At 67.1% G+C, this 43652-nt stretch carries 42 protein-coding genes, 1 pseudogene and 1 riboswitch; of the genes and pseudogenes, 19 read left to right on the top strand and 24 right to left on the bottom strand.

What is annotated here, in order from left to right:
* Positions 1-133: 133 nt before the first annotated feature.
* Positions 134-1021, bottom strand: coding sequence for a hypothetical protein (locus ACTJJM_RS13180; RefSeq protein ID WP_329833604.1), 888 nt, complete (start codon positions 1019-1021; stop codon positions 134-136).
* Positions 1022-1114: 93 nt separating this feature from the next.
* Between ACTJJM_RS13180 and ACTJJM_RS13175 the strand changes: the two genes are divergently transcribed.
* Positions 1115-2410 (top strand): acetyl-CoA C-acetyltransferase, encoded by a 1296-nt coding sequence (locus ACTJJM_RS13175; RefSeq protein WP_029550824.1) that lies wholly within the window; start codon positions 1115-1117, stop codon positions 2408-2410.
* A 131-nt stretch (positions 2411-2541) separates the two neighbouring features.
* Here the strand turns inward: ACTJJM_RS13175 and ACTJJM_RS13170 are convergent, their stop codons facing one another.
* The 3 genes from ACTJJM_RS13170 to ACTJJM_RS13160 all read right to left on the bottom strand — a co-directional run bounded on the left by ACTJJM_RS13170 (position 2542) and on the right by ACTJJM_RS13160 (position 5735).
* The gene (locus ACTJJM_RS13170; protein ID WP_019338206.1) at positions 2542-3837 is read right to left on the bottom strand and encodes a heme biosynthesis HemY N-terminal domain-containing protein; all 1296 of its coding nucleotides are present in this window, start codon (positions 3835-3837) and stop codon (positions 2542-2544) included.
* A 6-nt stretch (positions 3838-3843) separates the two neighbouring features.
* Positions 3844-4821 carry a uroporphyrinogen-III C-methyltransferase gene (locus ACTJJM_RS13165; protein ID WP_049410061.1) on the bottom strand — a complete coding sequence of 326 codons (978 nt, stop codon included), beginning with the start codon at positions 4819-4821 and terminating at the stop codon, positions 3844-3846.
* Between the two features lie 104 nt (positions 4822-4925).
* Positions 4926-5735 (bottom strand): uroporphyrinogen-III synthase, encoded by an 810-nt coding sequence (locus ACTJJM_RS13160; protein WP_440865733.1) that lies wholly within the window; start codon positions 5733-5735, stop codon positions 4926-4928.
* A gap of 35 nt (positions 5736-5770) precedes the next feature.
* Between ACTJJM_RS13160 and ACTJJM_RS13155 the strand changes: the two genes are divergently transcribed.
* The 5 genes from ACTJJM_RS13155 to ACTJJM_RS13135 all read left to right on the top strand — a co-directional run bounded on the left by ACTJJM_RS13155 (position 5771) and on the right by ACTJJM_RS13135 (position 8855).
* Positions 5771-6238 (top strand): YiiD C-terminal domain-containing protein, encoded by a 468-nt coding sequence (locus tag ACTJJM_RS13155; RefSeq protein WP_008266702.1) that lies wholly within the window; start codon positions 5771-5773, stop codon positions 6236-6238.
* A 32-nt stretch (positions 6239-6270) separates the two neighbouring features.
* Positions 6271-6696 (top strand): hypothetical protein, encoded by a 426-nt coding sequence (locus tag ACTJJM_RS13150; protein ID WP_010487173.1) that lies wholly within the window; start codon positions 6271-6273, stop codon positions 6694-6696.
* Between the two features lie 57 nt (positions 6697-6753).
* Complete coding sequence (locus ACTJJM_RS13145; RefSeq protein ID WP_010487170.1) at positions 6754-7191, top strand: rhodanese-like domain-containing protein; 438 nt, start codon at positions 6754-6756, stop codon at positions 7189-7191.
* Between the two features lie 99 nt (positions 7192-7290).
* Positions 7291-7809 carry a protein-export chaperone SecB gene (secB, locus tag ACTJJM_RS13140; RefSeq protein ID WP_004153553.1) on the top strand — a complete coding sequence of 173 codons (519 nt, stop codon included), beginning with the start codon at positions 7291-7293 and terminating at the stop codon, positions 7807-7809.
* Between the two features lie 20 nt (positions 7810-7829).
* Positions 7830-8855 (top strand): NAD(P)H-dependent glycerol-3-phosphate dehydrogenase, encoded by a 1026-nt coding sequence (locus ACTJJM_RS13135; protein ID WP_440865730.1) that lies wholly within the window; start codon positions 7830-7832, stop codon positions 8853-8855.
* 142 nt (positions 8856-8997) lie between these two features.
* Here ACTJJM_RS13135 and ACTJJM_RS13130 read toward each other — a convergent pair whose 3' ends face one another.
* Positions 8998-9438: a YybH family protein gene (locus ACTJJM_RS13130; RefSeq protein ID WP_440865750.1), complete on the bottom strand. Its 441-nt coding sequence runs from the start codon at positions 9436-9438 to the stop codon at positions 8998-9000.
* Positions 9439-9573: 135 nt separating this feature from the next.
* Between ACTJJM_RS13130 and ACTJJM_RS13125 the strand changes: the two genes are divergently transcribed.
* Positions 9574-10248, top strand: coding sequence for an Ivy family c-type lysozyme inhibitor (locus ACTJJM_RS13125; protein ID WP_019338210.1), 675 nt, complete (start codon positions 9574-9576; stop codon positions 10246-10248).
* 60 nt (positions 10249-10308) lie between these two features.
* On the opposite strand, the gene ACTJJM_RS13120 is transcribed toward ACTJJM_RS13125, so the two are convergent.
* The 5 genes and pseudogenes from ACTJJM_RS13120 to ACTJJM_RS13100 all read right to left on the bottom strand — a co-directional run bounded on the left by ACTJJM_RS13120 (position 10309) and on the right by ACTJJM_RS13100 (position 13509).
* The gene (locus tag ACTJJM_RS13120) at positions 10309-10683 is read right to left on the bottom strand and encodes a hypothetical protein (protein ID WP_010487161.1); all 375 of its coding nucleotides are present in this window, start codon (positions 10681-10683) and stop codon (positions 10309-10311) included.
* 490 nt (positions 10684-11173) lie between these two features.
* Entirely contained in the window at positions 11174-12205 is a 1032-nt protein-coding gene (gene arsB / locus ACTJJM_RS13115; protein WP_010487158.1) for an ACR3 family arsenite efflux transporter, read from the bottom strand.
* Between the two features lie 13 nt (positions 12206-12218).
* On the bottom strand, positions 12219-12722 hold the full coding sequence (locus tag ACTJJM_RS13110) for an arsenate reductase ArsC (RefSeq protein ID WP_049480513.1): 504 nt from the start codon (positions 12720-12722) through the stop codon (positions 12219-12221).
* Between the two features lie 36 nt (positions 12723-12758).
* Positions 12759-13178, bottom strand: a pseudogene (gene arsN2 / locus ACTJJM_RS13105) (arsenic resistance N-acetyltransferase ArsN2); the annotation flags it as partial.
* A 1-nt stretch (position 13179) separates the two neighbouring features.
* Complete coding sequence (locus tag ACTJJM_RS13100) at positions 13180-13509, bottom strand: ArsR/SmtB family transcription factor (RefSeq protein ID WP_049454280.1); 330 nt, start codon at positions 13507-13509, stop codon at positions 13180-13182.
* A 17-nt stretch (positions 13510-13526) separates the two neighbouring features.
* On the opposite strand from ACTJJM_RS13100, the gene arsH reads away from it, so the two are divergent.
* Positions 13527-14255 carry an arsenical resistance protein ArsH gene (gene arsH, locus ACTJJM_RS13095; protein WP_049454282.1) on the top strand — a complete coding sequence of 243 codons (729 nt, stop codon included), beginning with the start codon at positions 13527-13529 and terminating at the stop codon, positions 14253-14255.
* A 23-nt stretch (positions 14256-14278) separates the two neighbouring features.
* Here arsH and ACTJJM_RS13090 read toward each other — a convergent pair whose 3' ends face one another.
* The 3 genes from ACTJJM_RS13090 to ACTJJM_RS13080 all read right to left on the bottom strand — a co-directional run bounded on the left by ACTJJM_RS13090 (position 14279) and on the right by ACTJJM_RS13080 (position 16558).
* Positions 14279-14965: a hypothetical protein gene (locus ACTJJM_RS13090; RefSeq protein WP_043034949.1), complete on the bottom strand. Its 687-nt coding sequence runs from the start codon at positions 14963-14965 to the stop codon at positions 14279-14281.
* Between the two features lie 157 nt (positions 14966-15122).
* A complete protein-coding gene (locus ACTJJM_RS13085; protein ID WP_010487149.1) occupies positions 15123-15395 on the bottom strand; it encodes a hypothetical protein in 273 nt (90 codons plus the stop codon).
* Positions 15396-15607: 212 nt separating this feature from the next.
* Positions 15608-16558, bottom strand: coding sequence for a DUF2268 domain-containing putative Zn-dependent protease (locus ACTJJM_RS13080; RefSeq protein WP_197576822.1), 951 nt, complete (start codon positions 16556-16558; stop codon positions 15608-15610).
* A gap of 206 nt (positions 16559-16764) precedes the next feature.
* On the opposite strand from ACTJJM_RS13080, the gene ACTJJM_RS13075 reads away from it, so the two are divergent.
* The 5 genes from ACTJJM_RS13075 (at position 16765) to ACTJJM_RS13055 (ending at position 20265) form a co-directional block, all read left to right on the top strand.
* Positions 16765-17340, top strand: a complete 576-nt coding sequence (locus tag ACTJJM_RS13075; RefSeq protein ID WP_004134798.1) for an OmpO family porin — start codon at positions 16765-16767, stop codon at positions 17338-17340.
* Between the two features lie 123 nt (positions 17341-17463).
* Complete coding sequence (locus ACTJJM_RS13070; protein WP_109814527.1) at positions 17464-18231, top strand: helix-turn-helix transcriptional regulator; 768 nt, start codon at positions 17464-17466, stop codon at positions 18229-18231.
* 68 nt (positions 18232-18299) lie between these two features.
* On the top strand, positions 18300-18668 hold the full coding sequence (locus ACTJJM_RS13065; protein WP_043034959.1) for a VOC family protein: 369 nt from the start codon (positions 18300-18302) through the stop codon (positions 18666-18668).
* A gap of 121 nt (positions 18669-18789) precedes the next feature.
* A complete protein-coding gene (locus tag ACTJJM_RS13060) occupies positions 18790-19764 on the top strand; it encodes a Dyp-type peroxidase (protein ID WP_049480473.1) in 975 nt (324 codons plus the stop codon).
* Between the two features lie 84 nt (positions 19765-19848).
* Entirely contained in the window at positions 19849-20265 is a 417-nt protein-coding gene (locus tag ACTJJM_RS13055; protein ID WP_043400701.1) for a hypothetical protein, read from the top strand.
* Positions 20266-20371: 106 nt separating this feature from the next.
* Here ACTJJM_RS13055 and pnuC read toward each other — a convergent pair whose 3' ends face one another.
* From pnuC to ACTJJM_RS13020, 7 genes are all read right to left on the bottom strand, one after another.
* On the bottom strand, positions 20372-20941 hold the full coding sequence (gene pnuC, locus ACTJJM_RS13050; protein WP_043400696.1) for a nicotinamide riboside transporter PnuC: 570 nt from the start codon (positions 20939-20941) through the stop codon (positions 20372-20374).
* A gap of 8 nt (positions 20942-20949) precedes the next feature.
* Positions 20950-23139 carry a TonB-dependent receptor gene (locus ACTJJM_RS13045; protein WP_440865725.1) on the bottom strand — a complete coding sequence of 730 codons (2190 nt, stop codon included), beginning with the start codon at positions 23137-23139 and terminating at the stop codon, positions 20950-20952.
* Positions 23140-23209: 70 nt separating this feature from the next.
* Positions 23210-23305: riboswitch (TPP riboswitch) on the bottom strand.
* A gap of 43 nt (positions 23306-23348) precedes the next feature.
* Positions 23349-24473, bottom strand: coding sequence for a phosphotransferase enzyme family protein (locus ACTJJM_RS13040; protein ID WP_043400689.1), 1125 nt, complete (start codon positions 24471-24473; stop codon positions 23349-23351).
* Between the two features lie 125 nt (positions 24474-24598).
* Positions 24599-25006 (bottom strand): glycine zipper 2TM domain-containing protein, encoded by a 408-nt coding sequence (locus tag ACTJJM_RS13035; RefSeq protein ID WP_005411889.1) that lies wholly within the window; start codon positions 25004-25006, stop codon positions 24599-24601.
* A gap of 246 nt (positions 25007-25252) precedes the next feature.
* Entirely contained in the window at positions 25253-27244 is a 1992-nt protein-coding gene (locus ACTJJM_RS13030) for a peptidoglycan-binding protein (RefSeq protein ID WP_043400719.1), read from the bottom strand.
* A gap of 111 nt (positions 27245-27355) precedes the next feature.
* Positions 27356-28126 (bottom strand): hypothetical protein, encoded by a 771-nt coding sequence (locus ACTJJM_RS13025; protein WP_440865722.1) that lies wholly within the window; start codon positions 28124-28126, stop codon positions 27356-27358.
* A 377-nt stretch (positions 28127-28503) separates the two neighbouring features.
* Entirely contained in the window at positions 28504-29142 is a 639-nt protein-coding gene (locus tag ACTJJM_RS13020) for a response regulator transcription factor (protein ID WP_010487129.1), read from the bottom strand.
* A gap of 74 nt (positions 29143-29216) precedes the next feature.
* Here ACTJJM_RS13020 and ACTJJM_RS13015 point away from each other — a divergent pair, with 74 nt between their 5' ends.
* Positions 29217-32813, top strand: coding sequence for an ATP-binding protein (locus ACTJJM_RS13015; RefSeq protein WP_010487128.1), 3597 nt, complete (start codon positions 29217-29219; stop codon positions 32811-32813).
* Here the strand turns inward: ACTJJM_RS13015 and ACTJJM_RS13010 are convergent.
* Positions 32807-33208, bottom strand: coding sequence for a c-type cytochrome (locus ACTJJM_RS13010; protein ID WP_019338385.1), 402 nt, complete (start codon positions 33206-33208; stop codon positions 32807-32809). The genes ACTJJM_RS13015 and ACTJJM_RS13010 overlap by 7 nt on opposite strands.
* A gap of 65 nt (positions 33209-33273) precedes the next feature.
* Positions 33274-34950, bottom strand: a complete 1677-nt coding sequence (locus ACTJJM_RS13005) for an electron transfer flavoprotein-ubiquinone oxidoreductase (RefSeq protein ID WP_019338386.1) — start codon at positions 34948-34950, stop codon at positions 33274-33276.
* Between the two features lie 223 nt (positions 34951-35173).
* Here ACTJJM_RS13005 and ACTJJM_RS13000 point away from each other — a divergent pair, with 223 nt between their 5' ends.
* Positions 35174-36337 carry an acyl-CoA dehydrogenase family protein gene (locus tag ACTJJM_RS13000; RefSeq protein ID WP_010487123.1) on the top strand — a complete coding sequence of 388 codons (1164 nt, stop codon included), beginning with the start codon at positions 35174-35176 and terminating at the stop codon, positions 36335-36337.
* 300 nt (positions 36338-36637) lie between these two features.
* Here the strand turns inward: ACTJJM_RS13000 and ACTJJM_RS12995 are convergent, their stop codons facing one another.
* Together ACTJJM_RS12995 and ACTJJM_RS12990 are read right to left on the bottom strand one after the other, a co-directional pair.
* Positions 36638-37117: a tRNA (cytidine(34)-2'-O)-methyltransferase gene (locus ACTJJM_RS12995; protein ID WP_005407625.1), complete on the bottom strand. Its 480-nt coding sequence runs from the start codon at positions 37115-37117 to the stop codon at positions 36638-36640.
* 69 nt (positions 37118-37186) lie between these two features.
* Positions 37187-37663, bottom strand: coding sequence for a hypothetical protein (locus ACTJJM_RS12990; RefSeq protein ID WP_440865718.1), 477 nt, complete (start codon positions 37661-37663; stop codon positions 37187-37189).
* Positions 37664-38078: 415 nt separating this feature from the next.
* Between ACTJJM_RS12990 and ACTJJM_RS12985 the strand changes: the two genes are divergently transcribed.
* From ACTJJM_RS12985 to ACTJJM_RS12970, 4 genes are all read left to right on the top strand, one after another.
* Positions 38079-40928, top strand: a complete 2850-nt coding sequence (locus tag ACTJJM_RS12985; protein WP_440865716.1) for a M16 family metallopeptidase — start codon at positions 38079-38081, stop codon at positions 40926-40928.
* A gap of 202 nt (positions 40929-41130) precedes the next feature.
* Positions 41131-41448, top strand: coding sequence for a DUF4156 domain-containing protein (locus tag ACTJJM_RS12980; protein WP_423165537.1), 318 nt, complete (start codon positions 41131-41133; stop codon positions 41446-41448).
* Between the two features lie 102 nt (positions 41449-41550).
* Positions 41551-42567 carry a 3-oxoacyl-ACP synthase III gene (locus ACTJJM_RS12975; RefSeq protein WP_010487115.1) on the top strand — a complete coding sequence of 339 codons (1017 nt, stop codon included), beginning with the start codon at positions 41551-41553 and terminating at the stop codon, positions 42565-42567.
* Positions 42568-42707: 140 nt separating this feature from the next.
* The gene (locus ACTJJM_RS12970) at positions 42708-43598 is read left to right on the top strand and encodes an alpha/beta fold hydrolase (RefSeq protein ID WP_049454289.1); all 891 of its coding nucleotides are present in this window, start codon (positions 42708-42710) and stop codon (positions 43596-43598) included.
* Positions 43599-43652: the final 54 nt, after the last annotated feature.

Raw genomic sequence — 43652 nt, 5'->3', positions numbered from 1 at the left:
TTTTTTTTTTTCCTTCGTGTTCCGCGCCGCGTTCTTTCTCCCCCCTCTACAGCAATACGCACGGCGGTCGCGCCCCGGCGAAACGCAATTGCACGGTAGCGCCGGGCCATGCCCGGCGGCGCGCATCCGCAGATCAGCGCGCCAGCAGCTCGCGCGCGTCCTGCCCGGCCTCGCAGTGCACGAACAACACCGGCACGCCATGTGCTTCCAGCACGGCGGCCATCTGCCGCTGGCGCATCAGGAACTGCTCGTAGATGCCCTTCAGGCGGTCGCAGTCGTTCTTGCCATGATCGTAGTGCGCGCACCAGCCGGCCGGGTCGAACAGCGCCATGCGTGCCTCGCCATGGGTATAGCGCAGCAGCGGCTCGGGCGCGGCATTGAGCCACTCGTCCTCGCCCGGGGCCATGATCGCCGTCTCGATCAGCGGCCACAGCGCTGCCAGGCCCTGGTTGTCGTACTGCATCGACATCATCGCGGCCAGATCATTCACGGTGAAATAGCGTGCGTGCTCGATGCGGGCACCAAAGGTGTTCTGCGCCATCAACGCGGTGTCGGCATGGGCCATGCCGTTGGCCAGCAGCGTATCTTCCAGCGCCTCGGCCACCGCATGGGTGGTGGCCACGTCACTGCCGGCCAGCAGGAACGGCACCACACGCAGGCCACCACCCACCAGGCTGGCATCGGCCTGGAACGGCAGCGGCACGTCACCCTGGGCGTCGGTACCGAACGCCAGCAGGCGCGGGCCCTGGTTGCGGCCCGGCGCACGCATCTGCAGTTCTTCCAGCCGGCGATGGATCGGCCAGCCCGGGCGCAGCACTTCGGCCGGGTCGAAATGGGCGGCGGCGAACACCAGGTCCAGCTCGGCCACCTGCGGCACCAGCTTGGACAGGTCGCGGCCGACGCGATCGGCCAGTTCACCGGCCTGTTCGGCGCTGAGTACCGCCTGGCGGGGGATTTCGCCGCCGGCCAGTTCCAGGGCCAGCACGCCAAGGGCATTCATCGCGGGGTCGGGTTTGCTCATGGTTCCACGGTTGGCCCATCACAGGGCGGCAGCTACACTTGGCTCCATTATGCCTGCTCCGCCGTGCAGGCCATGTTGCAGACACCCTCATCCATGCCAGGTATCTCCATGCCCAACGCTCGTCCCGTCGCCATCCTCGGTGGCGTCCGCATTCCGTTCTGCCGCCAGAACACCGCGTATTCGGATGTCGGCAACCTCGGCATGTCGGTCCGTACGCTGGGCGCGCTGGTCGAACGTTTCGGCCTGCACGGCCAGCAGCTGGGTGAAGTGGCGATGGGGGCGGTGATCAAGCACTCCAGCGACTGGAACCTGGGCCGCGAAGCCACGCTGTCCTCCGGCCTGTCGCCGCTGACCCCGGGCATCACCCTGCAGCGCGCCTGCGGTACTTCGCTGGACAGCATCATCACCGTCGCCAACAAGATCGCGCTGGGCCAGATCGAATCCGGCATCGGCGGTGGTTCGGACACCACCTCCGACGTGCCGATCGTCTACGGCAAGAAGCTGCGCGCGCGCCTGCTGGCCGCCAACCGTGCCAAGAGCACCGGCGACAAGATCCGTGCGCTCACCGCCGGCTTCAAGTTCTCCGAACTGAAGCCCGAGTTCCCGGGCGTGGCCGAGCCGCGCACCGGCAAGAGCATGGGTGACCATTGCGAGGACATGGCCAAGGAATGGAACATCTCGCGCGACTCGCAGGACGAGTGGGCGGTGTCGTCGCACAAGAAGCTGGCTGCCGCCTATGAGCGTGGCTTCTTCAACGACCTGATCGCACCGTTCCGTGGCGTCGAGCGCGACAACATCCTGCGCCCGGATACCTCGCTGGAAAAGCTCGCCACGCTGAAGCCGGCCTTCGACAAGGTCTCCGGCCGCGGCACCCTGACCGCAGCCAATTCCACCCCGCTCACCGATGGCGCTGCCGCGGTGCTGCTGGCCAGCGAGGAATGGGCCCGCGCACACGGCCACGAACCGCAGGCGTACCTGCGTGATGCCCACGTCTCGGCCGTTGATTTCGTGCATGGTGAAGGCCTGCTGATGGCACCGACCGTGGCTGTGCCGGAGATGCTCAAGCGCAATGGCCTGACCCTGCAGGACTTCGACATCTACGAGATCCACGAAGCCTTCGCCGCGCAGGTGCTGTGCACCCTGCGTGCGTGGGAGAGCGAGGATTACTGCCGCAACCGCCTGGGCCTGGATGCACCGATGGGCCGCATCGACCCGGACAAGATCAACCTGCTGGGTTCGTCGCTGGCCACCGGCCACCCGTTCGCTGCCACCGGTGCCCGCGTGATTGCTACGGCCGCCAAGCAGCTGGCCGAACGCGGCGGCGGCCGCGCGCTGGTGTCGATCTGCACCGCCGGCGGCATGGGCGTGGTGGCGATCGTCGAACGCTGATTGTTGCGACCGCACGCCAACCAAGGTTGGCGACTACCGGGTTCCACACATGAAAACGCCGCCCGATGGGCGGCGTTTTCGTTGGTGGCTCCGGTGGGTGCCGACCGTTGGTCGGCACACCTCAGCCATGCTTACGGCAACCGCGGATTACCAAATTCGTCGCGCTCTTCGTTGGCGTCATACACCGGCGGCTGCACCGTGATGGGCTGCTCTTCCACCGTGGCCCGTGCAGGTGCTTCAATGCCGCGCACCAGCTCCACGCTGTCCTCGCCGCGCTGCAGTCGCAGCGCATTGGCCAGGCATTGCGCGGCCAGCGCGTGCTCGCCACGCTGCGCGAACAGCTCACCCAGTGCTTCCCACGCAGGAGCACCAGCGCCGGCGGCGATGGCCTCATGCAGGAACGCATCGGCGGCATCCCACTGCTGCTGGGCCAGGGCCACGCGGCCCTGTGCCAGGCGCAGCGCGGCCGACTCGTCATGCACGTTGCGCCAGCGCGCCAGGTTGCTCTGGCGGGTGGCTAGGCGCTCGGCCGGCAGGCGCCCATACAGCGCCACCAGTTCGTCGTCCCAGCGATGGTCCAGGGCCTGTTCCAGCGCCAGCAGCGCCGGCTCGTCCCAGTTCAGGGCCACCGCGCGGCTGGCATACGCGCCGACCACGTCCGGGGTCGGGCGCAGCGCCTTCGGCGTGGCTTCCCACTGCGCGGCCAGCGCGTTGACGTCGGCCGCTTCCAGCAGCGCCTGTGCGGCCAGGCGTGCTTCCAGTTCGCTGTTGGCGTCGGCCGGCAGCACCTTGCTCTGGCGCAGTGCACCCAGCTGGCCATACGCCTCGTGGGCGCGGCCGGCCTGTGCCAGTGCTTCGGTGCGCAGCCACAGGCCGCGCGGCGGCAGCGGCTGGATCGCCGCCACGTCCAATGCGTTGATTGCATCCACCGGCAGATCGCGCGCCAGCAGCTGTTCGGCGCGCAGCAGCGCCTGCAGGGTGGCATCGCTTTCGCCCAGGCGCTGCAGCAGCGCTTCACCGGCGGGGCCGTCGGCACGCGCCTGCGCACTGCGCACGGCGTTGGCCAGCGCCACCGCGCTCACTTCCGGATCCTTGGCGGCGCCGTCCAGCAGCTTCTCGGCACGCTGCCACTGGCCGTGCTCATAGGCCTGCAGGCCGTCGATCAGGCGCACCCGGCCCTGCTTGCGGCGGTAGCGGCCCCAGGCGCGGAACGGTGCAGCGATCAGGCTCCACAGCAGCCACAGTACCAGCACCGCGATCACCGACAGCAGCGCCACCTTGGGCAGGTTGCTGTGGTAGTCGTAGCCGCCGTAGCGCAGAGTCACTTCGCCGAAGCGGTTGAGGTCATCGGCGCCGAGCCATTGCGCGGCAACCACGCCGATGGCCACGGCCAGCAACAGCACGACCAGGGATTGCAGGGGTTTCATGTGGGATTACCTCCGGTCGGTCTGGGTACGCAGCTGCTGCAGGGTGCTGCCAAGAACAGCATTGCTGGCCTGCAGCGGAAGCTCGCGCAAGGCCTTCAGTTCAGCACGTTGCGCGCGCAGGGCCGGTGAATCCGGCCAGCGCCGTTGCGCCCAATGCTCCACGCGTGCCAGCGCAGTATCGCGGCCGGTGCGGTCGCCACGTTCGATCGCGGCGCGCGCCAAGGTCAGTTCCAGTTGCAGTGCATCGTCTGCATTGCGGCGTTCGGCGGCGGTCAGCGGACCGTTCTGGCGGCTGGGGCTGATGTCCACGAACGGGGCCAGCGTGGCCTGCCACCAGGTTTTGCCGGCGTCGGGCGCGCTGTCGCCTGTTACCTGCGAGGGCAGGCCCTGCAGGGCTTTGGCCAGGCTATCCAGGCGCTGCAGCGATTGCGCGCGCGGGCCGGCACCAAGGGAATCCAGTGCATCGCGCTCCTGCACCAGGGCCTGGCGCAGATTCAGGCCGTCGCTGTCGGGCAGATCGGCCAACGCGGTGGCGGCCTGTGCATACAGGCGGCGTGCGCCTTCCACGTCGTCGGCGTAGTTCAGTCGCTGTGCCGCCTGGGTCAACAGCAGCTCGGCCTCATCGCGCTGTACCGCCTGGCGGCCCTGGTTGGCGCTGTCGGCCAGCTTGGCCAGGTTCTCTTCCAGCAATGCACTGCGCTGCGAAAGGCCCAGCATCTCGTCGCGCAGCACGCGGTTGGTGGTCGCCGCATCCTGCAGGCGCTGGCTGGTCGCGCGCTGGTCGCGGCGCAATGCATCCAGCGTCGCCTGCAGGCCCTGCAGCTGCACGGCCGTGGTCTGTGCCTGCGCTTCCTGTTCGTGCTGTTGCTGTTGCCAGACGTACCAGCCGGCATAGCCGCCCACGCCAAGCACGACCACCCCGGCCAGCGGCAACAGCCAGCGCACAGGTCGACGGGGCGGGGAAACGGGCGGAGTCTCGTTCATGGGGCTTCCTTGTCGGCAACGTCGCCGGTCAGGTTCCGGCAGGCCGCGTTGTGCACAGCATCACTGTTGCCGACCACAGCGGCAAGCGTGACCCACGTCCCTGTTCAGGTCGCTGCCGGGACGGTGAGCGTGGCGTGTGCAGCGGCCACCAGTTGTGCCGTGGTGGGCCCGGCCGCGCGCACCACGCGTTGCAGCCCCAATGCGTGCGCCTGTTCGCCGAGCCGTTCGCTGGCCACGACCACGGTGGCCAGCGCCTGAAAGCGTTGCTGCAATGCCGGCGGAAGCTGCTGCCAGAAATGCAGCAACGCCTCACCACTGCTGACCGCCAGCACCCACGGCTGCGCTGAATGCGCCAATCGAGCCAATGTGCGGGGCGGCAGGCGCAGCAATCGGCGCTGGTAGACGTCGGCGCGTTCGATCATGGCGCCCGCCGCCTGCAGTTGCGCGGCAATCAGGCCGCGCCCGCCAGGGGCGGTGACCAGGCCGATGCACAGGCCCTGTACATTGGCCAGCACCGGCAGCGCCAGCAGCCCCTCGCTGTCCATCCGCTGCGGTGCATGCACCTCGGCGACGCCCTGCGCCCGCAGCGCGCGCGCGGTGCCTTCGCCCACGGTCAGCCACGGGCTGCGTTGTGCTTCGGCCAGTGGCAGCAGGGTGGCGGCCGCAGTAACGGCGGCTGGGCTGGTGAACACCACCCGATCGCAGTTCAGCGTGCGTTGCAGCTGACGCACCACTGGCGTGCCGTTCAGGCGCTGCAGACGCCAGGGCGGCAGGGCCACCACATGCCCGCCCAGCCCAGCAACGGCGCGGCGCAGCGCGGAATTCTGGCCCTGCGGTCGCAGCGAAATGAAGGTCCAGCCCGGCTCGGAACCGGCGGCGCCAGTGGGTATCGTATGGTCGGCCATTGCCTGCATTATGCGGGCCCTTCGTTGTCGTGGTCGCTGCTCCGATGTCCGTTGATGCTCTGACTTCCTCGCTGGCCGCCCTGCAGGACGTGCTGGACTGCATGCCGGCGGTGCGCGCCATGCAGATCCAGCTCGATGGCTATGCCGATGGCGTGCTGCGCATCACCGCGCCGCTGGCCGCCAACGTCAACGACAAGGGCAACGCCTTCGGTGGCAGCCTGGCCTCGGTGCTGACCCTGTCCGGCTGGGCACTGGTCAGCCTGCGCCTGCGCCTGGCCGGCCACGATGCCGAGGTCTACGTGGCCGACAGCAACCTGCGCTACCTGGCCCCGGTCTACGAAGACCTGCATGCCCATGCCGAAGCGGCCGAAGCCAGCGGCTGGGATGCCTTCCTGAATACCTTCCGGCAGCGCCGCAAGGCCCGCATCAGCATCATCGCCACCCAGCCCGGCGCCGATGGCAAGCCGGCCGCCGAGTTCAGCGGTCGCTTCGTTGCCTTCGCCAAAGGGTAGGATGGCAGGCTGACGTCCTGGGGAAACCACCGATGCGCCGCCTCATCCAGTTCCTGATGTGTTCCCTGCTGCTGGTCAGCGCCGTGGCGTCGGCCGACGACCTCAGCCGCAAGCAGCGCAAGTTGCTGGAAGAGACCCAGATCGCCTACGGCGCCACCATCCGCTGGGGCAGCATGGACGATGCGATCGGCTATCTGGACCCCACGCTGCGCAAGGAAAAGCCGCCGACCGAGTTCGAGCTCAACCGCTACGCACAGCTGCGCGTGTCGTCCTACCGCGAGCGCAGCAGCGCCGCGCTGGATGGCGGCCTGGTCGAGCGCCGAGTCGAAATCGGGGTGATCAACCAGAACACCCAGGCCGAGCGCACCGTGGTGGTGGTCGAGCGCTGGCGCTGGGACCCGGAAGCCAAGCGCTGGTGGCAGACCGCCGGCCTGCCGGACCTGTGGAAGGGGCAGTGACGGGCCGCGTCCGGCTTGTGCGACAATCGGCGCCCGCTTAATCGACCCGTGACCTGAGTGAATTACGAAGAGTTGCTGGCCTTTGCAGGCCGAAACCCGATGCTGTCCGCGGCCCTGGTCGGCCTGACCGTGGCCATCATCGTCACCGAGATCCGCCGCCTGTTCCGGGGCTTCAAGGGCATCAAGCCCGCCGAACTGACCCAGCTGATCAACGCGGGCGGCACGGTGGTGGTCGACCTGTCGGCCAGCGGTGACTTCGAGAAGGGCCACATTGCCGGCAGCCGCAACGCCCAGGCCAGTGCCTTCGGCCCGGACCACAAGCTGGTGGCCAACGCCAGGCAGTCGCCGGTGGTGCTGGTGTGCCGCAGCGGCAACGCCTCGGAAACCGCCGCCAAGGCGCTGAAGAAGGCCGGTTTCGAGAAGGTCTACGTGCTCGACGGCGGCATTCCCGCCTGGCAGCAGGCCGAGCTGCCGCTGGTCAAGGGCCGCAACTGATTGCCGCAGGTGGCGGATCCGGCCTTGTATGGGCCTGATCCCGCCCCCATCGCAGTAGTTCGACCATCGTTTTCATTGCATTCATTGGAGTTACTGGAAATGTCCGAAGAGATCACCAACGGCGCCGCTGCGCCGGTCGATGCCGCCACCGGCCCCGCTTTCACCGTCGAGAAGATCTACGTCAAGGACGTCTCCTTCGAGTCGCCGAACGCTCCGACCATCTTCAATGACCAGGTGCAGCCGGAGCTGCAGCTGAACCTGAACCAGCAGGTGCAGCGCCTGGGTGAGAACGCCTTCGAAGTCGTGCTGGCCGTGACCCTGACCTGCCAGGCCGGTGAGCGCACCGCCTACGTGGCCGAAGTGAAGCAGGCCGGCGTGTTCGGCCTGGTCGGCCTGGACCCGCAGTCGATCGACGTGCTGCTCGGCACCCAGTGCCCGAACATCCTGTTCCCGTACGTGCGCCAGCTGGTCAGCGACCTGATCCAGGCCGGCGGCTTCCCGCCGTTCTTCCTGCAGCCGATCAACTTCGAAGGCCTGTACGCAGAAACCCTGCGCCAGCGCCAGGAGCAGGGCGACGCACCGTCGCTGGCTGACTCCGAGCCGGCTGGCAACGCCTGATTCCTGCCGCGACGTCACGGATGAGCACTCCCGCTGACAAGATCGCCGTGCTTGGCTCCGGTTCCTGGGGAACCGCGCTGGCCAGCCTGCTCGCACGGCACGGTCACCCGACCGTGCTGTGGGGGCGCGACGCTGCCGTGGTCGAAGCCATCGACCAGCGCCACGAGAACCCGCGTTACCTGCCGGGCATCCCGCTGCCGGACAGCCTGCGTGCCACCACCGACCTGGCGTCGGCGGTGGAGGGCGCGGCCTGGATCCTGGTGGTGACCCCGTCGCACGCCTTCGGTGAAACCGTGCGTGCGCTGGCGCCGCTGCGCCCGGCCGGTGCCGGCGTGGCCTGGGCCACCAAGGGCTTCGAGCCCGGTTCGGGCCGCTTCCTGCATGAAGTAGCGCGCGAAGTGCTGGGTGAGGATGTGCCGCTGGCCGTGGTCACCGGCCCGTCGTTCGCCAAGGAAGTGACCCAGGGCCTGCCGACCGCGATCACCGTGCACGGCGACGTGCCCGAGTTCGCGCAGACGGTGGCCGAAGCGATGCATGGCCCAGCGTTCCGCGCCTACACCGGCGACGACATGGTCGGTGCCGAGCTGGGCGGTGCGATGAAGAACGTGCTGGCCGTTGCCACCGGCGTGGCCGATGGCATGCAGTTGGGCCTGAACGCTCGTGCCGGCCTGATCACGCGTGGCCTCAACGAGATGCTGCGCCTGGCCGCTGCCATCGGCGCCAAGCCGGTAACGCTGATGGGCCTGGCTGGCCTGGGCGATCTGGTGCTGACCTGCACCGGCGACCTGTCGCGCAACCGCCGCCTGGGCCTGGCCCTGGGCCGTGGCCAGACGCTGCAGGATGCCGTGCGCGAAATCGGCCAGGTTGTCGAGTCGGTGCAGACCGCCGACGAAGTGATGCGACAGGCACGCCGCCATGGCATCGACCTGCCGATTTCCGACCGCGTGCGCGCCGTGCTGCACGGCGAGCAGACGCCGGAAGAAGGCCTGCGCGCACTGCTGGCGCGGGAACAGAAACCGGAATACCCGGACACGCTGTTCAAGTGAATCGAAAAACCCCGGCCCAGTGCCGGGGTTTTTTGTGCGCGCCCCATCCACGCATAGCGTGGATCTAGGACGGAACCCGCTTCTGGTAGCTGCCAACCTTGGTTGGTGCCCGGTAGCGCCGGGCCATGCCCGGCGGCATTCATCACCGCGCGCGCGGCCGCGCGTTGCTGTTGTCCATGTCCGAGAAGATCACCCACGGCCCATCCCCCTCACGCTTCAGCGCGAGCGTGAACTTGCCGGTATCGCCCACGTTGTTGCCGTAACTGTAGGCACCGATGATGTAACCCGTGTTTTCTTCCACGGCGTAGGCCAGCGCACGCAACCGCAACGGGCTGCTGCCCTGGCCGGCATACGCGGCCTCGATCGCGCTGCGGCCGCGCACCGGCGGCTGGTTGCTCTGCAGCACAAAGCCATCTTCGGCGAACAGTGCAGCCAGTGCCTTGGCATCACCGGTGCGCCACGCCTGCTCGTAATCGCGCAGTACGCGATCCAGCGGTGCGGGCAGGAGGCGCGCAGACGTCGTGCCTTCTGCATCGTGGGAAATTGCCGGCGTTGCCAGCAGCAGGGCACTGCAGAAGATCATGGCGAGTGGTCTACGGCGCATGCGTCCGGCTCCAGGCGATGACGGGAAGCTGCGAACGCATCCTAGCGCGGTGCTGGTTAGAATCACGCGGCCGCAGATTCGGCGGATGCAGCGCAGATCAGACAAGGACACGGAATGAAGATGCGAATCACAGGGATGGCGATGATGGCCGCGCTGTTGGCAGCCTGCGGACAGGCACCGGAGAAGACTGGCGGGACTGCACCTGCTGCGGCGCCAGCGCCGACCACCGAAGCACCGGCCGCCACGGCCACCGTGGTCGAGAAGGAACCGTCCATCGAAGAAGGCGTGGACCCTGCGGTGTGGGACAACGAAGGCGAGCCGGAAGACCCGGCCGCCGGCGGCGAACTGACCTGCGCGGACAATCCGCTGGCGACCCACTTCTTTACTCTGGTGGGCGGCAACACCGTGGATGACTGCGGCCGCAAGGACCCGAAGGTGCTGGCCGCGTTCGATGCGTTGATGAAGGGCACGCAGGACGCCGAATCCAGCGACAAGGACATTCCGTCGCTGCGCAAGCGCCTGTTGAGCGGACCCAGTGGCCCTGGCGAGCTGCTGGTGCTGCAGGGCGAGCCGTGGTGGTTCTACACCGCCTGCCAGGCCCACGATTGCCCCGGCACCGCGTTGGCGATGTTGTACTCGCCCGATCAGTCGAAGCTGGTCGGCCGTCTTACCGCGCGCTGCCGTGTGTGGTGGCTGGGCGAGCCGACGGCGGAACAGCGTGCGCAGATCGAACAGCGCCAGCCACTGCAGGATGCCGCGTTGAAGGAAGACAGCGTGCTCTGCGAGTGATGTGGCGCGCTCTGCAGCGCCGGGCCGTGCCCGGCGCTGCAGTGAGCGTTGTTCCCCGTATCACCCTTCCGGCCGCATGCGTGCGCTGACCTGTGCGGCCAGCGACAGACTGGCCATCATCAGGCCCTCCATCACGCGGTCGCCCACGTATTCCTCCTCGGGCCCGTTCTGGCGTACGCGCTCGGCAGCCAGCAGCATTTCCAGCGCCACGCGCAGCCCGGCCAACGCACAGTCCGCGTCGGCCAGCGCCATGCGGCGCCCTGGCATCTGATGACGTTCGGGCCAGGGCTGGCCGTCGGCGGCCGCGCCCTTGCCGATGCGGTCGAGCGTGGCGATGAAACCGTGCGGATCGTGCGGGTGCAGTGCTTCCGAGGGCGCGTCCGCGTTGGCGGGCACGTACTGCGCGCGCAGGCGGGAGGATTCGGGTGTGCTCATGGCAAGGGCTCCGTGCAGGACAGACGGTAACCGCCACATAGAGGTGGCGGGCGGAGACGTGGCTCGAAAACCGGGAGATCACGAACAAGACCGGCAGGCGCAAGGCCTCCACGCTCCGCCCGCCATAGCCGGCAGACGGAATGCCAGCCGGCGCCACGCGGGGTGACGCCGGCTGGCAAGCGCAAACAACGTTCGTGATCTAACGGGTTTTCGAGGCCCGGCCACCCATTTTCCGGCGGCCCACCATCTGTACCGCCGTCGCTGCGCAACGCCAATCAGAAGAGTTGCATTCAACGCTGGATCAAAGACGCTTTTGGCATTTTTGCATGCTGTTAAGCCGTCGCAGACGCAGGCGCCGCAACGTCCGTAGCGGCATGGGGAATATGCGACATGGGTCGAAGTTGATGACGTGGCGTACGGGCACTCCACCAGGCCGATGACGACAGTGCGGGGCGAAGAACGTAAATCGACTTCGGCGCACTCCGGTGTGTCAGTGCTCTTCGCGTCTCTCGTACCAGGCTTGAGTACGGTTCACGATCCGCACCACGGACAACATGACCGGCACCTCGATCAGTACACCAACCACCGTCGCCAGCGCAGCCCCCGAATGCACGCCGAACAGTCCCACCGCGGTGGCTACCGCCAGTTCGAAGAAATTGCTGGCACCAATCAACGCCGAAGGGCCGGCCACGCAATGCGCCACGCCCAGGCGACGATTGAGCAGGTAGGCCAGGCCGGAAGTGAAATAGACCTGGATCAGGATCGGCACCGCAATCAGTGCGATCACCAGCGGCTGCTCCACGATCTGTCGGCCCTGGAAGCCGAACAGCAGGACCAGTGTGAGCAGCAGCGCGCACAGCGAGACGGGCCCAAGCTTGCGAAGCACCCGCTGCAATGCCGCCTCGCCACGACGCATCAGTATCCAGCGCCGCAGCAACGCCGCCACCAGCACCGGCACCGCGATGTAGAGGCCCACCGACAGCAGCAGGGTATCCCACGGCACGGTGATCGCGGACAGGCCCAGCAGCAGTGCAACCACCGGCGCGTAGGCAACCACCATGATCGCGTCGTTCAACGCCACCTGGCTCAGGGTGAAGTTGGCATCGCCACGGCACAGGTTGCTCCACACGAACACCATGGCGGTGCAGGGCGCGGCCGCCAGCAGGATCAGCCCGGCGATGTAGCTGTCGATCTGTGCTGCGGGCAACCAGTCGGCGAAGGCATGGCGCAGGAACAGCCAGCCCAGCAGCGCCATTGAGAACGGCTTCACCGCCCAGTTGATGAACAGCGTCACGCCGATGCCCTTCCAGTGCTGCTGCAACTGGCGCATCGCAGTGAAGTCGACCTTCAGCAGCATCGGGATGATCATCAGCCAGATCAGCACCGCAACCGGCAGGTTGACCTTGGCGACCTCTGCGGATGCCAGCGCGGCAAAAGCGCCGGGCAGGAAGTGGCCCAGCAGGGTGCCAGCCGCGATGCACAGCACAACCCACAGCGTCAGGTGTCGCTCGAACAGGCTCATGGCAGTGGCACCGTCACTGCGCGCCGTCGGTCGGCAGCAGCCGGCCGATCCGGTCCAGCGCGTGCTGCAGCGTCGTGCGGTCGGACCACAACGATTCGGGCAGCGCGAGCAATGCACGCAGTCGCAGCTTCACGATGGCATGGGCCTGCGCGAATGCTGCGGCCTTGTCGGCATCGCTACCCGCGACGGCCGCCGGATCGGGCAGGCCCCAGTGGCTGCGGATGAAGTCACCGAACACCACTGGGCAAGCTTCGGCGGCCGCCGAATCGCATACGGTGATGACCAGGTCCATCGGGGCCGCGTCCACGAACACATCCCACGATTTGCTGTGCAGCCCATCGATCGGCATGCCTTCGGCCTGCAGCTGCGCCAGTGCGAACGGATTGACCTGGCCGGTGGGCTGGCTGCCGGCACTGAAGGCGGTGAAGCGATCGCCGCCCCAGGCACGCAAAGTGGATTCGGCAAGCACGCTGCGGGCGCTGTTGCCGGTGCAGAGGAAGAGGACATTGCGGGTCATGTGGCTTCCATGGTCAGTGAGCGGTTTGGACATGCAAAGCGCGCTGGCCGGGCAGAGACGAGTGAACTCGGCAGAGCTGCGGATCGCCTCCGCTATCTGCGCGCGATCACATCCGGCATAGCCGTGCCGCGCGAACCACGTGCCTGCCGATGTTGTCAGCAGCACCAGTTCCCTGACCTGCATACGGCAGGCCACCTCTTCGGCCACTGCCAGCAATGCGCGCCCAAGGCCGGTGCCGCGTCGGTCATCAGACACCACCAGGGAGCGGAGCAGCGCCGAGGCGCCGAAAACCTGCAATCCAACGGCGCCCACGGGGACGCCGTCGAGGTCTGCGACGAAAAACACGACCTTGCTGCTTTCCAGATCGGCCATGGGTAACTGCGCCTGCTGCAGAAGGTCCCGGATGGAGGACAGGTCGTCGCGTGTGCCGGCACGAATCACGGGGTCTGGCTTCATCTCAGCACCTGCATGCCGGTTCGCTCACCGCGCACCGCTCGTCCGGCGAGCCCGCGCAGCAGTTGTGCGTCAGGTACTCGATCAAGCCGTTCATGGCATCGAAGTTGGCCCGATAGCAGACATGGCGGCCCTGGCTTTCGCTCTCCACCAGCCCGGCCTGCACCAGCTCCTTCAGGTGGAAGCTGAGCGTGGCCGGCGGCACGCGCAGGGCCGTGGCGATGTCGCCTGCCATGCGCCCTGCCGGGCCAGCCTCCACCAGCAGGCGGAAGGCAGCCAGGCGGGTGGCATGGCCGAGGGCGGTGAGGGCGGCGATTGCATTCGACGTTTCCATATTTCTAGAATAGTCGAATGAATAAGCCAATCACAAGTGCCCACCTGCCGAACCTGGTAGACGCCTCGCTGCCCCAGCCCGATCACCGCCAGCTTGCCGCCGCAGAGCTGGGGCCACCACGCATCCTCCTGCTCTACGGCTCGCTTCGGCCGCAGTCGTTCAGCCGCAAGCTGGCACTGGAAGCCGAGCGATTGCTGCGCCACCTGGGGTGCGAAACCCGCATGTTCGATCCGCATGCGCTGCCCATGCTCGACAGCGTGGACACGAGCCACCCCGAAGTGCAGCGGTTGCGTGCGTGGTCGCAGTGGTCGGAAGGCCAGGTCTGGGTCAGCCCCGAGCGGCATGGCACGGTCACCGGCGTGTTCAAGAACCAGATCGACTGGTTGCCGCTGGAAGATGGCAGCGTGCGGCCCACGCAGGGCAGGACGCTGGCGGTGATGCAGGTGAGCGGCGGCTCGCAGTCGTTCAACACCGTCAATACGCTACGCGTGCTCGGCCGGTGGATGCGCATGCTGACCATCCCCAACCAGTCATCGGTGGCCAAGGCCTGGCAGGAATTTGATGACGATGGGCGCATGAAGCCCTCGCCGTACTACGACCGCGTGGTGGATGTGATGGAGGAGCTTGTGAAGTTCACGCTGCTGACGCGAGGGCGGTCGGACTACCTGGTGGACCGCTACAGCGAGCGGAAGGGCGACGCGCATGCCGCAGCATTGGCGCGGGCTGCAGGGGCTACGGCTTCCTGAATTCCAATCTGCCGACGAGCGTATTACTTGCTTGCGCGCCGCGCGCCCTTCTCGTCTTCGTCCTTCGCATCCCCGCGGCTCTGCGCGAACTCCGGGAAGGTCTTCGCGATCGAATCCTTGTCCGGCAGGATGTAGAACACGCCGCCCTTCTCGAACATGGGCTGCACGATCTGCCCGTAGAACGCGGGCGAGACATTGATGCAACCGTGGGTGACGCGGTTGTCGTCCGGCGTGGGCGATGCCAGTCGTTCGGCACGCTTTTCCTTCGGGCTGCCCGGCGGCAGCGGGTGCATTGAAACCGCGGAATCGTAATCCACCCACAGCACGCGCCCGGCATCGTCGGAGGGGCCGTAGCCACCGATGAAGCGGCCGGCCGGCGTGGTGCGGTCGTGGCCGGGAATCGCGCTCAGTGCGAGCTTGGCGACGCCGGGTGCGGAATGATCGCCGATAGCCGAACCGAACAGCGCCGGTGCCGCGCCACGCAGCTTGCCGTCACCGCTGAAGATCAGAACCTGCGCCGCCGCCTTGTCCATGACTGCAAACGGATAGCCCTGGTTGTCCTTGCTGGCGACGACCCAGCCGGCCAGTTCGATCACCGTTTCGGACACGCTCTGGTCAGCCGGAAGTTCATCAACGGCGGCTACCGGTGATGCAGGTGCGTCCTTGTCCCTGGCGTTGGCTACGCCGCTGCACGCAACGACCAGTGCCATGGCCAGTGCGGCATGGAGGGCGCGGCGTGCAGGGGAGGAGTAGGTACGAATGAGACGGCTCCTTGCAATGCAGTCTTGGGTGGAAGGACGCCAGTGGCCGGCGAAGGCCACTGGTTCCCGATACAGAGATGGATCAATTCAAGCAGTGAGGGAGCGATTACCCGCGCGGCTTGCGGCCGGCCGGTGCCCTTTCAAGCTGCTGCACGCGGCCTTCGATCTGGTCCAGACGCTGGTTGGCCTGCTGTGCGGACTGGTTGGCGGACTCCGCACTCTGCGCAGCACCCTGCACCTTGACGTCGAGCTGATCGAGACGCGAGTTGATGGTTGCAAACTCGTTCTTGTAAGAGGCGCAGGCGCCAAGGCTGACGGTGGCGATGAGCGCTACAGCAAGTGCGCGGGCCGTCTTCATGTGTTGCGGGTTCAGGTTCATTGCACTCCCTCCTTCGTCTGGGGAAGCTGGAATATAGCGGCGTTTGTTCCCGTCGCTACCAAGCGCTTTCAGCTGGAATTTGAGTACGTGGATGGGCTGTGAAGGCCTGTAAATCAACAAACCTTAACAAGCGGGATCAGGCGAGCTGATCTGCGCCGGTCAAGCGCCTTGTGCCTGTTCAATATCACCCATTCACCAGCATGAAGCCGGCATCACGGTATCTGCGCCTGCGCGCTTTCGCCTGCTCCGCACGCAGGCTGCCATCCACTTGCTTCCAGCAGCGCTGCAGCGTTTCCAGGCTGGACATTCAGCAGTTCGGCGATGGCGTTGCGCGTGTCGGGCGCGCGCGCAACGTAGGCATGGGCAATGCGGTAGCCGATCCAGTAACCGAGATCTCCACGGCGCGCATCGTCGCCGGGGCCGTTGTACAGCCACCTCGAAAGATCGGTGCCCATGCTGTCCTGCAGGAACGCGCGCTCCAGCGCACACTCACGACCCTGCGTCCAACGCTGCAGATGCGCGTTGGCCGGTTGCCCGGAGATCCGTTCGGCCACGTACTCGGCGCCGCCTTCCAGCAGCGTCTGATAGAGCAGGGTGGGCTGCTCGACCTCCACGCGTGCACCAGGCTGTTGCACGTGCACATACTCATGGGCGATCAGATGCACGAAGCGGTCACTGACATCGGCCTGCATCCAGTCGGCGTTGCACAGCGCTTCCAGGCCGATGACCACGCCTGCTTCGGTGGTCACGCCACCACTGTTGCCGCGGCCCACCAGTACGGTGACCGGGGGAAAGCGCGCAGACGGCAACAAGGCGCCCAGCTGATCGACGGCAGCGGCGACGCGCGTGCGGATCGATGGCAATGCGGTCGCGCAGGTTCTCGCTTTCGCAAACAATGCCGGCTTGTCCTGGATGGCCCTGGCCAGCCGCTCCATCGAGCCGATACGGCTGTCGGTGAAGCTGCGCAGGGCATCCGTACCCGCATCCAGATAGCCGTGTTGCAGTTCATCGGCGCTTGGGCGCCCTTGGTTGGCGTCCATCACCTTGAAGAAGCGCGTGACATCGTCTGTCTGCACGACGATGTGCCCGGCAGAAACGATGCGCTCAGCCGCCTGTGCCTGCAGCAGCGCGACCGGCGAGGCGATCAGGATCAGTGCCCACATCAAGCATCGAGCGTGGTGCGTATGAGAAGCCGGCAGCGGTGCCATGCAGAGTTCCCTGAACGCCAGCCTTATTTATACACCAGTCAGTTCAATATTCAGGGTTGATTAGACCCCCTAACGGATAATTCACACCTGTCGACCGCCTCCTTTCTCTCCCCCTCCCGGGAGGCGGTCGACGAAACCAAAATAATTAAAGGTGTGTCCCGATGAACAAGAATTCGCTGCTTGCCCTGGGTCTTCTGGCTGCCCTGCCGTTCGCTGCATCGGCAACCGATGGCCTGTCGTACAACTACGTTGAAGGCGGCTACGTGAACACCGATGCCAAGGGCGGCGACGCCGATGGCTGGAAGGTGAAGGGTTCCGTTGCGGTGCACCCGAACTTCCACGTCTTTGGCGACTACAGCGCCCAGGAAACCGACAAGTTCAAGAATGACGTCGACCAGTGGCGCCTGGGTGTCGGCTACAACTACGGCATCGCACCGAACACCGATCTGGTGGCCCGTGTTGCGTACCAGAAGTACGACGAGAAGCGCGGCCTGGACTTCAACGGCTACTCCACTGAAGTGGGCGTGCGCACCGCGTTCAACCCGTACGTGGAAGGCTACGTGATGGCCGGCTACGAAGATTTCAGCAAGAAGCACGGTTACAACCCGGACGGCGAGTTCTACGGCCGTGTCGGCGCCACCGCCAAGTTCAACCAGAACTGGGGCCTGAGCGGCGAAGTGAAGCTGGCCAAGGCTGGCGACCGCGAGTGGTTCGTGGGCCCGCGCTTCACCTGGTAACAAACGCCTGTCGTTAGTGCGTGTTGTGCTGGCGTGTGACTCTCTCTCTCTCCCACACGCCAACCGAAGCCCGGCCTCGCGCCGGGCTTCACTTTTATGGGCCCTGTAGCGCGACAATGCGGCATGGGCGACTCTTCCCCCCTCGCAGGTACTGGCACGGCCTACCAGGAGCATCCGGCGCCTGCGCCGCTGCGCGGCCACTTTGGCCAGCTGTGGCAGAGCCAGCTTCCTGCCGATGCCGATGGGCACATCACCGTACTGCCCGATGGCTGCGTGGATATCCTCTGGCGCGACGGTGGGTTGTTCGTGGTCGGCCCGGACCGCGTGGCCGCGCACCCGGCGCTGGCACCCGGTGCGCAGGTGCTGGGGGCACGCTTTCGTCCCGGCCAGGCATTGGCCGCGCTGGGCCTGCCCCTGGCCGAGATCATCGGCCAGGCCGTGCCACTGGCCGATCTGAAGGGCGCGTGGGCGAGCAAGGCGGCGGCCTCCATTGGTGACACCGCGCCTGCACAGCGCCTGCAGCGGATGGCGCACTGCCTGCAACAGCATATGGGTGCGTCCGCGCTCGATACCCCGGCGCAGCGTGCACATGCCCTGTTCCAGGCGCTCGCCATTGGTGACGCCACGCTGGATACGCTGGCGGCACGCCTGAGCCTGAGTCCGCGCAGCCTGCGGCGCTTCAGCCAGTCGCAGTTCGGCTACGGCACCAAGACGCTGGAGCGGATCCTGCGCCTGCAACGTTTTCTTCGCCACAGCCGCGCGCTGCCGCAGCACTCGCTGGCGATGCTGGCCGCCGAGGCTGGCTATGCCGACCAGGCCCATCTCAGTCGCGAGGCGCGTGAGCTGGGTGGCATGACAGCACGCGAACTGCGCCTCGAATGGGGCCAATGATGGCCGTTTCGTTCAAGACCTCGATGCCGCGCTGATTGAAGCTGGGGCTCCCACCACGGAGCCACGCCATGAGCCACGTCGCACCCCACGATGCCGAATGCCGCATCGACAACATCGAATTCAACGTCGCCGACATTGCCCGCAGCAAACGCTTCTACGGCGAGGTGTTCGGTTGGCACTTCACCGACTACGGGCCGGCCTACACCGAGTTCGACGATGGCCGCCTGAAAGGCGGCTTCGTGGCCGACGCGCCGGTGCGTGCCCACGGCGGGCCGCTGGTGATCCTCTACTGCGCGGACCTGGCCGATGCACAGCAGCGTGTGACTGCCGCTGGGGGCGAGGTGGTGCAGGCGGTGTTCGCGTTCCCCGGTGGCCGCCGCTTCCAGTTCCGCGATCTGGATGGCTACGAGTTGGCGGTCTGGAGTGATGTGGATTGAGGTCTTCGTACCTCCGCTGGTGGACGGAACGAGAACCGCTCCGTCCCCGGCCAGGTGGTTCCGCTATGATCGCCCGCACATCGCCACGCGATGCGCCCGCCTCAAGCCAGCAGGAACCGCCGTGAACTCCCAGCCCGCACCGATCACCGCCCTCAACCACACGCTCGACAACGAGCCGCAGCAGATCACTGCGCCACTGACCCATTCGGCGGCGTTCCTGGTGCTGAAGGTGAAGGACGACGAGGCGTCGATCGCGAAGGCACGCGAGGTCCTGGCCAGCACCGATGACCTGATCAAGAACACCGCCATCCGCGAGATCGAGCGCACCTTCACCTGCAACGTGGCCATTGGTCACCGCGTGTGGAAGCCGCTGGTGGGCACCACGCCGCCGCGTGAGCTGCAGCCGTTCCGCGAGATCAAGGGCGCGACCCACACCGCCGTGTCCACGCCGGGTGACCTGCTGTACCACATCCGTGCACGCACCATGGACCTGATCGTGGCGTTCGAGCGCAACCTGCTGATGGCCTTCGGCGATGCGGTGGAAGCGGTCGATGACGTAGCCGGTTTCCGCTATTTCGATGGCCGCGATCTGCTCGATTTCGTCGATGGCACCGCCAATCCGGAAGGGCTGTCGCTGCCGGAAGCCACCATCGTGGGCGAAGAAGATCCCGAACATGCCGGTGGCAGCTATGTGGTGGTGCAGAAGTACCTGCACAACCTTGATGCCTGGCGCGCACAGAAGACCGAGGCGCAGGAAGCGATCATCGGCCGCACCAAGCACGACAACATCGAGCTGGATGATGCGCCGGCGGATGCGCAGAAGTCGCACAAGACCCTGTGCACCATTGAAGACGCCGACGGCGAGCACGAGATCCTGCGCGACAACATGCCGTTCGCCAACCCGGGCCGTGGCGAGTACGGCACCTATTTCATTGGTTACACCCGCCGCCTGTGGGTGATCGAGAAGATGCTCGAGCGCATGTTCATCGGCAATCCCGCGCCGCTGCACGACCGCATCCTCGATTTCTCCACCGCCACCACCGGCGTGACCTTCTTCGCGCCCTCGCGCAAAGTGCTGGCCGATCTGGGCGATTGATCGCGCCGGGCAGCGGCGACCGCCATCTGCCTGTCATCTACCGCCCCGACCATCTGCTGTTGGATGCGAGTGCAGGAGCAGGTGATGGCCATGACAGGGAACAGAACCGGCATGCGCCGCTGGTGGCGGCCGCTGGCCGCGTTGTTCGGTGCGCTGGCACTGGGGAGCGCTGCGGTGTCCGCGCAGGAAGCTCCTGCACACTGGATGGCCTATGCCGCCGCCGTGGGGGGCCAACTGCAGCAGCGCCTGCAGCAGGAGCAGGACCCGCAGGCGCAGCGCGTGCTGGAATGGCTGCAGGCACATCCGGACGCACCGACGCCGCTGCCGGTGAGCGTGTGGATCGCGGCGGATGGCCGCATCTCGAAGCTGGAATTCGACAGCCTGGGCGATGCCCAGGTTGATGCAGACCTGCGCGCGACCCTGCAGGCAGCGCCGTTGCAGGCGGCGCCACCGGCCGACATGCGCCAGCCGCTGCGGCTGGGCCTGGTGCTTACCCAGTAGATCCACACCATGCGTGGATATGCCTGGTAGATGCCGACCTTGGTCGGCAGGCACGCCAACCAAGGTTGGCGACTACCGGTGGCCCCCAGCCACGCATGGCGTGGCTCTACTGCGTTGCCACCTGCGGTTCACGCGCGGCCGCGCTCCATGCGCGCAGGCCGAACACGGCCAGGCCGAGGAAGAACACGTACAGCGCGGCGGTCACGTGCAGCGACTTGAACAGGTACGCACCCACATAGACCACGTCCACCGCGATCCACACCCACCAGCAGGCCACGTGGCGGCGTGCCTGCCACCACTGGCCGACCAGGCTCAGCGCGGTCAGCATCGCGTCCAGCCAGGGCAGTGCGGCATCGGTGAAGGTATGCATGGCCGCACCCAGCGCCACGCCACCACACAGGCCGATGGCCAGGTCGCGCAGCAGCTTGCCGCGCGCCAGCGGCACGATGCGGATGCTGCCCTCATCGGCGGCATGCTGCCGCCAGTTGAGCCAGCCGTAGATCAGGAAGCCACCGAAGGCGACCTGCAGCAGGGTGTCCGAGTACAGCTTGGCCTCGGCGAATACCAGCCCGTACAGCGTCACCGACAGCAGGCCCACCGGCCACGCCACCAGCCGGCGCCGGGCCATCAGCCAGACGCCAAGGATGCTGCACAGTGCGGCGGTCCACTCGAGCATCACGCCGCTCACAGCGCGAACGTCACCGACAGGCGGGCCTGTCGCGGTGCGCCGGGGAACAGGTAGTAGTCACCGCCGCTGCTGCCGGTATCGCGCCAGTAGAAGCGGTTGAACACGTTGTCCACCGACAGGTTCCAGGTCACCGCACGCTCGTGCAGGCGATGCTGGAAGCGCAGACCAGCGTCGAACACCGAGTAGTCCGGTGCGCGCACGCCGCCGTCGGCACGTGCGACGTTGGCACCGGCATAACGCCAGCCGCCAGTGACATCCAGGCCCTGCACGAACGGCAGCGCATAGGCCACATGCACGCTGGCCCGCACCTTCGGCACATTCACCAGCTGATGGCCTTCATAAGCCGGCGTGCCTGTGTCGCGCGCACGCGCCTGCAGCACGCTGGCACTGGCCACGATCTGCAATGCGTCGGTCAGCTGGCCGTTGGCGGTCAGCTCCAGGCCGGTGTGGGCCTGGGTGCCTTCCTCGACGAAGGTGTAGCCCACGTCGCTGTTGTCCGGCTTGGCGTACTGGTACGGCTGCGAAATGCGGAACACGGCCGCACCCAGGGTCAACGCCTCGACCGGTACGTACTTCACGCCCACTTCCAGCTGGCGCGACTGCACCGACGGCAGGAAGGTGTCGGCATTGCTGGTCCAGAACGGCGCTTCCTGGCCCAGCGAAATGCCACGCACGTAACTGGCATAGGCGTTGAGCTGGTCGGTGGCCTTCCACACCAGCGCGGTCTGCGGCAGGAAGCGCGACAGGCGGCTGTGGCGCTGCGGGGTGCCGCGCTTGTCGTAGGCGCGCTCGTCGAGGCGCACGAAGCGGCCACCGGCCAGCCACTGCCAGTCGTCACCGAAGCTGATCCGGTCCAGCGCGAAGAAGGCGGTCTGGCGGCTGTCCAGGCGACGTGCGGACGGGCCGGGCATCTTCGGCGACGGCTCGAACACCGGCACCGGTGCCTCGTGGATGTTGGTGGTGCCGACGTACTCGTTGACGCTGGGGCGCTTGTCCACGGTGCGGCGGAAGTAGTCGGCACCGAGGGTCAGCTCATGGCCGACGCTGCCGGTCTCGAAACGGCCGCGCAGCTCGGCACGGGCCTGCTGGTTGCGGCGGGTGTCGTCCGGGCTGCGGTAGTCGTAGACGTCGTAGTCGCCATTGGGCGCGAAGTAGTTGCCCGGCACGCTGCCATCGGCGCATTGCGTGGCGTAGTAGCAGCCGTAGGCGAAGGCGACGTTGTCGTCGATCACCGACCGGCTGTGGCCGACCGACACGCGCGACTGCCAGGCGTCATTGAAGTCGTAGGTGTGCAGTGCGCTGATGTTGGTGCTGGCGATATCCACCGGGCGCTGCCACGGCTGGTAGCCGAGCAGGTGCTCGCGGTCGACGCCGCGCGGCAGGTCACGCGCGCCCAGCAGCTGGTAGCCGGACACCGAACGCTGCGAGCTGGTCTGGTAATTGGCGTCCACCTCCAGCTTGCCGCGTTCGCCGATCAGCCAGTCGGTCGCGAGCGAGTAGAAATTGCGGCGGCCATCGGCGTGCTCGACATAGGAATTGCTGGAATCCCACGCGGCATTCAGGCGCAGGCCGAAGCGCGGGGTGATCCAGTGGCCGACATCGACGGCGACGTAGCGCGAGCCTTCCGAATCGGTACCGAGCGTGGCGGTGCGCACTTCGGCCGGGCGCTTGCCGATGTAGTTGATGATGCCGCCGGGCGCCATCACGCCTGCGGCCAGGCCGGCTTCACCCTTGAGGATCTCCACCGACTGCACGTTCTCCAGCGCCAGGCGCTGTTCGCCGGCGATGGACAGGCCGTTGAAGCGGTAGCCGGTGGCGGCGTCCAGCGCGAAGCCACGGATGGCGATGTTCTGGTAGTAGCCCACCGGCGCATACGCATCACCCAGCGAGGCATCGTTGCTGGCCAGCTCGGACAGCGAACGCACCTGGCGGCGATCGAGGTAATCGCGCTCGAGCACGTTCACCGAGGCCGGCGTGTCCTTCCAGCTGCCGCCACCGAAGGCGTTCACGCGCGAGGTATCGGCCTTCGGTTTGCCGGCCTGCACGCGCACCGCTGCCAGTTCGGTCGGCGAGCGTTCGGCGCCATTGGCAGCCGCATCAGGGGACGCCTCGGCCTCGCTGGCGTGCAGCGGCAGCGCGGCGCAGAGGGCGAGGGAGAGCAGGGTGGGGCGAAGGCAGCGGTTCATTCGATTCGTCTTCGGACAACAAGGGAGACGAAGCGACGGCGCGCAGGTGCACCGGCCCATGACGGGGGTGTGGCTGCGGCTCAAAGCTCCCTACGCCGGTGCAAACCGGATCAGGTTCCAAGGGACTCTCTCAGCCTGGCAGATCCAGGCACCCCCGCTTCAGGTGACCATTTCACTACAAATGGTACGGATTTGCGAGCCGGCGCCCTTCAGGCTGCCGCGTGCAGGGCCTGCAGCAGTGCCTGTCCCGGCGCGCTGTGGAACCACGCCGGGTGCCCCAGCATGAAGGGCTGCCACGCCACGTCGGCATTCGCGGTCGAGCCGGTGACACCTTCGAAGTACTCCACTTCGGACAGTGCGAAGTCGAAATGGACCACCGGCAGCAGGTCGGCCAGCAGGTGCACGCGTGCCGCCGACAGCGGCAGTACCTGGCGGTAGCCGTCGAGCAGGGCCAGCGCGATATCGATGCGCACCGCCTCCATGCCGCGCTCCAGCTCCAGCCACGCCACCGCGTTGCGCTCGATCGCGGTGGCGAGGTCGAACAGTGCGCTGGTGGGCGAGGCCAGGCCGAAATCCAGCACGGTACTGATCTGCCCATCGCGCCACAGCAGGTTGGAAACATGCCAGTCGTTGTGGGCCCACAGCCGCGGCTCGTCGCGCAGGCGCTTGGCCAGGCCGGCATGCCACGGCAACACGTCACGCTGCAGCTGCGCTTCCCACGGAATGCGCGCGAGATAGCGGGCCAGCCCGGGGCGCTCGTGCAGCCCTGCCTTGATGGCCGCGACCGGATCGTCGGCGCGGATCAGATCGTCGCGCGCGACCAGCACATGGGTGCTGCGCTGCGCCGAGTGATAGCTGGCCGCAGCGCGGTGCAGCTGTGCGAGTGCGCGCCCGGCTTCGCGGGCCTGTGCGACATCGGTCAGCAGCGACCACGACACGGCGTCGCGGTACAGGTCCTCACCGACGCCAACCGCATGCAGCTCGAAGGTCCATTCGCCATGCTCGACGGCGCTGTGGCCATCGGCCGCTGGCAGCACCTGCACCACCGGCACGCCCGCTGCGGCGAGATGGGCGATGAAGCGGTGTTCTTCTTCCAGGCAGGCCGCACTGCGCACGTTGTGGTGGTGGCGCTTGATGAACACCGCGCCGTCCACACCGTCGACGATCGCGGCGGCCGACAGCGGTCGGGGGCTGTGCCAGCGCGGTTGGCTGTGCTCGCCCAGCTGCGGGTAACGCCGGCGCAGCCACGCGATGTCCGCCGCGCTGATCGGTGGCCAGTCGGCAGCGACCTCGTCGTTGTTGAGGCCCTGCACGCGGTGGGAAGAAGAAGTCATGCCGCAGCCCCGGTGGGGAAAGTCACATCCAAGGCTGCGCATTCAACGCCATGCACGCGGCCAACGCAAACGGGCGGGTCATCGACCCGCCCGTCCGTGCATCGGCATGGGAGATGCCGCGCTGCTTACCAGCCGCGATGGCGACCGCGGTCGTGGTAGTAGCGGTTGTCGTAGTAGCGCTCGCGCTGCCAGCGACGGTCGTCACCGCGGTCGTAGTAGCCGCTGCGGTAGTAGCCACGGTCGTAACGGCGATCGTAGCGGTCGTCGTAACGACGATTATCGTAGTAACGGCGGTCGCGGCGGTCGGAGGTGGTCAGGTTGCCGATCGCCCCGCCGGCCACGGCGCCGCCCACGGTGGCCGCAGGATCGCCGTTGGAGAGCAGGTTGCCGGCCACGCCACCGACCACGGCGCCGACCAGGGTGCGCTTGTCCTTCCTCGACATCGCGCTGGCATCGCTGACCACGGCCACACCGGCCACCAGTGCCAGAGCCATCGCCAGACCACGGAAGCTGAGTGCGGAAGTACTGAGCATGTTCGTTCTCCTGTGAGGTGCATGCCACGCTGGGCAGGGAGGGCGTGGGGCGCCCCGGCTGCCGTGGAGACCACGCTGGCGTTCCAACATTGCCGGAACATTGCCTGGTCCACCGTGCGGCTTGCGCATTCATCTAGCGGCAGGCGGCATGAAGCAAGGCTGAAAGCGGCCTCGGCCGCTCAGCTGGCAGAAAGGGAAAAGGCCACGCGGACGTGGCCCTCCCTTCTCTCCCAAGGCGCTGCGGGCTTAGACGCCCATCGCCTTCTGTGCCTGCCGGGCCTGCTCCTGCTGGGCATCCTGCTGCTGGTGCAGCACGTTCGGCGCGCCCTGCACGGCACCGCTGCTGAGTGCCAGGCTCTGCTCGCTGGCGGCACGGGTATCCACCGCCACGCGGCTGGCGGCGGGGTCACCGATCGTGCCCTGCACGGCAAACAGGCGCTCACCGTTCGGGCTCGGCACCACCGTGTCGATGCGCTGCAGGCCGGCGGCATGCGCCTCCTTGGTCAGGGCCGCAGCGGCGCTTTCCAGCGCGTGGCGATCCTTGAAGGTGCCTGCCGGCATCAGTTCCAGACCCTTGCTGGCCTGGATGAACAATGGATTGCGCGGGTGCCGCTCGTCGTTCAGCAACGGCCGTTCGCGTGCGTCCTTGATCGCCTCCAGAGTCTTCGCCCCGACAATGCCGTCGGCCACCAGGCCGTTGTCCTTCTGCAGCTGGCGCACCGCCGCGTCGGTGTTGCGGCCGAAGCGGCCATCCTCGACCAGCGGCTTGCCGTCGGCACCGACGTAGCCGAGGTGGCCCAGCTGCTCCTGCACCCTGCGCACGCCCTCGCTGTGCGCACCCTGCTTGTACAGTTCGGCGTGCGGGGTGGCAGCGGCCTTGTGCTCGGCCGCAGGCTTGCCCTGTGTCTGCTCGTGCGACTGGGTGCGGTTTTCCAGCAGGTCGCGCGCCTTGGACAGCGGATCGGAGGCGTACAGCTTCCAGTTCGGGTGTTCCTTCACCTGCTTGAGGTAGTCCTCGACCGGCATGGTGTGCACGCCCTTGCTGCCGGTGGACTGGCTGATCAGCAGCTTGTCGGTGTTGGGGTCGCGCACCACCATCACAATGTGGTCGATGCCGTTCCAGTGCTCATGGCGGGTCTTGGCCGTATCCAGGCCGATGATCATGCCTTCCTTCAGCGCATCGGGCTTCAGGATCGCGTCGCGGTCCAGCAGCACGCCGGACTGGTCGAACGCCTTGCGCACGATGCCGCCGGAACCCAGGTTGCCCAGGTCGATGCGATCAGCCTTGCTGAACACCGCATGCCCGGCCTTCTGGTTGATCTCGTCCATGGTCCGGTTCTGCAGCGTGCCGACCCAACCGGAACAGTCGATGTAACCCTGCTCCACGTTCTTGCCGGTCTTGCCCGGCACGTACAGCGCGTGACCCGGGATGTTGATGGCGTACTTGACGTGGTCGTACTTCACGCCGGCCTCGTAGGCGGCCTGCAGTTCGATGCCCGGCTTCGGCGCGGCAGCGGCTGTTGCGGTTGCCGCCAACGTGGCAGCACCGGCCGCTACGGCTGCGCTGACCTGTGCGGGCGCTGCCGCGGTCTGGCCCTGGCCCTGCGCCACCGCCTGCGGTTCGATGTTCTTTTCCGGAATGCTGATCGCCGCGTACTTGTGGATGTAGTAGCTGGAGAACGTCCGCGCCAGGTCGCCATCGTTCATGCCGCGCATCTCGGCCAGGGTGTGGCCGGTCAGCGCCTTCGCGTCGGAACCGATCTGGTTCAGCACGTTGCGGCGCATGTTGATCTCTTCGCCGTGGCTGTTGCGCACCACGCCGAAGGTGCCGGTGGCAATGGCGGTCTGCACCGAGCCATAGCCGGCGCTGCCCTGCTGGTGGGCCAGGTACAGGTCCAGGCCGGTGGGCGTGTTGCCACCGGACAGGTACGGGTTGCCGGTGCGCTCGTTGCGGCGCGCCATCGAGTCCAGGTTGTCCTGGTACATCTGCGCGGCCGCCTCGGTGTTGCGGGTGGGGTCGAACTCGTGGCCGGTCAGGTGGTACTGGCGCGCGGAGCCGGGCACGAACTGGAACAGGCCCTTGGCGCCGGACGAGGTGTTGTGGGCGCGCTCGTTGAAGGTGCCGCCCGTCTCGATGTGCGCGAAGCGCATGAAGTCATCGACCGGAATGCCTTTCTGCCGGGCGACCTGCTCGACGATGTCCAGGACTTCCTTTCTGCTGTAGTCATGCTGTGCCATGACGTTTTCCTCGGGGTTGATGGAGCGGCGCATGCCGCGAATCGCCAACCGGACTCATCCGTGAGTCAAGAACATGTCGGTCAACAGGGAACCCGCGCGTGGCGGGTGCTATCAGGGCGCGACGTACTGCTGGGTCGCGCTGTCGAAGGTGTAGTGCACGGCGTCGCTGGAACCCAGTGCGCGGGTCTTGCCGGGGCCTTCGATGGTGGTGCCCTTGAAGGTCACGGTCAGGCGCGGCAGGCCGTTGCCCTCGGCAGCGAAGGCCAGTTCGCCGTCGCTGCCGGTGCAGGGCATCACGTTGCCTTCGTCGCAGGCCGCGCTGTTGTCCTCACCGGTGCGCACCGAGCCGACATAGCGCCAGACCTTGCTGTCCACGTCGTCTTCGCTGCGCTTGGGGTTGAACAGCAGCAGCGCATAGCCGGTGCTGCTGATGCCGCGGTCGAAGCTGCGGGTCGGCACCGCCAGCAGCAGGCGGCCGTCGGCGGTGCGATGTTCAAGTGGCTTGCGCCGGGTATCGACATCGTCGGCCTTGTCGTACGCGCCCAGTGCGCCGATGGTCCATTCCTGGCCACGGAACTTCCATGGCTTCCTGGCGTCGGTGCCGGCCAGCACGAAGGTGGCCTCGGCGAGGTTGGCGCGGTCATCCGGACCGGCCGGCGTCTGCTCGCCCGGCTTGCCGTAGTGCTCGCGGGTATCCCAGGAGAAACCCGTGTAGTACGTGGTGCCATCGAGGATGAAGGTGTGGCCGAACCAGAAGGTCGCCACGCTGCCGTTCTGGACCTCATAGGAGGTCGCGCCATCGCCGTCCACCTGGTAGGTGAAATACATGACGGTCGGCGCGTCGGGCGGGGTGACGGCGGCATCGGGGGTGGGGGTCTGCATCGGGGCAACATCCTGTCGGGGCGCATTGGCAGCCTGCGCAGGAGCGCCGGGCTGGGAGGACGAGGGGGCCGGATCGGCGGCGCTGCAGGCGGCAGCGGAAAGAGAGACGAGCAGGCACGCCGCGAATGCGCGCAGGGGTCGCACCGGCAGGGTCCAACGTAGCTTGGGGGAATGATGCATGCGCCTCTCCATGGTCAGCGTTGCCGGGCCAGACGGCCGGCAGGAAACCGCACCCCATCCACCAGGGACGGGAGCGAGGACATGAGCCGGTCGATTCCTTCGACCTCGCATTGAGAACTCATGCCGGGCCATCTTGGCACAGATCGGCGGCGGGTCAAAGAGGGCGGTGGCAGATGCCCTTCTTTGTGATCTGGCTCTCAGATATTGCCGTCGCGCAGGTAATCGAACAGCTCGGCGTCGCCCTTCAGGCCCAGTTTGAGCATGGCGTCACCCTTCTGCCGGCTGATGGTGCTGACGCTCTTGTGCAGCTGCAGCGAGATTTCCTTCACGGTCATGCCGGTGCCCAGCAGCCGCAGCACCTCCACTTCGCGTGGCGACAGCGGCTTGCCGTCGCCCTCGCGCATGCGCCAGCTGCCGGCGGCCTCGACCCGCTCGCGCAGGCTTCGGCTGATGTAGGGCTGGCCCCGGTAGACCGACTGGATGGCCTGCGGCAGTTCGTCCATCGACGAACTCTTGTCGACCAGGCCGAGCACGCCGCTGTCGAGCACCATGCGCAGGATCGCCAGATTGTTGGAGACACTGAGCATCAGTACAGGCAGGTCGGGATGGCGCCGGCGGATCATGCCGATCATGGCGAAGCCGTCGGCCTGTGGGCTGCCGGGCATGGAGTAGTCGGTCACCAGCAGGTCGCAGGGCTGGCTGCCAAGCAGGGCCATCAGCGCCTGTGCACTGTCGGCTTCGCCGACCACGCGGCCAACCCCGCTCGATTCGATGACGGCGCGGGTACCGATACGGACCACCGGGTGGTCGTCTGCGATGATGATGCGCAAGCTCATGCTCTAGTATGACCACCGGGCAGGCCGAGCCGCGACCATCGCGGCTCCTGGCAGATTCTAGGAGATCGACGCCGATGCGTAGCTGGGCTGTTCGCGGGCTGGTCCTGCTGCTGGCCGTGCTGGCGTTGCCTGCGGCGCTGGCACAGGCGGTGCCTGGACCGTTGCCGCTCACCCCGCTGCAGCGCGAGTACGTTGCCGCGCATCCGAGCATCGTCGTGGGCCAGTATGACAGTGGCTGGCCGCCGTTCGAGTCCCTCCGTGATGGCCAGCAGGTCGGCCTCGGACCCGATTATCTGTCGCTTCTCGCCCGTCAGCTAGGCATGAAGGTCGAGGCGAGGCGCTATTCCGACTGGACATCCGTGCTGGACGCGGCATGTCGTGGTGAGATCGACGTGGTGATGAATGTCGGTCTCAGTGCCGACCTCACCCGCTGCATGGTCTATACCGCCGCCTATGGCGAGGCGCCGCTGGCCCTGGTGGGACGCCCGGATGACCTGCGTGCCTCCGACATCCCCGACCTGGATGGACTGCGGGTGGTGATCGAGCAGGACTTCCTGACCGGCCCGCAGGTGCGGGCGCGCTTCCCCCGGGCACGACAGCTTGTCGCAAACAGCTCGCTGGCGGCGCTGGAGATGGTCAGAGACGACAAGGCTGACGTTTACATCGGCAATGCGTACGTAGCCACCGAACTGATCGCCCGCGAGGACCTGCAGGGGGTCGTGCTGCTGCGCCCCAGCGATCTGCCGCCCGAACGGCTGCACTTCGGCATTCCCAACAGCAAGCAGCCGCTGGCCGAAGCGTTGGACCTGGCGCTGGCCGCGACCAGCCAGGCCCAGCGCGATGCGCTGGTGCAGCGCTGGCTGCCACCTCCGCGGTGGTCGGCATCGGCACAGCTGGCGCTGAGCCAGGCCGAGAAGCGGGTACTGGAGCAGCCGTTGAAGATCGGCTTCGCGCCGAACGCGGCGCCGCTGTCGTTCGCGGACCAGGATGGCAGACCCAGCGGCCTGGCCAGCGAATACCTGCGGCGTTTGCTGCAGGCCGGCGCCAACCTGCAGGTGGAAAACAGCCATGACTGGTACGAGGTGCGCGAGAAGGCACGCCGCGGCGAGCTGCAGGCGGTAATGGGCATTCCTGCCGATTCGCGCTACCTGGGCCCGGACTGGGTGTTCAGCCAGCCCTTCATCAGCGTGCCGAACGTGATCGTCAGCCAGCGTGACAGCCCGGCGCTGCTGGGCCTGTCCGACCTGCAGGGCAGGCGGGTGCTGCTGTCCGATCCGGAGCGTGTGCGTGGCTATGTGCTGCAGCAGGCACCGCAGGCCCGGATCATCGCGGCGCGCAGCGCGGAACAGGCCCTGCAGCGCCTGATCAATGGCGACGCCGATGCCTATGTAGGCAATCTGGCCGTGGTTGACCATCTGCTGCGCAGCCGCTTCCCGGGGCGCCTGCAGGTGGCCGCACCGGCTGGCTTCAACGATCAGCTGGTGCTGGCTGTCGAGCGCCGCCATGCCGCCCTGGCCACTACTTTCGACCGCCTGCTGCTGCAGATGACCCCACGCCAGCGCGAGGCCCTGCGCGGCGACTGGCTGGCCGTCGAATATCGCAACGGGCTCGACTGGACCCGCGTGGCGCGCTGGGGCGTGCCGCTGCTGCTGGTGCTGCTCACTGCGCTGCTGGTGCACGCCATCGGGCATTGGCGGCTGCGCCGCGAGGTGGCCGGGCGACGTCATCTGGAACAGCGCCTGGCCGAAGTCACCGACAACCTGCCCGCCGTGGTCTATCAGGCGCGCCGTGCGGCAGACGGAACCCTCAGCTTCCCGTTCATTGCCGGTGACCTGCAGGCGTTGTTCGGAATCAGCCGGCAGCAGGCCGAACAGGATGCAACGTGCCTGCTGGAGCGCATCGAGGAAGACGACCGCGAGCACATCCTGCATGCGGTCGAGCAGGCGGCGCGCCAGTTCGCACCGCTCATTCTGGAATTCCGGCTGCGACCTGAAGGTGCCGGCGCGCGCTGGGTGCGCAGCCAGGCCCATCCCTATGCGGCCGAAGCAGGTGCGGTGACCTGGAGTGGTTACTGGGTGGATGTCAGCGAGGCGCGTGCGCAGGCCGAGGCCCTGACTGCGGCCAAGGCCGACGCCGAACAGGCCGCGGAAGCGAAGTCGCGTTTCCTGGCAACCATGAGCCATGAGATCCGCACGCCGATGAGTGGCGTGCTGGGCATGCTGGAGGTGCTGGCGCATTCGCCGCTGGATGCCGAGCAGCAGCGCATCCTGGGGGTGATCGAGGATTCGGCGCAGATGCTACGGCAGATCCTCGACGACATCCTCGATTACTCGCGGCTGGAGGCCGGCGCGCTGCGCCTGGAACCGGTGCCGCAGCCGCTGCGGCCATTGCTGGAAAGCGTGTGCCGGTTGTTGTCGGCGCAGGCCAGTGCGCGTGAGCTGGACCTGCACGTGCAGATCGACCCGCAGCTGGCGGCCGCGCACGAAGTGGATGGTGTGCGCCTGCGTCAGATCGTGTTCAACCTGCTCAGCAACGCCATCAAGTTCACCGTGCGCGGCGAAGTGCGGCTGCAGCTGGAAGTGCTGGGGCCGACCGCCGAGGACGGCAGCCAGCCGCTGTGCCTGAGCGTCACCGACACCGGCATCGGCATCGCACCGGAAAAGCTGCAGCACCTGTTTGCGCCGTTCACCCAGGCCGGTGCGTATATCCAGCGCGACCATGGTGGTACCGGCCTGGGCCTGAGCATCTGCCAGCGCCTGGTGCAGATGATGGATGGCGAGCTGGAGCTGCACAGCACGCTGGGTGAGGGCACCCGCGCCGAGGTGCGGCTGTCGCTGGTGGAAGCCAGCAGTGGTGATGTTGAAGCGTTGGTCGCTGAGCAGGAACAAGCGGCGCTGCTGCCGCCGGCGCTGCGCGAGGCACGCGTGCTGGTGATCGAAGATCATCCGACCAACCAGGCGATGATGGCCTGGCGCCTGCAGCAACTGGGCGTGCCGCATGTGCTGGTCGGCGATGGCCAGCAGGGGCTGGATCGGTTGGCGTCGGAGTCGTTCGATCTGGTCATCACCGATTGCCGGATGCCGGTGCTGGATGGCTTCGCATTCACCCGCCTGCTGCGCGAACGCGAGGGCCGCAACGGCCAGCCGCGGCTGACCGTATTGGCGCTGACCGCCAGTGTGCTGGACGACGATGCGCGTCGTTGCCGTGAGGCCGGCATGGACGAAGTGCTGGCCAAGCCGTTGTCACTGGCCACGCTGCGTACCGCGCTGCTGCGCTGGTTGCCGCAGGCGCAGGGACAGTCGTTTGAGGAGCTGGCCGAGTCCGTTGCCGACGATGGTGGGACGCTGCCCGATCTGGACAGCCTGCAGCGGCGCTTCGGCTCGCGCGCGGTGGCCGAGCAGCTGCGCGACAGCCTGTTGCAGGCCAGCGAAGGTGATCTGGCGGGCGTACGGCGCGCCGTGCAGGCCGGTGACCGCATGTCTGCCGCACTGCACCTGCATCGCCAGGCCGGTGGATTGGGTGCGGTGGGGGCGACGGTGCTGGCCGGGCAGGCCAATGCCCTGGTCGAGCGCCTGCAGGACGCAGCCGAGACCGATCCGGAGCCGTTGTTCGAGGCGGTGGCGGGGTTCGTCGCGCGGCTGCAGCAGCAACTGCAGCGCCTGGCTCACTGAGCCGGCTGCTGCTGCAGGTAGGCGATCACCAGCGCGCGGCGTTCGGCGCTGGGGAAAGCGTTGTACATGCGTGTGCCGGGCACCACGTGGGTGGGCGACTGCAGGAACGCATCCAAGGTCTGCGCGGTCCAAGTGATGTCGGCGCGGCGCATGCCCTCGGAGTAGCCGTAGTCGGGCAGGCTGCCGGCGCGACGACCGATCACCCCGTGCAGGTTCGGCCCGAAGCGGTGGATGCCGCCGGGCTGTACGGTGTGGCAGCCGGCACACAGTTCAAACGCGCGCTGCATGGCCTGCTGGTGCGCCTGTTCCGGCGTGGCCGGAGCCGCAGGCGGGCGCTGGCAGGCCGTGGCCGCCAGGGCCACGACAACGGTGATGGGCAGGCAGAAAGCGCGCATGGGCGGGCAGGATAGCGACGCTGCGGGGCAGGCGGGCTGCGACACGCCGTCGCAGCCCGGAGCACTCACATGCCCGAATAGTTCGGGCCGCCGCCGCCCTGCGGGGTCACCCAGACGATGTTCTGGGTGGGGTCCTTGATGTCGCAGGTCTTGCAGTGCACGCAGTTCTGCGCGTTGATCTGCAGCCGCGCGCTGTCGGCTTCGCCGACGAACTCGTACACGCCGGCCGGGCAGTAGCGCGCTTCCGGACCGGCGTACTCGGCCAGGTTCACCTTCACCGGAATGCTCGGATCCTTCAGCGTCAGGTGGCTGGGCTGGTTCTCGTCGTGGTTGGTGCTGCTCAGGAACACCGAGCTGAGACGATCGAAGGTCAGCACGCCATCGGGCTTGGGGTAGGCGATGCGGGTGTGCTTGGACGCCGGTTCCAGGCAGACATGATCCGGCTGGGTGCGGTGCAGCGTCCACGGCGGATTGCGCACGCCCAGCTTGGGCAGCAGCCACTGCTCCACGCCGGTCATCAGCGTGGCCACGGTCTGGCCCTTCTTGAACCACTGCTTGAAGTTCTTGGCCTGCTGCAGTTCGGTGAACAGCCAGCTGGCTTCGAATGCCTTCGGGTAGGCGCTCAGTTCATCGTGCTGGCGGTCGGCGGCCAGCGCGTCGAACGCGGCGTCGGCGCACAGCATGCCGGTCTTGATCGCCGCGTGGCTGCCCTTGATGCGGCTGGCGTTGAGGTAGCCGGCCTCGCAGCCGACCAGTGCGCCACCCGGGAACACCGTCTTCGGCAGCGACAGCAGGCCACCGGCGGTGATCGCACGCGCGCCGTAACCGATGCGGGTGCCACCCTCCAGGTGCTTGCGGATGGACGGATGTGTCTTGAAGCGCTGGAATTCCTCGAACGGGCTCAGCCACGGATTCTTGTAGTCCAGGCCGACCACGTAGCCGATGGCGACCTTGCCGCCGTCGGCGTGGTACAGGAACGCACCGCCGTAGGTATCGCTGTCCAGCGGCCAGCCGGCGGCATGCACCACCAGGCCCGGCTCATGCTTGGCCGGGTCGATCTGCCACAGCTCCTTGATGCCGATGCCGTAGGCCTGCGGGTCCTTGCCTTCGTCCAGCGTGTAGCGGGCAATCAGCTGGCGGCCGAGGTGGCCGCGCGCGCCTTCGGCGAAGATCGTGTACTTCGCCTGCAGCGCCATGCCGCGTTCGAAAGCCGGGCCGATGCTGCCGTCCTTCTCGATGCCCATGTCGCCGGTGGCCACGCCGATCACTTCACCGTTGTCGCCGTACAGCACTTCGGCGGCGGCGAAGCCGGGGAAGATGGCCACTTCCAGCGCCTCGGCCTGCTGTGCCAGCCAACGGGTCACTTCACCCAGGCTGATGATGTAGTTGCCTTCGTTGTGGAAGCACTCCGGCAGCAGCGCGTTGGGCGTGCTGCGTGCGCCGGTTTCGCTGAGGAACAGGAATTCGTCGCGGGTGACCTTCTGCTTCAGCGGTGCGCCGCGCTCGGCCCAGTCCGGGAACAGTTCGGTCAGCGCGCGCGGGTCCATCACCGCACCGGACAGCACGTGGGCGCCTGGTTCGGAGCCCTTTTCCAGCACGCACACCGACAGCTCGCGGCCGGCTTCGATCGCGCGCTGGCGCAGGCGGATCGCGGTGGCCAGGCCGGCGGGGCCGGCGCCGACGATCACCACGTCGAACTCCATTACTTCACGCGGGGGCAGGGCGTTGGCTTCAGCGCTCATCGATTGCATGACTCGTGGGTAGGGCCGGCATCGGGGCCACCGGCGGTGCCTGGGAATCGCGCGTGCGGCCACGGGCGAAACGGTTGTTTGAATGTGTCAGGGTACCGGGACGCGCGTGATCGAGCTAGATAGACGCCGTTCACCGCACGATTGCTGCAGCGCAGCGTAATGTCCCGGCCCCGAATGACCGACAATGGCCCGGTCCTGACTGCGTGTGAGTGCCATGGCTTTGCATCCGTACGATCTGTTCGATGTCCGTTCCCTGCTCAACGAGGAAGAGCGCGCAGTGCAGGAGAGCGTGGCCCGCTTCACCAACGAGCGCGTGCTGCCGATCATCGGCGATGCCTTCGACCAGGCCCGCTTCCCCGATGAACTGGTGCCGGAGATCGCTGCGCTGGGCCTGCTCGGCGCGACCCTGCCGGCGCAGTACGGCGGTGGCGACCTCGGTGCGGTCAGCTACGGCCTGATCTGCCAGGAGCTGGAGCGCGGCGATTCCGGCCTGCGCAGCTTCGTGTCGGTGCAGAGCTCGCTGTGCATGTACCCGATCTACGCCTATGGCAGCGAGGAACAGCGCCAGCAGTGGCTGCCGGCGATGGCACGCGGCGAACTGATCGGCTGTTTCGGCCTGACTGAAGCGCACGGCGGTTCCGATCCGGCCAGCATGAAGACCCGTGCGGTGCGCGACGGCAATGACTGGCGCATCAGCGGCAGCAAGATGTGGATCACCAGCGGCCCGGTGGCCGACCTGGCCATCGTCTGGGCGCAGACCGAGGACGGCATCCAGGGCTTCGTGCTGGAGAAGGGCATGGCCGGCTTCACCACGCAGGAAATCAAGCACAAGATGAGCCTGCGCGCGTCGTTGACCGGTGCGCTGTTCTTCGACGACGTGCGCGTGCCCGACAGCCACCGCCTGCCGAACGTGAAGGGCCTGAAGGGACCGCTGGGTTGCCTGACCCAGGCCCGTTACGGCATCAGCTGGGGCCCGATCGGCGCGGCGATTGCCTGCCTGGATGAAGCGCTGGGCTACGCCAAGGAACGCGTGCTGTTCGGCCGCCCGCTGGCGGCCACGCAGAGCGCGCAGATCAAGCTGGCCGAAATGGCCCGCCGCATCACCACCGCGCAGCTGCTGGCGCTGCAGCTGGGCCGCCTGAAGGAAGCCGGCCAGCTGCAGCCGCAGCAGGTCAGCCTGGCCAAGTGGAACAACTGCCGCATGGCCATCGACATCGCCCGCGAGTGTCGCGATCTGCTGGGCGGGGCGGGCATCACCACCGAGCATGTGGCGATCCGGCACGCGCTGAACCTCGAATCGGTGATCACCTATGAAGGCACCGAGACCGTGCACCAGCTGGTGATCGGGCGCGAACTGACCGGCATCAACGCGTTCTGAAACCTGGTTCCGGTGGGTGCCAACCTTGGTTGGCACACCTCTCCGGAAGTTTCTGCAGGCCCCTGGACCTGCTTTTGGTAGGTGCCAACCTTGGTTGGCACATTCCTTCAGCGCGCGACCGGGCGTCGGTGCGGACCAAGGTCCGCACCCACCAGAAGGAGCCCACAGCCACCGGAAGTTCTCAGCAGTCCCCTGGACCTGCCTTTGGTGGGTGCCAACCTTGGTTGGCACATTCCTTCAGCGCGCGGCCAAACATCTGTGCGGACCAAGGTCCGCACCCACCACAAGCGGTCTGCGGCGTTACGCCCCGCCGGCAAACCCGTGCTGGCGCCAGGCCTCGTACATCACCACGGCAACGGTGTTGGACAGGTTGAGGCTGCGGTTGTCCGGCCGCATCGGCAGGCGCAGGCGGCGGCCATCGGGCAGGGCATCGAGCACGTCCTGCGGCAGGCCGCGGCTTTCGGGGCCGAACAGGAATGCATCACCGTCTTCAAAGGCCACGCTGTCATAGCGGACGCTGGCACGCGTACTCAGGGCGAACAACCGCTTCGGTGCTATCCGCGCCAGCGCGGTATCCAGGTCGGGGTGCACCTGCAGGCGTGAATACTCGTGGTAGTCCAGCCCGGCGCGCTTGAGCTGCTTGTCTTCCAGTGCGAAGCCGAGCGGCTCGACCAGGTGCAGCTGCGCGCCGGTGTTGGCACAGAGCCGGATCACATTGCCCGTGTTGGGCGGGATTTCCGGTTGGAACAGGATCACGTGGAACTGGGGCGCGGCATTCATCGGCGCAGTGTACCTGCGACGGCGGCCGCCTTTACGGCGCACGCCCTGCGCTGGGCAGGGCGGCACCGCTTACGGGCGCAGCAGGACCTGGGCGGTTTCGGTGGCCAGGGCCTGCAGGTCGGCGGCGCTCGGACGCACCTGCAGGGCCGGCAGGTTGACGATGACCGAGTGGGCAACGTTGGTGGCGGCGGCGGCCAGGGTGGCGGCGTAGCGCTGGGCTTCCAGTTCGGCGGCCAGGGCGACGCGCTGTTCCAGGCTCGGGCGCACTTCCACCGAGGCCAGGGTGGTGATCGGCATCGCGGCCGCAACCGGGGCGGCGACGTAGCCGCTGCGCTCGGCCAGCTGGTCGGCGCTCGGGCGCACTTCCACGGTGGCCAGGGTCGGGATGCCGCTGGCCTGTTCCCAGGCCTGCTGGGCCAGCTGGTCGGCGGCCGGGCGGACCTGCACGGTGGACAGCGTCTTGATGGATTCGGAGGCCTGCACCGACGAAACAACCGCGGTGCCGGCGATCAGGGCGATGGCGATGGCAATGGTCTTGACGTTCATGACGGGGCCTGTTTAGTGTTGGTGATCAGTGGTGTGGTAGTAAGGTAGTACACCGATTCTGGGCGTGCAAGGAAAATTTTCGATTTCCTGCATCTGTTCAGTCTTCAGTCAGCTTTCGTCTGAAGCCCTTCCTGGCGCAGGAAGTACCAAGCAATCCCCGTGCCAACTTTTAGTTGTTGATTTACAAGGGGTTTTTTTGCGCCGGAAAGTGTCCGGTGGGCGGACACCTGTCCATTCGATGTGCCGCGGACACTGTCCGGACGTTCCTGGCGGGCGCATGTGACGGGTCAGGCAGGGCAGATCGGCGCCGCGGATGGGGCACAGGGGCAAACACCCCCAGTGACTGCTGGCCGATTCCTGCCGCTGCGTGCGCAGGCTAGGATCGGGGTTCACCTATGTGACCAAGGATCCGGATATGTCTCTCGCCCTTCGCCCGCGCGCTGCACTGCTGGCCGTCGCCCTCAGCACCGCCCTGGGCACGCTTGTGCCTTCCCATGCGCTGGCGGCCAAGCCGGCCGCACCGGCGAAGGTCGATATCCCGTATGAGCAGTTCACCCTGCCCAACGGCCTGCGCGTGATCGTGCATACCGATCGCAAGGCGCCGATCGTCGCGGTCAATGTCTGGTACCACGTGGGCAGCAAGGACGAGCCGGCGGGCCGTACCGGCTTCGCGCACCTGTTTGAACACCTGATGTTCCAGGGCAGCGAAAACCACGACGGCGAATTCTTCGAACCGTTCAAGCAGGTCGGTGCCACCAACCAGAACGGCACCACCAATACCGACCGCACCAACTACTTCGAGAACGTGCCCACCACCGCGCTGGACATGGCGCTGTGGATGGAATCGGACCGCATGGGCCATCTGGTCGGTGCGATCGACCAGGCGGCGCTGGACGAGCAGCGTGGCGTGGTGCAGAACGAGAAGCGCCAGGGCGAGAACCAGCCCTACGGCCAGGCCTGGGACCAGCTCAACAAGGCGCTGTACCCGGTTGGCCACCCGTACCACCACGGCGTGATCGGTTCGATGAACGATCTGAACGCGGCGTCGCTGGATGACGTGAAGACCTGGTTCCGCACCTGGTACGGCCCGAACAACGCGGTGCTGGTGCTGGCCGGCGACATCGACCTGGCCACCGCCAAGGAAAAGGTCGGCAAGTACTTCGGCGCCATCCCGGCCGGCCCGACCATGGCGCAGCCGGCAGTGAACGTGGCCAAGCGCAGCGCCGACACGCGCGAGACGATGACGGACAAGGTGCCGCAGGCGCGCATCTACCGCGCCTGGAACGTGCCGCAGGTCGGCACCACCGATGTCGATCAGCTGCAACTGTTCGCGCAGGTCCTGGGCGGTGCCAAGTCCTCGCGCCTGAGCCAGCGCCTGCAGCACCAGGACAAGCTGGTGGACAGCATCGCGTCGGGCCTGTCGACGTCGCAGCTGGGTTCGAACTTCGTGATCATGGCGACGGTCAAGCAGGGCCAGGACCCGGCCAAGGTCGAGAAGATCATCGACGAGGAACTGGATCGGCTGATCAAGCAGGGCCCGACCGCGGCCGAGCTGGAGCGCGCCAAGACCGGTGCCCGCGCCGGTTTCATCCGCGGCATCGAGCGCATTGGTGGCTTCGGCGGCAAGGCCGACGCACTGGCCGAGTGCGCGGTGTTCACCGGCGACCCGGGCTGCTTCCGCACCTCGCTGGCCAACATCGAGAAGGCCAGTGCTGCTGATCTGAGCCGGCTGGGCGCGCAGTGGCTGGACACGGGCAGCCACACCCTGGTGATCGCACCGGGTGAGCGCGTGGCGCTGAAGGAAGACCCGAGCCAGGCGCCGAAGCCGTTCAACGTGCCGGCGGTGGACCCCAAGTACAGCACCCTGCCCGAGCAGGTCGACCGCAAGGCCGGCGTGCCGCAGACCCGCGAGTTCCCGCAGCTGAAGTTCCCGGCGCTGCAGCGCGCCACGCTGAAGAACGGCACCCAGGTGATCCTGGCCGAGCGCCACGAGATTCCGGTGGTGCAGTTCAGCTACCAGTTCCCGGGCGGCTTCAGCGCCGACCAGGGCCGCAAGCCGGGCACCGCCAACTTCACCATGAGCCTGATGACCGAAGGCGCCGGCAAGCTCGGCTCACTGGCCTTCGCCGATGCCGCCGACGCACTGGGTGCCAGCCTGAATGCCTCGGCCGGCCTGGATTCGATGAGCGTGGACCTGTCGGCGCTGAAGGAAAATCTGGCACCGTCGCTGGCGCTGTACCGCGACCTGCTGCGTGAGCCGCGCTTCGAGCAGGGCGAGATCGACCGGGTCAAGGCGAGCTGGATCGCCGGCATCCAGCAGGAGAAGGTCAACCCGGGTGCGGTGGCGATGCGCGTGCTGCCGCCGCTGCTGTACGGCAAGGGCCACCCGTATGCCATTCCGTTCACCGGCAGCGGTGACGAAGCGGCGATCAATGGCCTGACCCGCGAAGACCTGGTCGACTTCCACCACGACTGGCTGCGCCCGCAGAACGGCACCCTGATCGTGGTCGGTGACACCACCTTGGCCGAGATCGTGCCGCTGCTGGACAAGCAGCTGGGCGACTGGAAGGCCAGTGGCGACGCCCCGCAGGTGAAGGCGGCCACCGACGTAGCGCTGCCGAAGGGCCCGCGCGTGTTCCTGATCGACCAGCCGGGCGCGGTGCAGGCCAACCTGTTCGCCGGCCAGGTGGTGGCGCCTTCGAGCGCTGCCAGCTCGACCCGCTTCGACATCGCCAACGGCGTCATCGGCGGTGACTTCACCTCGCGCCTGAACATGAACCTGCGTGAAGACAAGCACTGGTCGTACGGTGCACGCAGCAGCGCGGTCAACTCGGTGGGCCAGCGTCCGTGGATGGCCAGCGCGCCGGTGCAGATCGACAAGACCGGTCCGGCGATGGCGGAAATGCGCAAGGAAATCGCCGCGTTCGCCGATGGCAGCAAGCCGGCCACCGCCGACGAGGTGAACCGCATCCGCAACATCCAGACGCTGAGCCTGCCCGGTGCCTACGAGACCGCCAGCGCGGTGGCGTCGACCATCGGTTCGATCGTGCAGTTCAAGCGCCCGGACGACTACGTGCTGCGCCGCAAGGCCGAGATCGAGGCGATGACCCCGGCGCAGGTGCAGCAGGCCGCTGCCGAGATCAAGCCGCAGGCCCTGACCTGGGTGGTGGTGGGTGACCTCAAGCAGACCGAAGCGGCCGTGCGTGCGCTGAACCTGGGCGAGGTGACGGTGATCGATGCCGAAGGCAACCCGGTCAAGAAGTAAGGGATGTGCCTGCCCGCCTCGGCGGGCAGGCCTCCTGTGGTAGCGCCGGGCCATGCCCGGCGGTTTTTCGGCGGCCAGCGAGGCCGCGCTGCGCGCTCGCCGGGCATGGCCCGGCGCTACCGGGGGATCCGACCCCACCCCCGGCTACCCCCGATTCAGGCTGTTCAGGCAGAATCCCCCCATACCCTTCCAGGATCTGCCCATGCGCGTTCTGCTGCTTTCCTCCCTGCTGCTCACCGTCACCGCCTGTACCTGGGTGCCGATCGAACCGGCCGGCAAGGCGACCCACGTGCTGCCGGCAGGCCCGGTTCCCGCCGGCTGCATCGCCAAGGGCGAGGTGGTGGTGACCGTGAAGAGCAAGGTCGGCTTCTACAACCGCAACCCGCTGCGGGTGCAGGAAGAGCTGGAAACCCTGGCCCGCAACGAGGCCCCGAGCGCCGGCGCCAATGCCGTGCAGGCCGCTGCGGCCCCGGCCGATGGCAGCCAGCGCTTCGCCGCCTTCCAGTGCCCGCCGCGCTGAACGCTTCACCATACGGGCAAGGCTGAATTCGTAAAGATGCGGTGAAAGCCCGGGGGTTATAGAATAGCGCCCCCTTTTGCCTGAGCCTTGGCGCTAACCTCGATGCTCTTCAAGAATGTCTCGATCGCCGGCCTGGCACACGTCGACGCGCCGCATACGCTGACGACCAAGGAAATCAACGAACGCCTGCAGCCGACGTTGGATCGCCTCGGTATCCGCACCGACGTGCTCGGCGATATCGCCGGCATCCATGCCCGCCGCCTGTGGGACAACGGCGTGCTGGCGTCGGACGCCGCCACCATGGCCGGCCGCAAGGCACTGGAAGACGCGGGCATCACCGCGACCCAGGTCGGCCTGCTGGTCAACACCTCGGTCAGCCGTGACTACCTGGAGCCGTCCACGGCCTCCATCGTGTCCGGCAACCTCGGCGTCAGCGACGAATGCATGACCTTCGACGTCGCCAATGCCTGCCTGGCCTTCATCAACGGCATGGATATCGCGGCGCGCATGATCGAGCGCGGTGATATCGACTACGCGCTGGTGGTGGATGGCGAGACCGCCAACCTGGTGTACGAGAAGACCCTGGAGCGCATGACCGCCCCGGACGTCACCGCTGACGATTTCCGCAACGAGCTGGCGGCGCTGACCACCGGTTCGGGTGCTGCGGCCATGGTGATGGCGCGCTCGGAACTGGTGCCGGACGCCCCGCGCTACAAGGGCGGCGTGACCCGCTCGGCCACCGAGTGGAACCAGCTGTGCCTGGGCAACCTGGACCGCATGGTCACCGATACCCGCCTGCTGCTGATCGAAGGCATCAAGCTGGCGCAGAAGACCTTCAGCGCCGCCAAGATTGCACTCGGCTGGGCCGTGGAAGAGCTGGACCAGTTCGTGATCCACCAGGTCAGCCAGCCGCACACTGCCGCGTTCATCAAGAACTTCGGCATCGACCCGAAGAAGGTCATGACCATCTTCGGCGAGCACGGCAACATCGGCCCGGCCTCGGTGCCGATCGTGCTGAGCAAGCTCAAGCAGCTGGGCAAGCTGAAGAAGGGCGATCGCATCGCGCTTCTGGGCATTGGTTCCGGCCTGAACTGTTCGATGGCTGAAGTGGTCTGGTAAGCAGCCCGCTGCCCGACCTCCTGTAGAGCCGAGCCATACTCGGCTCACGCGCGCAGCGCGGCTCTTCCGCAGCGGACCGGAGAGCAGCCGAGCATCGGCTCGGCTCTACACCGCGCCGCGATTCTCCTTAGGTGCTCCGCATGCGCGATCTCCCCGGTTACCCCGCCCACCCGCAGCGCTTCGAAGTGCGCCCTGGCCTGTCGATGAACTATCTCGACGAAGGCCCGCGCGACGGCGAGGTGGTGGTGATGGTGCACGGCAACCCGTCGTGGAGCTATTACTGGCGCACGCTGGTGGCTGGCCTGTCGGACACGTACCGCTGCATCGTGCCGGACCACATCGGCATGGGCCTGTCGGACAAGCCGGACGACAGCCGCTACGAATACACGCTGCAGTCGCGCGTGGACGATCTCGATGCACTGCTGAAGCACCTGGGCATCACCGGCCCGGTGACCCTGGCCGTGCACGACTGGGGCGGCATGATCGGCTTCGGCTGGGCGCTGTCGCACCACGACCAGGTGAAGCGCCTGGTGGTGCTCAACACCGCCGCCTTCCCGATGCCGGCCGCGAAGAAGATGCCGTGGCAGATCGCGCTGGGCCGCCACTGGAAGATCGGCGAGTGGATCATCCGCAGTTTCAACGCATTCTCGTCCGGCGCCTCGTGGCTGGGCGTGGAGCGGAAGATGCCGGCCGACGTGCGCCGCGCCTACGTGTCGCCGTACAACAGCTACGCCAACCGCATCAGCACCATCCGCTTCATGCAGGACATCCCGCTGTCGCCGGCCGACAAGGCGTGGTCGCTGCTGGAGCGTGCCGGCAAGGCGCTGCCGTCGTTCGCCGACCGCCCCGCCTTCCTCGGCTGGGGCCTGCGCGACTTCGTGTTCGACCACCACTTCCTGAAGGGTTTCCAGGCCGCGCTGCCGAAGGCCCAGGTGCATGCCTTCGAGGATGCCGGGCATTACGTGCTGGAAGACAAGCACGAGGTGCTGGTGCCGGAGATCCGCGCGTTCCTGGACAAGAACCCGATCTGAGAGGTGTGCCGACCAACGGTCGGCACCCACACGTGGAAGGTATGGGTGGGTGCC

The organism is Stenotrophomonas sp. 22692 (assembly GCF_052045015.1).
Classification (GTDB): domain Bacteria; phylum Pseudomonadota; class Gammaproteobacteria; order Xanthomonadales; family Xanthomonadaceae; genus Stenotrophomonas; species Stenotrophomonas geniculata.
Note: the sequence above shows the minus strand (reverse complement) of the source record. Positions and strands in the feature narration are given on the sequence as shown.

What these genes read in the sequence shown, in the direction of transcription:
- ACTJJM_RS13180 (WP_329833604.1), bottom strand. Translation starts at nt 1,021, where the DNA reads ATGAGCAAACCCGACCCCGCGATGAATGCCCTTGGCGTGCTGGCCCTG.
- ACTJJM_RS13175 (WP_029550824.1), top strand. Translation starts at nt 1,115, where the DNA reads ATGCCAGGTATCTCCATGCCCAACGCTCGTCCCGTCGCCATCCTCGGT.
- ACTJJM_RS13170 (WP_019338206.1), bottom strand. Translation starts at nt 3,837, where the DNA reads ATGAAACCCCTGCAATCCCTGGTCGTGCTGTTGCTGGCCGTGGCCATC.
- ACTJJM_RS13165 (WP_049410061.1), bottom strand. Translation starts at nt 4,821, where the DNA reads ATGAACGAGACTCCGCCCGTTTCCCCGCCCCGTCGACCTGTGCGCTGG.
- ACTJJM_RS13160 (WP_440865733.1), bottom strand. Translation starts at nt 5,735, where the DNA reads ATGCAGGCAATGGCCGACCATACGATACCCACTGGCGCCGCCGGTTCC.
- ACTJJM_RS13155 (WP_008266702.1), top strand. Translation starts at nt 5,771, where the DNA reads ATGTCCGTTGATGCTCTGACTTCCTCGCTGGCCGCCCTGCAGGACGTG.
- ACTJJM_RS13150 (WP_010487173.1), top strand. Translation starts at nt 6,271, where the DNA reads ATGCGCCGCCTCATCCAGTTCCTGATGTGTTCCCTGCTGCTGGTCAGC.
- secB (WP_004153553.1), top strand. Translation starts at nt 7,291, where the DNA reads ATGTCCGAAGAGATCACCAACGGCGCCGCTGCGCCGGTCGATGCCGCC.
- ACTJJM_RS13135 (WP_440865730.1), top strand. Translation starts at nt 7,830, where the DNA reads ATGAGCACTCCCGCTGACAAGATCGCCGTGCTTGGCTCCGGTTCCTGG.
- ACTJJM_RS13130 (WP_440865750.1), bottom strand. Translation starts at nt 9,438, where the DNA reads ATGATCTTCTGCAGTGCCCTGCTGCTGGCAACGCCGGCAATTTCCCAC.
- ACTJJM_RS13125 (WP_019338210.1), top strand. Translation starts at nt 9,574, where the DNA reads ATGAAGATGCGAATCACAGGGATGGCGATGATGGCCGCGCTGTTGGCA.
- ACTJJM_RS13120 (WP_010487161.1), bottom strand. Translation starts at nt 10,683, where the DNA reads ATGAGCACACCCGAATCCTCCCGCCTGCGCGCGCAGTACGTGCCCGCC.
- arsB (WP_010487158.1), bottom strand. Translation starts at nt 12,205, where the DNA reads ATGAGCCTGTTCGAGCGACACCTGACGCTGTGGGTTGTGCTGTGCATC.
- ACTJJM_RS13110 (WP_049480513.1), bottom strand. Translation starts at nt 12,722, where the DNA reads ATGACCCGCAATGTCCTCTTCCTCTGCACCGGCAACAGCGCCCGCAGC.
- ACTJJM_RS13100 (WP_049454280.1), bottom strand. Translation starts at nt 13,509, where the DNA reads ATGGAAACGTCGAATGCAATCGCCGCCCTCACCGCCCTCGGCCATGCC.
- arsH (WP_049454282.1), top strand. Translation starts at nt 13,527, where the DNA reads ATGAATAAGCCAATCACAAGTGCCCACCTGCCGAACCTGGTAGACGCC.
- ACTJJM_RS13090 (WP_043034949.1), bottom strand. Translation starts at nt 14,965, where the DNA reads ATGGCACTGGTCGTTGCGTGCAGCGGCGTAGCCAACGCCAGGGACAAG.
- ACTJJM_RS13085 (WP_010487149.1), bottom strand. Translation starts at nt 15,395, where the DNA reads ATGAACCTGAACCCGCAACACATGAAGACGGCCCGCGCACTTGCTGTA.
- ACTJJM_RS13080 (WP_197576822.1), bottom strand. Translation starts at nt 16,558, where the DNA reads ATGTGGGCACTGATCCTGATCGCCTCGCCGGTCGCGCTGCTGCAGGCA.
- ACTJJM_RS13075 (WP_004134798.1), top strand. Translation starts at nt 16,765, where the DNA reads ATGAACAAGAATTCGCTGCTTGCCCTGGGTCTTCTGGCTGCCCTGCCG.
- ACTJJM_RS13070 (WP_109814527.1), top strand. Translation starts at nt 17,464, where the DNA reads ATGGGCGACTCTTCCCCCCTCGCAGGTACTGGCACGGCCTACCAGGAG.
- ACTJJM_RS13065 (WP_043034959.1), top strand. Translation starts at nt 18,300, where the DNA reads ATGAGCCACGTCGCACCCCACGATGCCGAATGCCGCATCGACAACATC.
- ACTJJM_RS13055 (WP_043400701.1), top strand. Translation starts at nt 19,849, where the DNA reads ATGGCCATGACAGGGAACAGAACCGGCATGCGCCGCTGGTGGCGGCCG.
- pnuC (WP_043400696.1), bottom strand. Translation starts at nt 20,941, where the DNA reads ATGCTCGAGTGGACCGCCGCACTGTGCAGCATCCTTGGCGTCTGGCTG.
- ACTJJM_RS13045 (WP_440865725.1), bottom strand. Translation starts at nt 23,139, where the DNA reads ATGAACCGCTGCCTTCGCCCCACCCTGCTCTCCCTCGCCCTCTGCGCC.
- ACTJJM_RS13040 (WP_043400689.1), bottom strand. Translation starts at nt 24,473, where the DNA reads ATGACTTCTTCTTCCCACCGCGTGCAGGGCCTCAACAACGACGAGGTC.
- ACTJJM_RS13035 (WP_005411889.1), bottom strand. Translation starts at nt 25,006, where the DNA reads ATGCTCAGTACTTCCGCACTCAGCTTCCGTGGTCTGGCGATGGCTCTG.
- ACTJJM_RS13030 (WP_043400719.1), bottom strand. Translation starts at nt 27,244, where the DNA reads ATGGCACAGCATGACTACAGCAGAAAGGAAGTCCTGGACATCGTCGAG.
- ACTJJM_RS13025 (WP_440865722.1), bottom strand. Translation starts at nt 28,126, where the DNA reads ATGCAGACCCCCACCCCCGATGCCGCCGTCACCCCGCCCGACGCGCCG.
- ACTJJM_RS13020 (WP_010487129.1), bottom strand. Translation starts at nt 29,142, where the DNA reads ATGAGCTTGCGCATCATCATCGCAGACGACCACCCGGTGGTCCGTATC.
- ACTJJM_RS13015 (WP_010487128.1), top strand. Translation starts at nt 29,217, where the DNA reads ATGCGTAGCTGGGCTGTTCGCGGGCTGGTCCTGCTGCTGGCCGTGCTG.
- ACTJJM_RS13010 (WP_019338385.1), bottom strand. Translation starts at nt 33,208, where the DNA reads ATGCGCGCTTTCTGCCTGCCCATCACCGTTGTCGTGGCCCTGGCGGCC.
- ACTJJM_RS13005 (WP_019338386.1), bottom strand. Translation starts at nt 34,950, where the DNA reads ATGAGCGCTGAAGCCAACGCCCTGCCCCCGCGTGAAGTAATGGAGTTC.
- ACTJJM_RS13000 (WP_010487123.1), top strand. Translation starts at nt 35,174, where the DNA reads ATGGCTTTGCATCCGTACGATCTGTTCGATGTCCGTTCCCTGCTCAAC.
- ACTJJM_RS12995 (WP_005407625.1), bottom strand. Translation starts at nt 37,117, where the DNA reads ATGAATGCCGCGCCCCAGTTCCACGTGATCCTGTTCCAACCGGAAATC.
- ACTJJM_RS12990 (WP_440865718.1), bottom strand. Translation starts at nt 37,663, where the DNA reads ATGAACGTCAAGACCATTGCCATCGCCATCGCCCTGATCGCCGGCACC.
- ACTJJM_RS12985 (WP_440865716.1), top strand. Translation starts at nt 38,079, where the DNA reads ATGTCTCTCGCCCTTCGCCCGCGCGCTGCACTGCTGGCCGTCGCCCTC.
- ACTJJM_RS12980 (WP_423165537.1), top strand. Translation starts at nt 41,131, where the DNA reads ATGCGCGTTCTGCTGCTTTCCTCCCTGCTGCTCACCGTCACCGCCTGT.
- ACTJJM_RS12975 (WP_010487115.1), top strand. Translation starts at nt 41,551, where the DNA reads ATGCTCTTCAAGAATGTCTCGATCGCCGGCCTGGCACACGTCGACGCG.
- ACTJJM_RS12970 (WP_049454289.1), top strand. Translation starts at nt 42,708, where the DNA reads ATGCGCGATCTCCCCGGTTACCCCGCCCACCCGCAGCGCTTCGAAGTG.